The organism is Serratia sp. Z4 (assembly GCF_009900725.1).
Classification (GTDB): Bacteria; Pseudomonadota; Gammaproteobacteria; order Enterobacterales; family Enterobacteriaceae; genus Serratia; species Serratia nematodiphila.
In genome coordinates, this window is record NZ_JAAABD010000001.1 from 1 (window position 1) to 54,245 (window position 54,245).

The window sequence follows — 54,245 nt, forward strand, 5'->3', positions numbered from 1 at the left end:
CGGTGTGCGGCAAATCGCCGCATCACGGCACCATTCTGGCGGCGCGTGAAGCGGCGAATCGCTCGCAGATCGGTATCGATCAGCTGCGCTTTCGCAATCAGACCAACTCCCGACTGATCTTCAAGGGATAGCGTTGGTGCTGTCTTCACTGAGATCTGCCGGAACGGCCTTTTGAAAATTACGCCACGGTCTAACGCTTAAGGCAGCACCCTGACTTCGCCGTGCTGCAAGGTCAGTACTGCGATAGGGCTGCCGGAGAAGCACTCCTTAAAGAGCCAGCCGCTGGGCCGAAACGCCGCTGCGGGCAGCCCGGCCTGCCACTCCTCCCACTGCGGGGTCGGCTGATCCGACGGCAAAGAGAAAGAGACCAGCCAACCGGCTTCGCAGTGCGCCCTTTGGCCGGTTGGACGGGTGAAGGTATGCGCATCTGCCAGCTCCATCACCGGCGGTAAAACCTCAAAAGCGATGATCGGCACGCCGGCCACGCTTTGCGGCTGAGGGAAGCGCACGGCGGTTACACCGTCCATCGTGATGGGGCTGTCTTCGGTGCCGGGCTGGCGCGGCTCCTGCCGGTTTACCCAGCTTCCCTTTGGCAGGGTGATTTCGCCGAACGGCCTGGCCGCCTCGAGCGTCAGGTAGCTGCGCCGATTCCAGCGTTCTTCCGCCCGCTGGCTCTTGAGATCCTGGATGGCAATGTCGATCAGCATCAGCGCGAACGCTACCGGGTAGATCGCCAGCGCCGAGGCCAACAGATAGCCGCCCCAGGAAAGCGGCGGGCGCGGGCGGCCGCAGCGGGCGGCGGCATATCGCCAGCCCCACCAGGCGAGCAGGATGCCGGCGAGCAGCAGGGCCAATAACAGCGCCAGCAGGCCGGCGACGCCGGCGCCATAACCTAACAGCATGGCAAGTTCCTTATGTTCACGGCGTGGTGGAGCGATAGCGAATGAAGTAGGGCAGCGCCGGGGTCTCCCCGTCATCGCCATAGTGGCTTTCCGGTTCGATCACGGTTTGGCGTGCGTCGTCGCGCCCGTTGTAGCGGTACTCCAACGGCTGTCGGTAGCGCACTTCGGATGAGCGCAGATCGAAAATCAGCGAAAGACGGGCATCGCCGTTATCCGTTTGGGCGACCAGCTTATCGTTGCCCGCCCAGAGCTGATACAGCGATTTATCGCCGGTCTCCAGCAGCACCTTCAACTGCCCGTCGGATTGATAACGCAGAAGCTGATACACTCCTCTGTCCAGCGTTTGGGCGATCAGGTAGATGCCGCCATCCGGAGCCTGCGCGCTTTCCTCCACGCGCACCAGCAGCCAATGCAGTTCAATCACCTCGCCGGTTTTACCGTTAACGGCGATGTGTAACGCGCCGGATCCGAGCACCGGGTTCATCCAGAAATGCACGCGATCGCCATCAACGGCGGTGAAGATCTCGGGTACGGATTTGCGCTTACCGGAGGCGTAAGCCGTCGGTGAGTCCTCCTCGCCGCGCTCAAAGCCCAGCAGTTGCCGCGCGTCCAGCAGCGCCGACAGATCCAGCGTCTGCCGCCAATGGGCGCCGAAGTCCGGGCTGTAGAATACGCCTTCGGTGCTGATGAGATACAGCGCGCGTTTTCCCGGTTGCGCCACCAGTTTGCCGCCGACAAAGGAAGGCCGGTTGTCGTCGCCCTCCGGCCAGGGGATCAGCGCCCCGATGGTGCCCCGTTGCACATCAACCAGTCTGCGGCCCTTAGAGAGAAAAAGCACGCACTCCTGCTCGCCGCAAACCGCATCATGGATCAAGTCGTCGAGTTCCCCCAGCATCTGTAACCCTTTTGGGCCGGCAAACAGCACCTGGCTGAGGTAGTTGGCCGCCCAGCCGTAAAAGCTATTGTACGCGCGGTCTTCACTTCTTTTGCTGGTGAGCAGCAGGGCGCCGTCCTGCGCCGGGTAGCTGTGGATGAGATCGTAACGGGCTATCGTCGGCAACGCCTGGTCGCCCTGAGTCCATTGCCACTGCGCATAGCGTTGCTCAGGGGCGAGCAAATAGACGCCCAGCGCGCTGGCCAAAAACAGCGTCAGGATAATAAGGGGTCTTTTATAAAGCGCTAACGTCATCATTTCAGCTCCGTCACCTGAGCCTGCCGCCATAAACTGCGGCGCAGATTTCTCAGGTATTTAAACGTTTTAAACGTGCGGTGCTGGTCAAAAGAGTACAGGCGGCAGATCTGGGCGAACCCCTCGATCAACAGCGCCAGGCCGCTGACCATCAGCATCAGCAGCAGAATAATCGGCGGCAATTCGCTGCCGAGACGCTTCAGGGTCCAGGCATCCAGGTGAAAGCCGGCCGGGGTATCGGCGTTATCCACCACCATCATGCCGAGTACAAAACACGCCACGATTGCCCCAAAAATGAAGACAACGCGCGCGCACAGGTTAAGACCGGCTTCGGTGAAGTAGCGGCTGCCGCCGATGAGATAGGTTTGGCGATCGCGATGATTGATGATCCCACGCACTTTGGGCAACTCGGGAATGACGTCGTTCTCGCAATACAGCACCTGCAGCGGATCGCCTTTGGCGATGAAAAGCGGATGTTGCCGACGAAATACCGGATGCAGTTTGGTATTGGGGACATTGAGCGCGCGGGTCGTCAACGCGAAGTGCGTCTCCTTCTGACGCCACGCATACGTATCCAAATACTGCACCTGCCGCGGGATCTCATAGTGGCAGAGTTCGTAGTTCAGGGCGTTGACCGTCTCGATGCCGGAGGTCTCGACGCCGTCCGGGAGAGGGGGCGCGGTCTGCAGCGGTGCGGTTGCCGGCACAGCGTCTGCGCGGACGGCCCGGTATTTGATGCCGGGGATTTTCAGGCTGAGCGAGCCGGGCGGCGTGACGTCTTGCCCCAGCAGCACGCGATCCAGCGCCCGGAGCAGACGCCTGCGGCCGCGGTGCCCGATCAGCAGGAGCTCCGAACCGACGAACAGCACTATGCCGATGCCGATAAGGCCGGCGATGATGGCGATAAAGAACAGGACGATGGTCAGCCAGGAATCTTCCCCGTCCATGATGAAAAAGGCCGCCGGGAAACCGCCGGCCAGCACCGCGCCCAGCAGCAGCAGGGCGAAGTATTTCAGCTTGTATTTCAGCGTCCTGTCAGGCTCCAGCCGGCCTTTCGTGCCGTGCAGCAGCCAGTGCAGCCAGTAGCTGCCGTCTTGCAGGCGGTGGGCACCGATCTTCACCCGATCGCCGGCGGCGAGCCTGGCCAGCAGATTTTCGCTGTCGCTGAAGTCGTCGCGGTAAAAAAAGAACGTCTGGCCGGAGGCGATGATCCTCACCAGGTTGTCGGGCGCCGTCTGCTGGCAGGCGCATTGTTCGACGGTCACATTAAAAAATTGGGTTTGCATGTCATTCCCTGTCAGTGGGCGTGGCCCGAAAATTCATCCCTGGCGCCGGGTATTCAGCGTTTTTTCATCAGCGGCAGCATGCGCACCAGCGCATTGTCCTTGACGATATAGTGGTGGAACAGCGCGGCGGTGGCATGCAGGCCGATCAGCCAGTAGCCGAATGACGCCAGCGTTTTGTGCCAGCCGATAATCATTCGTGCCTGCGGCCGATCGGCCACGTCGGCGAACGGCATCGACAGGCCGAACAGATACCACTCCTTGCCGCCCAGATAGCGCGAGTACACCCCCAGCACCGGCAGCGTCAGCAGCAGCAGGTAAATCAGGACGTGCATCAGGTGCGCCAGGCCGGTTTGCCACTTCGGCGGTTTGGGCGCGATGGCGGGCGAGGGGTGGCGCCAGCGCAGGAGCAGACGGGCGATCATCAGCGCAAACACCGTTACGCCGCAGCTGAAGTGGGTGACAACCAGCGCGTACCAGGGGGCGCTGCCCGGTTCGGCATAGCCGCGCAGCTCGATGGTGACGCAGGTGATGACCAGCAGGATCGCCACCAGCCAGTGCAGGCGAATTTGCCACGGCATGTAGGTGTTCTGCACCGGGTTACCTTTTGATGTTAAAGGGTCTGTGTGCCGATGGTAACGAAATGTTACATCGGAGGAAAGCGCGTGCGCGCAATTTAGGCAAAACGCCAGGGGTTACGCCGCTTATTAAGCTATGAATTTAGTGGGTTAAGTGCCTGGCGACAGGGGAGGCAGTTAGCATCGTAAGTTGTGAAGTTAATGCGCGGTAGGTTCAGAGGCTGGCAGCTTATTAAGCGATGAAGCGGGTAGCGCCGCAGCCCTCGCTGCGGCGCCCGGGATCAGTTCAATTTGGCCTTGGCGAAGTCGCTGCCGTTCACGTCCACCACGTAGCCGCTCAGGTTGCTGCGGGTGGCGTAGAACACTTTGCCGGTGGCCAGCGGCAGCCACGGTGCCTGTTTGGCGAAGATCACCTGTGCCTGTTGATACAGCCTGGCGCGCGCCTGCGGCTGGTTCTCCTGGATCGCCTGCTGGATCAGTTTGTCGTAATCCTTATCGCACCAGCGCGCCACGTTGGCGCCGCTCTGCACGCCGGCGCAGCCGAGCAGGGTGGCGAAGTTGTCCGGATCGCCATTGTCGGACACCCAGCCGTACAGCGCGCTCTGTTGCTCACCTTTGCGCAGCCCGGCCAGATACTGGCCCCACTCCCAGGTGACGATCTTGGCCTTCACGCCCACCTTCGCCCAGTCGCTCTGAATCATCTCGGCGATGCGCTTCGAGTTCGGGTTGTAGGGGCGCTGTACCGGCATTGACCAGATGTCGGTCTCAAAGCCCTGCTCCAGCCCGGCTTGCTTCAGCAGTTCGCGCGCCTTCTGCGGATCGTAGGCGTACTCCGGCAGTTTATCGTTGTAGCCCAACATGCCCGGCGGCAGCAGCGAGTTGGCCGGGGTGCCGCTGTCTTTGAACACGGCGGCGACGATCGCTTTCTTGTCTACCGCGTAGCTCAGCGCCTGGCGCACCAGCAGGTTGTCGAACGGTTTTTTCTGGGTGTTGAACGCCAGATAGCCGACGTTCAGCCCGGTAATGTCGTGCAGTTGCAGGTTGTCGTCGGCCTTGATGGCGGCGAATTGCTCCGGCAGCGGTGCCGGGATGATCTGGCATTCGTTGGTTTTCAGCTTGGCCAACCGGGTTTGCGGATCCGGCGTAATCGAGAAGATCAGGTGCTTGCTGGCCACGTCGCCCTGCCAGTAGTGCGGGTTGGCGATGTAGCGGATCAGCGAATCCTGCTTGTACTGCTGCAGCGCGAACGGCCCGGTGCCGATCGGCCAGTTGTCGACGTATTCCGGCGTGCCCTTTTTCAGCATCGCGTCGGCGTACTCGGCGGACAGGATCGAGGCGAAATCCATCGCCCAGTCGGCGACGAAGGCGGCGTTGGGCTGGCTCAGCGTGAAGCGCACGTGGTGTTCGTCCACCGCTTCCACCTTGGTGATCAGCTTATCCAGACCCATGTCGGTGAAGTATTCATAGTTGCCGCCGGAGACCTTGTGATACGGGTTGGCGGGATCCTTCTGCCGCATCACGGTGAACACCACGTCTTCGGCGTTGAAGTCGCGCGTTGGGGTGAAGTATTTGTTGCTGTTGAATTTCACGCCCTGGCGCAGGGTGAAGGTGTAGGTCTTGCCGTCCGGGCTGACGCTCCACTCGGTGGCCAGCGAAGGGGCGGGCGTTTTATCGCTTTCGCGCAGCGTCACCAGGCGGTTGTACAGCACCTGCGAGGTGGCGATAAAGGTCGGCCCGGAGCTGGAGAGCTGCGGGTTGAACGATTCCGGCGAGGCGACGGTGCAGTACACCAGTGCATCGGAAGCGGCCAGCGCGCCGCCCGCCGACAACAGGCCGCAGCCGGCCAGCGCCAATCCGGCGATAGGGTGTTTTAAAAACGTCAAGGCAAGATCCTCAGGTGGAATGAGCCGTTACCGGCGAATTGATTTAACTATAGATAACGGATGGCGAGATGGGGAACAAGCGCCTCATCGGTGCATTCTGTGCGCCCCGCGTTGCCTGCCATTGCGGCGCAGATCTACACTGCTGGGCAAACAGTCACTCGCAAGGATTTCCCGATGAGCCACTTTCGTCCTGTCGCCCTCGAACACGCCAGCCGCCTGCTGAATCACGGTCCGACGGTATTGATCACCAGCCGCAGCCATGACGGCGCCAAACGCAACGTGATGGCCGCCGCCTGGTCGATGCCGGTGGAGTTCAGCCCGCCGCGCATCGCCATCGTGGTGGACAAAGGGGCGCATAGCCGGCAAATGATCGAGGAGAGCGGCGCATTCGGCATTTGCGTGCCGGCGGCGATGTTCATCGACGCCACCTACGCGGTGGGCAGCGTGTCCGGGCTGGATGAAGACAAATTTTCCCGTTTCCATATCGCAGCGATGCCGAGTGCAGCGCTGCAGGTACCGCTGATCGAACAGGGCTGCGTGGCGTGGCTGGAGTGTCGCTTGCTGCCGGAAAGCGGCGCGCAGGAAAAATACGACACCTGTTTCGGCGAGGTGCTGAGCGCGGCGGCAGACGAGCGGGTGTTCCAACAGGGGCGCTGGCACTTCACCGCCGCCAATGCGGATCTGCACACCATTCATCATCTGGGGGCGGGCAACTTCGTGCGCAGCGGCGAGACGCTGCGGGCCAAACCGCTTTAATCGGCCTTGCGTTTGCGGTCTGCATCATAGCGTTCGCGGGCGGCGTCCAGCTCGGGGAAGTGGTATTCCGCCCACTTATCCAGCGCCGTCAGCGTCTCGACCAGCGAGCAGGCGACGGCGCTGAGGCGGTATTCCACATGGGCCTGATTCTTTTCACTTAAATCCAGCCGCTCGAGCAGCCCGTTGCGTTCCAGCTGGCGCAGCGTTTGCGTCAGCACCTTCTGCGAAATGCCGTCGATGCGGCGCAGCAGCTCGCCGTTGCGCATCGGCCGCTGCGCCAGCGCGGGCAGGATCAACATTACCCACTTGCCGGAAATCAGCGCCAGCGCATCGCGCGCGGAGCACTTGCTCGAATAGACGTCGCCGGGATAAGCCATTGGGGGTTACCTTCAGGTGCGTAATTGCCAAGAGGGCGATAAAGCCACAGCATAACAGCACCACCTTACAACGGGAGAAACAGGATGAACGTGCTGATTGTGCTGGCTCACCCCGAGCCGCATTCTTTCAATGCCCATTTGGCCGAACAGGCGCGGCAGGCCTGGCTGGCGCAGGGGCATCAGGTGAAAACGGTCGATCTGTATCAGGAGGGGTTTGATCCGCGCGAGGGCGCCGGCCACTACCCCAGCAGAAAGCAGGCGGACCGGTTCGATGCGATGCAGGAGCAGCGCCATCACTGGACGATCCAGGCGCTGCCGGCGGAGATCCGGCGGCATATCGAGCTGCTGAGCTGGGCGGATACGCTGGTGCTGCAGTTCCCTTTCTGGTGGTTCGGCGCGCCGGCCATCATCAAGGGCTGGATGGATCGGGTGTTCGTTTACGGCGGGATCTACGACAGCCGCCACCGCCATGAGAACGGCGTGATGCGCGGCAAGCGGGCGCTGCTGACCGTCACCGCCGGCGCTTCCGCACAGGCCTGCGCGCCGGACGGGCGCGACGGCGACATGCGGCTGATGCTGTGGCCGATCATGCATGCGCTGCACTATATCGGCTTTAGCGTGCTGGAGCCGTTCCTGGTCTATGGCGTGCGCGGCGGGCTGGCGGGCGAGGAGCGGCAGGCGCAAAACGCCGCGTTGGCGCAGGTGACGCAGGCGTATCGGGCTGGCTTAAGCGACCTTGCCGCCTGGCCGGCGGTGCCGTTCAACCGTAATGAAGATTTTGACGCCGATCTGGCGCTGAAGCCCGGCGCGCCGGTCTACAGTCCGTTCGTGCGGCACCGAGATCCGGCTTAGAACCCGGCCTTCAGCAGTTCCTCGCGCAAATCGTCGATAATCGCCGGTTCGATGTCGGGGAACTGCTGCTGAATATCGGCGATGGCTTCGGCCACGCTCGGGCCGGCGAAGGTGCCGGAGAAGGGCAGCAGCGGCAGATTCGCGTCGCTGTCCGGCAGTTCACCGCGGATGGTGCCGGTGATCATGCCCGCTTTTTTTTCCGCCGTGAGGTCGTACTCCCCCACGCTTTTGTCGATCGGTTTCATTGGCCGCCTCGCTGTCGGTGAGTGTTTACCCTGTTCTGTTAAAGCATAGTGTTTCAGGCAATGAATACCAATCAATGTATATAATATTAATATAAAACAAAGTGATGCGTATTTTTGTCGTTTGACGTTCACCGGGGGCTGGCGCTATGCTCTTGGCGCTAAAGGAACCTTCCTCACTGACAGGGACAGACGACATGAAAAGACTGAAAAGCGCGGCGCTGCTGTTGCCGCTGTTGGCGCTCAGCGCCTGCACTCACTCCCTCAGCAGCGCAGAGCAGCATGCCAAACACTACGTTTATCAAACCCGCGACGACTTCGATCCGCAATTCCGCACCGATGTGAACGGCAGCATTAAAAACGCCGTGCCGATGTTCGAACAGTTCTATCAGCAGGGGAAAAAGGATCGCGCGGCGGGCGTGGCGCGCAGCGAAGCGCAGAAAAAGGCCGACTACCTGGCCAGCGCGGAATTCCAGCAGAACATGCAACACAAAACCATTTTCATCAATCGCGCCTACAGCAGCACCGACAATCCTAAACGCCGCCAGGTGCTGTCGCAGGAAGCGGTAGGCGCCTATTGGGACGGCTACGAAGGGCGCTGACTTAATCCCTCACAAATAGAAGGTAATAAAAACTGGTCTTCTGGCGGTTATTTGATTATAAAAACCGCCGCTAAGGACGATGTTCATAGATGAAACCAGGAGTGTTTATGTTGGCAAAAGTTAAGCGTTCGTTCGCCGCCGCCGTCGTATTGATGTTGGCGCTGCCCGCAGTGCAGGCCGCGGATTACCGTGCGGGCGAGCAATATACCCGGCTGGATAAGCCGGTGGCCGCCGCGCCGGCGGTGGTGGAATTTTTCTCCTTCTACTGCGGCCCTTGCTATCAGTTCGCCGAAACCTACCGCGTAGGCAGCACCGTCGCGCAGGCGCTGCCCGCCGGCGAGAAAGTCACCAAATATCACGTCAGCCTGATGGGCAAGCTGGGCAATGAGCTGACCGAGGCCTGGGCGGTGGCGACGGTGCTGGGCGTGGAAGACAAGATTGAAGGGGCGATGTTTGACGCGGTGCAGAAACAGCGCGCCGTCAACGGCGCCGACGATATTCAGCGGGTGTTCACGGCGGCCGGCATCGATGCCGCCACCTATGAAAACGCGCGCCACAGCCTGCTGGTCAAAGGGTTGATCGCCAAGCAGAATGAAGCGGTGAAAGCGTTCGAGGTGCGCGGCACCCCGTCGTTCTACGTGGCAGGTAAATACAAGATAGATAATGCCGGCATGGCCAGCACCAGCGTCGAAGGTTACGCCAAAGAGTACGCGGCGGTGGTGCGCCATCTGTTGGACACGCAGCCTTAAGGCGATGCTTCCCCGGCGCCCGGTGATCTGTGATCGCGGCGCCAAATCCCCCGTTCGCCATTGATTGTGTGTTAACGGATTGTTATGGTGTTTTTCTGTTCAACGGCGCAGCACCGCTGTTGTTTGAAGGGAGAGATCATGACGGCATTGGCAACGCTCCGGGACGTCGGCTTCGAAGAGTGGCTGGGGAAAATCAACACCGCCTGCGGCCGATTCTGCGCGAAAACGTTGGGGCCCGGCTTTCGCGGGGCGATGCAGGAGTTTCGCGCCCATGCCCTGCGCCTGAGCGTGGTCGACGTGTCTCAGGCCCGGTTGTACCGCACGCCGCGTGAGATCGCCCGCAGCGACGGCGCGCACTTTTTCACCGTCATCCAGTTGCGCGGCAGTGCGTTGATGGAGCAGGGCGATCGCCAAACGCTGCTCTCCCCCGGCGACATGACGCTGATCGATGCCTCACGGCCCAGCAGCTTCACCTTCCAGCGCGATTCGCGCCAAATCTCTTTGCTACTGCCGCGCGGCTGCCTGCCGCCGCCTGGTGCGCAGCGTCTCGGGGCCGAGCTCAGCGCGGTGCGCCTCAGCCGCCAGCTGGTGCTGAGCAGCATGCAGGATCCTCAGCTCGCCGCGGCGGAAAGCGAGGCGGTGCTGAATGCGCTGGCGGCGCTGCTGCGCCCGGCGTTGGCGCTCGAACAGGCGCGTCCGGAGGGGCAGCAACCGGTCTTCGACAAGGCGCTGGCGTTGATCGACAGGCATATTCAGTCGGCGCAGCTGCGCCCTGAGTGGGTGGCGGCCGAGTTGGGGGTGTCGCTGCGCAGTCTGTATCGGCTGTTCGCCCGCCAGGGGCTGGTGGTGGCCCAGTACATCAGGAACCGCAGGCTGGATCTGTGCGCGCAGGCGCTGCGCAGCGCCGCCGGGCAAGAAAAGCTGGCCGGAGTCGGCCTCGACTGGGGTTTTGCCGATCACAGCCATTTCTCGACCGCTTTCAAGCAGCGTTTCGGCATGTCGCCGAGCGAGTACCGTCGGCAGTATCAGTAAGTCAGGGCGCGGGCCAGGCCCGCGCCGCTTCACTCAATAGCGGATGCAGACCGATTTGGTTTCGGTGTAGGCATCCAGCCAATCCGGGCCGAAATCACGGCCGCTGCCCGACTGTTTGAACCCGCCGAACGGCATGTTCGGGTCGATCAGCGTATGGGTGTTGACCCACACGGTGCCGGCCTGAATGCGCGGCGTCAGCGCCATCGCCTGCTGCAGGCTGGTGGTCCACAGGCTGGCGGTCAGCCCGAAGTCGGTGTCGTTGGCCTTGCTCAGCGCTTCTTCGGCGCTCGCCACCCGGATCAGGTTGACCACCGGGCCGAACACTTCTTCGCGCGTCAGGTTCAGCCGATCGTCCGGGTTGATCACCAGGGTCGGCGGAATGTAGAAGCCGTTGGCGTCCGGCCCGGCCGCGCCGCCGATAAGCTCGGCGTTTTTCGCCCGGGCGTCGTCCAGGTAGGCCGCCACCTTGTTGCGGTGCGCGAGCGATACCAACGGGTTGATTTGCGCGCCGGTATCCATCCCCGGCCCGACCGACAGCGATTTCACCGCCTGTTCGAATCCGGCCACCAACCGATCATAAATCGGCGCTTCGATATAGATTCGCGAGCTGGCGGCACACACCTGCCCCTGGTTGAGGAAGCTGCCGAGCATCAGGCCTTCGATCACCTGCTGCGGATCGGCATCTTTCAGCACGATGGCCGGGTTTTTGCCGCCCAGCTCCAGCGTCACGCGGGTCAGGCGATCCGCCGCCGCGCGCGCGATGCTTTTGCCCACCGGCGTGGAGCCGGTAAAGCTGACTTTGGCGATCAGCGGATGTTCGGTCAGCGCCTTGCCGCACACGGTGCCGCGGCCGGTGACCACGTTGAATGCGCCCGGCGGTACGCCGGCTTCGCTCGCCAGTTCGGCGATGCGCAGCAGGGTGAGCGGGGTGGTTTCCGACGGCTTGATGACGATGGAGCAACCCGCGGCCAGCGCTGGCATCACTTTCCACATGCCGATCATCAGCGGGAAGTTCCAGGGCACGATGCCGGCGACCACGCCGATCGGCTCTTTGCGGGTATAAACCTGATATTTGGCGCCCGGTGGCATCGGAATGGAGACATCCAGCGTCTGGCCGGTGATTTTGGTCGCCAGCCCGGCGGTGTAGCGCATCCAGTTCAGGGTGCTGCCGACTTCGAAGGCGCGGGCGATGTTGATGGATTTGCCCTGCTCAAGGGTTTCGAGCTGCGCCAACTCTTCGGCGTGCTGCTCCACCAGATCGGCGAAGCGCAGCAGGATGCGTTCACGCTCTACCGGCAGACGCTGCGCCCAGACGCCTTCGCTGAAGGCTTTGTGGGCGGACTGCACCGCCAGCGCGACGTCGTGTTCATTGGCGTCGGCGGTGGTGGCGATCTGCTGCCCATTGGCGGGGTTGTACACCGCCAGGCGGCCTTCCGCGGCGGACGCGCGCCACTGGCCGTCGATATACAGCCCATGCTGACGATCGAGAAAACGCGACACGCTATCCAGCACGGCTACGGTATTGTCAGACATACATCCTCCGATCAGGCTCATCAGGTTATCGTTAACCCTGCAAGTCTAGATCAGTGGGAAAGCGGCGGCTTTGGTCTGCCTGACATTCGGTTTGTCCTGCGTGTCATTTTGCCGTGACGGGAGAGTAAACCGCGGCCGGCGGGCGCCGGCCGGGAGGGATCACGAGCTCAGGGTCGCCAGACGGGTGGCGAAACCGAGGAACAGCAGGCCGATCAGGCCGTTGCCGAGCTTCGCCAGGCCTTTCTTGTGGTTGAAGAAATGCGCCAGCATCGCGCCGGAGAAGATCAGCGTGCTCATGTAGATAAAGCTGACGGCTTCGAGGATCAGCGCCAGAATGGTGAACGACAGCCCGGTGTGCGCGTAGTTGAAGTCGATGAACTGCACGAAGAACGACACGTAAAACAGAATGGCTTTCGGGTTGGTCAGGCTCAGCGTCAGCGACTTGCGCAGAATGCTGTGGCCGCCTTCAATTTGCTGCTGTTGCGCCTGTGCCTTCTGCACGAAGGTGGCGTAGAGGATTTTTGCGCCGAGGAACAGCAGGTAAATCGCGCCGAGAAAACGCACCAGGGTAAACAGGAACGGCGTGGTGCGGATCAGCGACGCCACGCCGATATAGGCGCAGAAGATCAGGATCGCATCGCCGATAAACACGCCCAGCGCCGCGGTGTAGCCGGCGCGCACGCCGCGCGATATGCCGGTTTTCAGCACGTACAGCGTATTCGGCCCCGGCAGAATGATGATGAAGACCACCCCGGCCAAATAGGTCCATAAATTCAGGACGCCAAAACTCTCTAACACAATAACCTCTCCATGCGCGCAACTAACAGGCAAAAACACTGGCCACGCCCGTGGCCGGCCGCGATCCTAACGCCGTGCAAGCGGGTTGGCAACGTAATAAACTTCATGTTGTTGGTTAAAAATTGTCGAAACATTGTTGAAAACGTCGGCGTCGAATTAAAAAGCAAGAGTCGGCGTGTTTCGCCAACGGCCCGTCACTATGCTGGTTAACATCGAAACCGCAGTGAGGAACGGATGATGAAAAACGTAATCGACAGCGCCGATCCGCGCTGGCTGGCGATCGTCAGCCGCGACAAGCACGCCGACGGCCGCTTTATCTACGCGGTGAAAACCACCGGCGTGTATTGCTCGCCTTCCTGCCCGTCACGCCAGCCGAATCGGCAAAACGTGGAGCTGTTCGACGATGCGGAACAGGCGGAGGCGGCGGGTTATCGGCCCTGCAAACGCTGCCGCCAGGGGCTGACGCCGTTGACAGAGCAGCATGCGCGGCAGATAGCCGAGGCCTGCCGCTATATCGAACGGGCGGAGAAAGCGCCGTCGCTGCAGATGCTGGCGCGCCACGTCGGGTTGAGCCAATACCATTTCCACCGGCTGTTCAAAGCGATCACCGGCCTGACGCCGAAAGGCTACGCCGACGCGCAGCGTAGCCAGCGCTTGCGCACCGGTCTTTCGCAGCAGGAGACGGTGACCGACGCGATCTTCGACGCCGGCTATGGCGCCAACGGCCGCTTCTACCAGCAAGCCAACGCCGCGCTGGGCATGACGCCGAAGGCCTACCGGGCGGGTGGCAAAGGCATGCGCATCCATTTCGCCGTCGGGCGCTGTTCGCTGGGCGATATCCTGGCGGCGCAGAGCGAGGTGGGCATTTGCGCCATTCTGCTGGGGGACGATGCGCAGCAGCTGGTGCAGGATCTGCAGGATAAATTCCCCAACGCCGAGCTGATCGGCGGTGACGCGCAGTATGAAGCGCTGATGGCGCAGGTGGTGGGCCTGATCGAAGCGCCGGAGAGCGGGCTGGCGCTGCCGCTGGATATTCGCGGCACTGCGTTTCAACAGCGGGTCTGGCGGGCGCTGCAGGCGATACCGGTCGGCGAAACCGTCAGCTATGCCGATATCGCCCGGCGCATCGGCGCGCCGAAAGCGGTGCGCGCGGTGGCCGGCGCCTGCGCCGCCAACGTGCTGGCGGTGGCAATCCCCTGTCACCGGGTGGTGCGCAACGACGGCGCCTTGTCCGGTTATCGCTGGGGCGTCGAGCGCAAGAAAGCCTTGCTGGAAAAGGAGGCGCAGCGATGAGCGGCGCGCTGGCGGCGCGGTTGGCCGAATTGGACTGGGCGGCGATCGAACGCGAACTTGATGCGCAGGGGGGCGCGCGCCTGCCGGGCGTGCTCAGCGTCGAGCTGTGCCGGCAATTGGCGGCGCTTTATCCGCATGGCGAGCACTTCCGCAGCCGCATTGTCATGGCGCGGCACGGTTTTGGTCGCGGCGAGTACCAGTATTTTGCGTATCCGTTACCGCCCCCGGTGGCCGAAGTGCGCGGCCTGCTGTACGCGCGGTTGGCGCCGTTGGCCAATCGCTGGAACGCCATGCTGGGTCTGGCGGCGCGTTATCCCGCCGAACACGAGGCCTACCTGACTGAATGCCATCAGGCCGGCCAGCGGCGGCCAACGCCGCTGCTGTTGCGTTACACGGAGGGGGATTACAACTGCCTGCATCAGGATCTGTACGGCGAACGGGTGTTTCCGCTGCAGGTAGCGTTTTTGCTCTCCGCCCCTGAACGGGATTTCACCGGCGGCGAGTTTGTGCTGACCGAGCAGCGGCCGCGGATGCAGAGCCGGCCGGAGGTGGTGCCCTTGCAGCAGGGCGACGCGGTGGTGTTCGCGGTGCATCATCGGCCGGTGGCGGGGGCGAGAGGCTACTATCGGGTCAATCTGCGCCACGGCGTCAGCCGGATACGCACCGGCCAACGCCACACGCTAGGGGTGATCTTTCACGACGCGTTATAGCTTGCGCGCCAGCAGGGTGGCGAAGCGCAGCGAGATGCGGTTGCCGGCGGCGTCGGTCTTGTGCAGTTGGCCGACGTCCTCGTTGTATTTGAGGATCTGCCAGTCGCGGTAATAGTGCTTCAGCTCGCCCGGCTTGAAGGTGAACGGGAACGGCAGCGGGCAGGGATAATCTTCGGTATCCATCGCCGCCACGATCAGATTATGGCCGCCGGGCACGGTGCTGTCCTGCATGTTTTGCACGATATGCGGGATCTGCTGGCGCTCGAGGAACATCAACACCACGGTGGACAGGATGAAGTCGTACTCGCCGCTGAAGCGGTGAGTATTGAGATCCTGCACCCCGGCGCTCAGGCGGGTCAGCTGCTCGGCGTCGATGATCTGATTGAGGCGAGCTATCGACGGCGCGTGCTTGTCCCAGGCGGTGACGTCGAAACCTTTCAGATTGAGATAGAGCGAATTGCGGCCGCCGCCGCAGCCCAGATCCAGCGCCTTGCCCGGTGCGATGCGCGCCGCCGCCTCGATCACTTCGGAGTGGGTGCGCGTCAGTTCGTATTTCTTGTGGTAGTAATCTTCCGGCGTGCAGTAGAACGCCAGCCGGCAGGTCATGTCGTCCGAGAAGGAAACGATGCGATGCCACTGCTGCGGTTCGATAAACGGCGGCTGGCTTTCGGGGCTAAACTGCCAGGTCTCGGTGGTAGCGCCGTCTTCGGTCATCATGGCGAACGTCAGGTTGCCGCTCAGCACGGTGAGCTTCGCCCAGGTGCCGCTCTGGGTGTTGTGGCGCTGGCGAAAGGCTTCCGGCAGTGTGTCACTGTTCCATTCCGGCAGGGTTTTATAACAAAGCAGCTGCTGCTCCATAGGGGGCTCCTCTGGCTGGGCAAACAAAGTGATTTATATGATGTATATAAAATACATCTTTATCGATCGTTTGAACATAGCGGCCTGACGGAAAGGCGCGGCGATATCTTTATACTGGATTGTGCGCGGCGGCTGGGCTAATTTCAGTGCTGTTCATGTCATCACGTTCAGGGAAAAGATGCCGATATCTCGTTTATTCCACCCGATGCCCTTCCGTTGGCTGAGCCTGGCCGCGCTGCTGGCGCTGGCGGGCTGTACCAGCAAAACCACCACCACGGTGCCGGCGGCGCGCCCCGCCGACGTCAAAGCCCGACTGATGACGCTGATCCCGGCCAACGCCGGCGATCGTCAGGGCTGGGCCACCGATATTACCGCCGCCTTCGCCGCGCAGGGCATTGAACCGAGCGATGAGAACCTGTGTTCGGTGCTGGCGGTGACCGAACAAGAGTCGACGTTCCAGGCTAACCCGCAGGTGCCGGGGCTGCCGAAGATCGCCTGGAAAGAGATCGACCGCCGTGCCGATCAGATGCACATCCCGAACTTTTTGGTGCATACCGCGTTGAAGATCTCGTCGTCGAACGGCCAGAGCTACAGCGAGCGTCTGGATAAGGTGCGCACGGAGAAGGATCTGAGCGATATCTTCGATGACATGATCGACCGCGTGCCGATGGGACAGAAGCTGTTCGGCCATTTGAACCCGGTACATACCGGCGGCCCGATGCAGGTGAGCATCGCCTTCGCCGAGGCGCACGCCAAAGGGTATCTTTATCCGGTCGACGGCTCGATTCGCCGCGAAGTTTTCAGCCGGCGCGGCGGCATGTACTTCGGCATTATGCATTTGCTGGGGTACCCGGCCGATTACAGCCGGCCGATTTACCGCTTTGCCGACTTCAACGCCGGCTGGTACGCCAGCCGCAACGCGGCGTTCCAAAACGCGGTCAGCCGGGCGAGCGCCATTCCGCTGGCGCTGGACGGCGATCTGATCGATTTCAGCAGCGACAAGCCCGGCTCGACCGAGCTGGCGGTGCGTACGCTCGGCAAGCGCCTGAACATGAGCGACAGCGCCATTCGCCGGGCGCTTGAGAAAGGCGATACGGCTGACTTTGCCGATACCGATCTGTATAAGAAGGTCTTTGCGTTGGCGGGCGGCAAGCTGCCGCGTGAGATGCTGCCAGGTATTCAGCTGGAAAGCCCGAAAATCACCCGCAAGCTGACCACCGCCTGGTTCGCCAAGCGGGTGGATGAACGCCGCCAGCGCTGCATGGCGCGCGCCGGCGGGTAACGGCATGAAAAACGCCGCCGGTGGCCTGAACCACCGGCGGCGCGATGATCGCGCCTCAGGCGCTGCGGCGCGGGTTGGTCAGGCCGAAGTTAAAGCTGTTGCAGCGGTTACAGAACTCTTTCATCACCGGCGGCGTGTCCATCATCGGCACTTTCACCTCGATAAACGCCAGCCGATCCTGCCGCGAGGCATGTTCCAGGGCCATTTCCAGCTGTTGTGTGGTTTCCACCGCCACGCTGAACGGCTGCGCCTGGGTATTCAATACCGCCGGCAGTTTGGCGTAGTCCCACGGGCTGATGTCGTTGTAGGACGAGTTTTCGCCGAGGATATAGCGTTCGATAGTGTAACCGTCGTTGTTGATCAGGAAGATGATCGGCTTTTGTTCGCAGCGCAGCAGGGTGGACACTTCCTGCGCGGTAAGCTGGAAGGAGCCGTCGCCGATGAACAGCAGGTGACGGCGCTCAGGGGCCGCCATCAGGGTGCCGAGCAGCGCCGGCAGGGTATAACCGATCGAGCCCCAAATCGGTTGGTTGACCACCTTGACGCCGTCCGGCATGCGCATGCCGCCGATGGCCGCGCCCGAGGTGCCGTTTTCCACCACCACCACGTCATCCGCCCGGATGAAGCGTTGGATGCGCCGCCACAGATAGGCCTGGTCGATAGGCGCGTCGCTCGGCGTCGCCAGCTTGTCACGCGGATCGGCCAGCGGTGATAAAAGCTGCGCCGGCGCGTCTTCGCTCAGATCCAGCAGCGCCTGCAGCAGATCCGCCGTCGCTACCGCCGGGTAGGAGGTGTTGTCCAACGTCATCGAGAACGGCTGAATATCCACCTGAGCGGCGGCGGGAATTTGCTGCGAGAAATAGCCGGTGGTGGAGTCCACCAGACGCACGCCGAAACTCAGCACGCAGTCTGAGTGGGCCATGCGTTCATACAATTCGGGGCGCGACAGGTTGCCGCTGTAGCCGCCCATCCAGCCGGCAGTGTTTTCCGGGATAATGCATTTGGCGGTTGGCATATTGGTCAGCGGTATGGCGAAGCGGTGAGCGACATCGATAACCAACTGCTGCAACTGGTAGCGATCCACCATTTGGTCGACCAATATGATCGGGCGCTGCGCGCGCTTTATTTTGGTTAACAGCGCCATTGCCGCCAATTGCACATTGTATTTATCGCTCGCCGGCAATTGCGGCGCTGCTGCGGCTGCGGTGATTTCAATTTCGACGTCGCAAATATCAGACGGCAGCTGTAAATACACCGGTTTCTTCTCTATCCAGGCGCGAGAAATAACGCGTGGAATTTCCTGCGCGGCATTTTCCGGCGTGATAAGAGCCTGAGCGACGGTGAATTGTTTAAAGCAGTTCATGACGTTGTCGAAATTGCCGTCGCCCAGGGTATGGTGCAATAGCTGATGATTCTTCATCGCGTGCAGCGGCGGCGTGCCGGCGATGCAGACCACCGGCGAAGATTCGGCATAGGCACCGGCGATGCCGGACAGCGCGGCCAGATCGCCGACGCCGTAGGTGACGATCAGCGCGCCGGCGCCTTTCATCCGTGCGTAACCGTCGGCGGCGTAGGAGGCGTTCAATTCATTGCAGTTGCCGACAAACGCCAGCCGCTCGTCGTTTTCCAGCAGCTCCAGCAGGCTGAGGTTATAGTCGCCGGGCACGCCATAAATACGATCGACGTTCAGGGCGTGAAGCTGTTGCAGAATGAATGACCCGATAGTTATTTTCATTGATTGCTCCGGATTATTTATCTTTATTTTGTCAGGCGAAAATCAGCAAAAATAAATTGCTGGCGATGTTGTGTCGTTAGCATTAACAGTTATTTAAAGTGTCGGCTTGTTCAAGATAGGAGGAGCGGCCGAGGAAGAGGCGGTTTGTATTCGGCGCTTTACGCGATTGAATAATGTATAAATAGTGTGGTTATTATGCAGGAGGACGGTGCGGTATTTTTCGTTGACGGCATATCAGCAGAAAAACGGCGGCGGATTGGTATTTATCATGATGCAGGGTGAATCATCCGGTACTTTTGAAGCCGTGTTAAATCCCATTAAGCGGTGCAACGCTTTTTGCCTGAGAAAGAAGAGCACAACTTCATGTAAAGGTGCATTTTGGTGATCCGCCGCACGCTTATTTCAAGAAACTATCATGCAACCAATTAAAAACAAAAAATTAACAATGAGGTTTTTTTATTCGGTCATGGTTGTCAGTTTTGCTTTACAGATGCCGCAATGCGCGCCACGTCGGGCCGGCGTTAAAATACGCCGTCACGGGCGCTAATATAACGTGGCGGTCGTCACATTCTGTGGGAAGTGATACGTAAACTTTTCTCTACGTGCGCACGGATGGCGTATACCTACCAGAGGGGCTCATGTCCCAGCGGTGCTGGCCTGAGAGGGGGGCGTGTGATGAAAGGCTATCGACACATTCTGGTACTGATTCACGATGAGCGCGATGGGCTGCCGTTGCTGCGTAAAACGGTGGCGATGGTGGGTGGGCTGCCGATCGCCATCACCGTCGGCCACCTTAACGCCGACTATGCGGAGCTGGAGTACGGCAGCGATGCGCTGGTCAAAGATCGCCAGGCGCAGGAGGTGATCGCCGCCAAGGCGATGCTGAGCCGGCTGGTGAGCGCCGTCGAGGCGCCGGTTGCGGTCAAGGAAATCGTCACTATCCGGCGCTTTAAGGACGTCAGCGATTTCATTCATCAGGCCGGTATCGATCTGGTGGTGGTCGGGCACCAAAATCGCCTGTTCGGTCTCTATTCCTCTTATTCCCTGGAGTTTGTGAATCGTCTCGATGTCGATGTGTTGGTCAAGCACCTTGCCCGCGAGTCGTGTGCGACAAAGCGGACTTTTCCCACGGCTTTGCCGCCCGAAAGGCGATAGCATACGCAGGCCGGTGCAGCCTGTTAAAAGTTATCGGGAATTTTCCGGTGCTAAACTTAACCAAAGCACAACGGGCGTTGGATAAATTAGATACAGCTTGATCTTGCCTGGGCTATCGGTAAAAATCTGCGGCCGTATTTTTACAGGAGCTTTACGATGTTTCTCAAACGGACTCTTTTGGCATGTTCTCTGGCGTTGATATTTCCTGCACTGCCTTCTTACGCTGAGGTTGGTACAGAAAGTGGCAATACCGCGCAGGCTGAAAAACCGGGTCTATGGCAGCGTTTTACCCATAACGTGGCGGAGACCTGGAACAACTCGCCTAACCACGATCTCTATATCCCGGCCATCACCTGGCACAATCGTTGGACTTATGATGATGAGCATATCGATAAGTACAACGAACGCCCGTGGGGCGCCGGTTACGGCATCTCCCGCTACGACAGCGACGGTGACTGGCACGGCATCTACATCATGGCGTTCAAGGATTCCTTCAACAAATGGGAGCCGATCGGCGGCTACGCCTACGAGAAGATCTGGCGCCCGCTGGATGACAAGGATTTCCGCCTGGGGCTGGGCTTCACCGCCAGCGTCACCGCGCGCGACAACTGGAATTACATCCCTATCCCGGCGCCGCTGCCGCTGGCCTCTATCGGCTATCAGCGGCTGACGTTCCAGGCGACCTACATTCCCGGCACCTATAACAACGGCAACGTGTTCTTCGCCTGGCTGCGCTGGCAGTTCTAAACTTCCTGAATTCCGAAAAACGGCGCGGTGGCGAGATAAAAGGAACTTGTCGCCGCAGGCGGCGTCGGAGAGGTATCCCGGCGCGCTGCGCCGATTGCATGCCGTTATGACAGGAGTTTCACCACTATGATCACCAAACATCGTTTATTGCTGGCTTTGGCGCTGTCCGCGACCCTGGCCAGCGGCGCCACCCAGGCCGCCGGGCTGATGGATTCCCTCAGCAGCGCGGCGGGCGAACTGAGCAAGTCGGGCGGCGACAGCAGCGGCGGCATGTCGCTCTCCTCGTTGACCGGCCTGCTGAACGGCGGCGACAAGGCGTTGAGCTCCAGCAGCATGACCAATGCCGCCGGTATCCTGCAGTACTGCGTGAAAAACAACGTGCTGTCGGCTAACGGCGCCGAAGGGGTGAAAGATCAGCTGCTCAGCAAGCTGGGCATCACCAGCACCGAAAACGCCAAGAGCCAGGATTATCAGCAGGGCCTGGGCGGCTTGCTGCAGACCGGCGAAGGCAAGAGCCTGGATCTGAACAGCCTGGGCACCTCGCAGATCACCGAGAAGGTGAAACAGAAAGCCTGCGATCTGGTGCTGAAACAGGGCAAATCCTTTATTTCATGATCAACCCACGGCGGAGCGTTCCGCCGTGGGTATTTTGCATAAGCTGGAAAAATGAAAAAAACGTTGATGCTTTCCCTGTTGGCAGGGATGACGATGTTGCAGGGGTGTTCCGTGAAATCCAACGATGCGCCGCCACCGCCGCAGGTGAAACCGATCGGCATGGCGAACCCGGCCGACGTGTACTGCACCCAAATCGGCGGCAAGCTGAACGCCAAAGAGAATGCTGCAGGCCAGTATTCTACCTGTACCTTGCCGAGTGGGCAGGAAATTGAAAGCTGGGAACTGTTCCGCCGCGATCATCCGGTGAAAAAGTAACCCTATGCGGCGCCGGCTCTGCTGCCCGGCGCCCGCTCAGAATTGGCGATCGCCTATCGGCTGCAGCTGCAGGCTGCCGTCCTTCTGCAGCGTCAGCGGCATGCGCCAATCACGCTGTTTATCCAGGTTGAACGGCCGGGAGCGGAACATGCAGCCGGTCTTGATATTCTTGATTTTCATCACGTGTTCCGCGTTCGCATTGATTTTCACCTCGAAGCTGCCGGCGGGCGGAATAAAGACTTCCGCCAGCTGTTGCGGCGCCGCTGGCGTTTCCAGCTTGACCAGCACCGCGAAATCGTTGCCCTGATTATCCAACGTCAGCCGATGCAGGCCGGATGCGGGCAGCCGCGTTGGCTGATGCAGATAACCCGCTGAAGCGGGCCACGGCTGCCCGGCATTGTCATGCAGCGGCCCGCCGCACTGTTCGCGCGCCTCCCGCAGCGGCATTTCGCGCTTGATGGCGCGATTGTAATCGGCGGGGGCGGCGAGACTGAACTCGTCGTCATATTGGTGGGCGCGCAGATAGCGCTTGGCGCCGAGCACCCCAACGGCGACCAGCATGAAGAACAAAAATATCCTCAGGCGATTTTTGAAAATCAGCCCGAACAGCTTCCCGGGGAGTTGAAACAGCCACCTTGCGATCGTCAATAACATCGTTTCCCTTAGCGTCCAAGCCGTTACGTCTGCGGTAACTTCGCTTGCCTCAGTATAGCCAACATCCCGCAGGCGAAAATCCTGCCCGGCGATTTTTCTTCCGCTCTGCATTGTACGTTTGTGTTTGTTTGTGTACATTTGTGATCACTTTAGCGTCACCGGATTGAAATGATGTCCAAACTGTTACCGAATGAGCGTCACCAGGCCATTCTTGACACGCTCCGCCAACAGGGGCGGGTGCTGGCCCTGGAGATGGCGCAGCGGCTGAACACCACCGAAGCGACCATTCGCCGCGATCTGCGCCAGCTGGCGGCGCAGAACCTGTGTAAACGCATCTATGGCGGCGCGTTAGCGCCGACGCCGGCCGAGGGGCCCGTTGCGGCGCGCATTGCGCTCAGCGGTGACGAGAAGCTGACGCTGGCGCAGACCGCGCTGGGGGTGATCGGTGAAGAACAGCTGATCTTCCTCGACGCCGGCAGCACCCACCTGTATCTGGCGGATCTGTTGCCGCGCGACCGGCGTTTGACGGTGGTGACCAATGCATTGAGCATCGCCGGCAAAATGCTGGAGCGGCCGGGGATCCGCACCATCCTGATCGGCGGCGAGTTGGATGCGCAGGTCGGCGGCTGCGTGGACGCCAAGGCCGCGGAAGAGATCGACGGTTTCCATTTCGATTTGGTGTTTACCGGCATCTGCGCCTACGACCCGGCCGGCGGCTTCTCCGCGCTGAGCTACCAGGACGCCACCTTCAAAAAGCGGCTGTTGACGCGCGCCGGCAGCGTGGCGGTGCTGTGCACCCGCGACAAGCTCAATACCTACGCCCCTTACCCCTTCCTGCCCGCCGGGCGGGTGGATCATCTGGTGACGGCGCGCGGCGCGCACCCGCAGCTTGAGCTGCAGGTGGCGCAGGGCGGCGGCCAGGTTTGGCACAGCGATTTACCGACCGGAGAATGATGATGAAAATAGCCCATGTTGCTCTGTGGACCCGTGACATCGACGCGCAGCTGGCATTTTGGCAGCGTTATTTCAATGGTGCCGCGGGGGAGGAGTATGTCAGCCGCAACCGGCCGGGGTTCGTTTCCCGCTTCGTCAGCCTGGCGGCCGGGCCGTCGCTGGAGATCATGCGCGTGCCGACGTTGCTGCCGGCGCAGGAGCAGGAGGAGCGGGTCGGTTGGGCGCACATCGCACTGTCGCTCGGGGATGAGCGGCAGGTCGATCGGTTGGCGCAGCGCGCGCAGCAGGAGGGCATTTTGCTGTCCGCGCCGCGCTGGACCGGCGACGGCTTCTACGAGGCCGTCATTCGCGATCCAGACGGCAACGCGATCGAAATCACCGCCTGATCACTCTTCTTCAATGCTGGCGAACTGCTCGCCCAGATAGTCGAGCAGCAGCCGCACCGCCGGCAGCAGGCCGCGGCGCGACGGGTAAACCGCATGCACCACGCCGCCCTGCGGCTGCCAGCCCGGCAACAGTTGCACCAGCTCGCCGCGCAGCATGTCGTCGCGCATCATCATCGCCGGCAGTTGTACGATGCCGGCGCCGGCGATGGCGGCGGTGCGCAGCATCAGCATGTCGTCGGTGACCAGCCGCGGCGTGTGCTCCCACTCCACCCGTTCACCCTGCGGGCCGCTCAGCCGCCATTGGTGCTGACCGCGCGCCGGGCCGAGATCGAGCGTCGGGTATTTACGCAGGTCTTCCGGCGTGTGCGCCGGCCCGAGGGTGCGCACCAGCGCCGGGCTGGCGGCGACGCACCAGGTGCGCTGCGCCAGGATCTTCAGCACCAGATCGCTGTCCTCCAGCGGCGGCGGCCGCACCCGGATCGCCAGATCCAAGCCTTCCCCCACCACGTCCACCCGGCGATTGGTGGCCTCCAGATGCACCGTCACCTTGGGATAATCGGCCATAAAGGCCGCCACCATGCTGCCGACGCGGGTGTGCAGGATCGCCACCGGGCAGGACATGCGCACCGTGCCGCAGGGCTCGGCGCGCGTCTGCTCGATCGCCTGCTGCGCCGCTTCCGCTTCCACCAGCATCGCCTTGCAGTGCGCGTAATAGGTTTGGCCGACCTCGGTCACCGAGAAGCGCCGCGTCGAGCGCTGGATCAGGCGCACGCCCAACCGCTCCTCCAGCAGCGCCACGCGGCGGCTGAGCTTGGATTTGGGAATGCCCAGCGCCCGGCCGGCGGGGGCGAATCCCTGGTGATCGACCACGCTGGCGAAGAAAAACAGATCGTTCAGATCGGTCAGCATCGTATCCCTTATCGTTCTATCAGTAGAACGCTGAGTGTACATCTTGCCTACTACTGCAGCAAACCCCGGCGGATTAAACTTCTGACATCAACTTAAGGCCGTGAGGTCTGAAACGGGAGTTCAAGATGAAAAAAATCCTCGGTATTCACAACAGCCCGGAAGCACACTGGGTCGGTAACGGTTTCCTGGTGAATTCGCTGTTCTCTTATAACGATTTGGGGGCGGAAATGAGCCCGTTCCTGCTGCTGGATCACGCGGCGCCGACCAAATTCCGTTCCGCCTCCGGCACCCGTGGCGTGGGTCAGCACCCGCATCGCGGGTTTGAAACGGTGACCATCGTCTATCAGGGCGAAGTGGAACACCGTGACTCGACCGGCAGCGGTGGGGTGATTGGCCCCGGCGACGTCCAGTGGATGACCGCCGCCTCCGGCATCCTGCACGAAGAGTTCCATTCGCGGGACTTCTCGCGCAACGGCGGCACCATGGAAATGGTGCAGCTGTGGGTCAACCTGCCGGCCAAGGACAAAATGGCCGAGCCGGGTTACCAGACGCTGCTGAACGCCGATATTCCGGTGGTTCCGCTGGCGGACGGCGCAGGGCAGGTGCGGGTGATCGCCGGTGACTTCGGCGGCCATGCCGGCCCGGCGCGCACTTTCAGCCCGCTCAACGTGTGGGATATGAAGCTGAATGCCGGCCATACCACCACGCTGACGGTGAAAGAAGGCCATACGCTGGCGCTGGTGATGCTGCACGGCGCGATCCTGGTTAATGGCGAAGATGTGGTGCGTGAAACCCAGATGGTGCGTTTCGACCGGGCGGGGGACTCGATCACTATCGAAGCCAACAACGACGTCGCGCTGTTGGTGCTGAGCGGCGAACCGATCGATGAGCCTATCGTCGGCTACGGCCCGTTCGTCATGAACAGCGAAGCGGAAATCCAGCAGGCGTTCCGCGATTTCAACAGCGGCAAGTTCGGCAGCATGAACGCCGAAGCGAGCGCCGGTTGAACCTTGGCATCTGGGGTGGGAAGTGTTCTCGGTTCCAGATGCCACACTTAAACCTCAACGCCCCGCCACACCGGCGGGGCATTTCATCCGCAACATCAAACCCCACAGGAGTAAAACCATGACTGCAAATTACAAACGCCTCGACAAAGATCAGGCCGCCGTATTGCTGGTGGATCATCAGGCAGGGCTGCTTTCGCTGGTGCGTGACATCGATCCCGATCGGTTTAAAAACAACGTGCTGGCGCTGGGTGATTTAGCGAAGTACTTCAACCTGCCGACCATTCTCACCACCAGTTTCGAAAACGGCCCCAACGGCCCGCTGGTGCCCGAACTGAAAGCCCAATTCCCCGATGCTCCCTTTATTCCGCGCCCTGGCCAGATCAACGCCTGGGACAACGACGACTTCGTCAAAGCGGTAAAAGCCACCGGCCGCAAGCAGCTGATCATTGCCGGCGTGGTGACCGAAGTGTGCGTGGCATTCCCGGCGCTGTCTGCGCTCAATGAAGGGTTCGAAGTGTTTGTGGTGACCGACGCCTCCGGCACCTTCAATGAACTGACCCGTCAGTCGGCCTGGAGCCGCATGGAAGCCGCCGGCGCGCAGTTGATGACCTGGTTCGGCGTCGCCTGCGAGCTGCACCGCGACTGGCGCAACGATATCGAAGGCCTGGGCACGCTGTTCTCCAACCATATCCCGGACTACCGCAATCTGATGACCAGCTACAACACGCTGACCAACGGTAAGTAACGCGACGGCCCTTTACTCAACCTTTCGCCTTTCATCACGTTAGACGCGGGATGTAAGCAAAGCGCAGCGGGGCGAAAAGGTAGCGAAAAGCGGCTTTCTCATTGGCCGGGGGCGGGGTAGCGTAATCCCGAACCCGGCAAATGAGGCTAATTCAATGAAACAAGCAATCAAGATCCTGGCGCTGCCCTGCATGGGCATGGCGCTATTGTTCAGCGCGAGCGCGATGTCGGCGCCTGAGAGGCCTGCGGCCAACGCGTTGCCGCCTTTGATGGATGCGCCGATGCGCATGCCGCCTTTCCCGGGCGGGCACCCGCCCAAGCCGGGGTTCTGCCACGGCGGCGAGCTGTTCTGCGCCACCTCGGCCAGCGACAATCCGGTGGAAACCATCAACAAACTGACGGCGGTGATCCCGGCCGGCACCGCCAAACACTATGAAGTGCGCATCGCGGTGGTGGCCGTGCCTGACGCACCGCCGGCACCTTAACGGGCCCTGTCATCCCGCTCTGGCCTGGGCGCGCCAGGCGCGTTAGGCTAAGGAGAGCGTTTTTCGGGAGGCGGGATGACCCCTTTATCACAGCTGCCTTATCTCCAGCCCGGCGATCGCGTGCTGTTGTTCGACGGCGAATGCAATCTGTGTCATGGGCTGGTGAGATATTTGATTCGGGCCGATCGGCAACGGCGCATTCTGTTGGCGACGGTGCAATCCGTCGAAGGACAGGCGATCCTGCTGGCGTTGGGGTTGCCGACCGATCGTTTCGATTCCGTGGTCTATGTTGAGCAGGGGCGTTATTGGCTGCGTTCGGCGGCGTTGTTTCAGGCGCTGCGCCAATTGGCTTGGCCATACCGCGCGCTGGCGCTGGGGCGTTATCTGCCGTCGAAGCTGGCGGACAAGGTGTACGACGCGGTCGCCGGCAATCGCTACCGGCTGTTTGGCCGCAACGACGGCGCCGGTCTGCCGGGTGCCGATCAGCCCGGGCGCTATCTGCCGCGGCGACGGGAACCGCCGGCCTGAGCTTTACGCTTCTTTACCATCCAACCGCTTGAAATATCAGCACTCCAGCTCCATATAATGGAACATTCAACCAACAAGGAGCGCGTATGGGAATCAGTGAAGAAGAGCGCATTCGCCGTTTGACCCAGGAGAAAAACGACATGGGCAATACGGCGAAATGGGTGGCGATCGTTTCCGCCGTGTACTTTGCCTTGATGGTGTTTTACGGCCACCCGACCGGCGTGTTGGCGATGTCGGGCGCGGTGTTCATCGTGTCGACCACCACCTGGCTGAAAAAGCGTAAGAAGGTCAAATCTTATCGCATGGCATTGGCCAGAATCAGCGACGATCAGCCCTGATAGTCGCCGCGCTTTAGTGTATACACCAGGCTCGGCGCCGCGCCGGGCACGTCATCCAGCGTATCCACCCGCCGCATGCCGATCTTTTCCAGCACTCGCCACGACGCCTGATTCTCCGCGCGCACAATGGCGGAAATTTCCTCCATCGCCAATCCGACAAAACCATATTGCAGCGAAGCCCGCGCCATCTCGGTGGCCAACCCCATGCCCCAGACGCGAGTATCGAATCGATAGCCGAGGTTCACGGTGCGCTGCGCGCCGAGCGGTTTCCAGGACAATCCGCCAAAGCCGATGATCCAATCCGGCCGTTCGCGCAGGGCGATCGCCCAGGAACCGTAACCGTGTTGTTGCCACCCGGAAATTCTCTCTTGCAGCGCCGAGATAGCCTGCGCTTCGCTGGTGAGCGGGCCGGCGGGATTGAAACGCTGGGTTTGCGGATCGCCGAAGATGGCGTAGAAGCGTTCGAGATCCGCCATCACCGGCGGGCGCATCTGCAGGCGTTCGCTGAAAAAAGGGTCTGAAGGAGTAAGGCTCATCATCGTTTCTCCCGGCTGGATAAATGAACAGTGTTCACTGTAGACCAGATTGGTGAAACGGGAAATCCCCCTCTGCGGGTGAGAGGGGGCGAAGTGAATTACAGGAAGGAGTCGTCGTCGTCGCTGTAATCGTCGTCGGCGTAATCCGTGTCGTCCTGATAGCTGGCGTTCTGGAAGCCGTTGTCCTGGTTCAGGAAGCTGCCACCATCGCCGTTGTTGAAGGTATCAAGGTTGTTGGAGGCGTCGAAATTGCGCATTGCGCTGTCGTCCAGCGGCGCCGGGGTTTCCTCGATAATATTTACGATTTCCTGTGGTTGCGAATGGCGGAACATGCCGGTCAGCATGTCGGCCAACACCACGCCGCCGGCGACGCCCGCCGCCGTTTGCAAGGCGCCTCCCAGGAAGCCGCCGGCGCGTGAGGGCGCCGCCTGCTGCGGTTGGGCATAGGCAGGCTGCTGCTGCGCGTAGCCCCCCTGCTGCGCGTTGTTCCAGGCCGCCGTATTTTGCTGCTGCGCCTGATACTGTTCACGCGGGCTTGGCGTGCGGCTGCCGCCGCCGAACAGACCGGCCAGGAAGCCGCCGCTGCTCTGCTGGCCGTTGGCGGTTTGCTGCAGCTGCGCCACCTGGGCCTCCAGCTCTTTGACCCGCTGATCCATCTGCTTGAGCGCCGCTTCCTGAATGATCATCGCCTGCGCCATGTAATAAGGGGCGGAAGGCTGCTCGCGAATATGCTGGTTGATTTGCTGCTCTGCCTGGAGATCCCGTGGGCCCGTCTTGGTCTCGGCTTCTTTCAGGCGGCCAAACAGACCATCGATAAGGCGTTGTTCTTCGGATTGCATAGGAGTACCTCAGGAGATAAATAACGGTGCTGGATGATCATTATCATCGATATTAATCACCCTAGCGCGTTTACATGAACCAATAAATAAATGGCGGGTAAACTTGCCTATGAATTTGTTACCAATTGCGGCAGCGGGATCAGCATCACCAGCTTCAGACCGGCGTGCTCTGCCGGGTGGAAGGTCAGTTGGCGATAGCGCAGTGTGCCTAGCTGAGGATGCTCGAACGCGCGTTCGCCGCCTTCGCGCGCCATGACGTCATGTTGCTTCCACCAGTGATTAAAGTCTGCGCTGTTGTGCGTCATGTTGCGCACGAAGGCGCGCATCTCTTCGGTATTTTGATGATGGCTGGTCTCGGCGCGAAACTCGGCCACCACGCGGCGAGCGCGTTCCTCCCAATCGCTGACCAGCGTTTTCGCTAATGGGTGGAAGAACATGAAGTGCAGCAGGTTGGGGCTGTTGGCCACATCCAGCCAGCCGCTGAACAGCGCCGCCGCCTGCGGGTTCCAGGCGACGACGTTCCAGGTCACGTCCAGCAGGTAGCAGGGCACCGTCATCTGGTGCACGCTTTGCAGCACCGCGTCGTTGGCGGTTTCGCGGTGTGTTTCCTGCTCGGGGTCGGCGATGCGCGCCAGGGTAAACAGGTAATGGCGTTCGGCCGGGCCGAGCCGCAGCGCCTTGGCGATGCGTGCCAGCGTATAGGGGGAAATGGATACCTCGCGGCCCTGTTCGATCCAGGTATACCAGGTGGCGCTGATGCCGCTGATTTGCGCCAGCTCTTCGCGCCGCAGGCCGCTGGTGCGACGGCGCGAGGAGCTGGGCAGGCCGAGCATTTCCGGCGTGATGCGTTCGCGGTGCGCCCGCAGGAACGCGCCGAGGGCCTTTGGCCCGGATAAGGCTTCTGATGACATAGCGTGGTACCTATTTATACCAGGATAACTGCTCATATTGTACCCGTATAGTAGCCTGATTATAGTAGCCGAAAGCCTTCAGGCACAGGCGCAAGCCGGATAATAACGGGAGCAAACATGAGCATCAGCAACAGCCATAAAAACGCGGTAGACCGGCAGTTCGGCGAGCAGGCCAACGCCTACTTAACCAGCGCGGTACACGCGCAGGGCAAGGATTTGCAACGCCTTGCACAGTTACTGGAACCGCACGCCGGCGCGCGCCTGCTCGATCTGGGCTGCGGCGCCGGGCATGCCAGCTTCACGGCGGCTGCCAGGGTAGCGCAGGTGGTGGCCTACGATCTGTCGGCGCAAATGTTGGCGGTGGTGAAGCAGGCGGCGGCGGAAAAAGGCCTGAATAACATTCAGCAGCAGCAGGGCGTGGCGGAGTCTTTACCGTTTGAAGACGCCAGCTTCGATCTGGTCATCAGCCGCTATTCGGCGCACCACTGGCACGACGTCGGCCAGGCGCTGCGCGAGGTCAGGCGGGTACTTAAACCGGGCGGCAGCGCGATCTTTATGGACGTGGTCTCGCCGGGGCATCCGCTGCTGGATATCTACCTGCAAACCGTGGAAGTGCTGCGCGACACCTCGCACGTGCGCAACTATGCGCCGGGCGAGTGGCTGACGTTACTGACCGAGGCCGGGCTGATGGTACGCGAAGTGACGGCGGATCGATTGATGCTGGAGTTCGGCAGTTGGGTGGCGCGTATGCGCACGCCGGCGCATTTCGTCACCGCGATCCGCGCGCTGCAGCAAAGCGTGTCGGAAGAGGTGGCGGCGCATTTCGCCATTCAGCCGGACGGCTCCTTTACCAGCGATATCATGATGTTTGAAGTGACGAAGGGCTGAAAGCAACGGGGCAGCCGATGAAGGCTGCCCCGTGAAACGCAATCGACTGCGATACGCTTATTTTTTGTCTTCCAGCAGGCAGCGGTAGATCAGGCCGCCGATAATGCCGCCGACCAGTGGCACCAGCCAGAAGACCCACAGCTGCTGCAGCGCCCAGGTGCCCTGGAAGATCGCTACGCCGGTGCTGCGCGCCGGGTTGACGGAGGTGTTGGTCACCGGGATGCTGATCAGGTGGATCAGCGTCAGCGTCAGGCCGATCGCCAGCGGGGCAAAGCCTGCCGGCGCGCGCTTGTCGGTCACGCCGTGAATAACGATCAGGAAGAAGGCGGTCAGTACCAGCTCAATCACGATCGCGGCTTGCAGAGAATAACCGCCCGGTGAGTGTTCGCCGTAACCGTTGGAGGCGAAGCCGCCTGCGGTGGCGTCGAAACCGGCTTTGCCGCTGGCGATCAAATACAGCACCGCCGCTGCGGCGATGCCGCCGATGACCTGAGCGATAACGTAAGGAATAACGTCTTTCGCCGCGAAACGGCCGCCGGCGAATAAGCCGACGGTGACGGCCGGGTTAAAATGCCCGCCGGAAATATGGCCGACGGCATAGGCCATCGTCACCACGGTCAGACCGAAAGCGAGCGCGACGCCGAGGAAACCAATACCCAGCTGTGGGAATGCCGCTGCCAATACTGCGCTACCACAACCACCAAACACCAACCAAAATGTGCCAAAAAATTCAGCAAAAAGTCGCTTTGACATAGATTCCATCCTGCGGAATAGACTAACGGGCGTTAGCACTAAAAACTATAGAACAGCTTTTTGAGTTCATGCAGATATTCTATAGAATTTTCTTAATGCACCTTGAATAACGGCGGTATTAAATCCCCGGTATTTTATTTTGTCTATGAGAAAAACACCGTTTTTCCACGTGCCGACGCGCGTTTGCCGATTTTTTTATCTTTGCTATAAGAATTTACCCTAAGCAAAATGGCGGGCTATTTTCGGGTGGTTTTTTCCAGCGGTTTTATCCATTCAATACGCTCAGGTTAATTGCTAATTTCTATTTGCCAGCCAACCTTATTGCTTGTTTTACATTTGACGAAGCGCCTGTTGTCATCTAAGTGTCATGCTAAATTAATATCTTCTTCTGCCTGATAACGCTTCATTCAACCTCGGGTAAAAAACATGAGAATAAAATCGCTCTCCCTGCTGTTGGCTTCGCTGTTTCCGGTATTCACCTACGCTGCAGATATTGAGGTGGCGCGTTATGTGGTCGGCTTCCCCGGCGGGGAACGCGTCGCCTATCAGGGGGCGTTTGCCAGGCATTTCCCGCAGGGGTTGCCGGTGGGGATCGGCTCAGGGCTGTCGTTCAATCGCAAGCAGGGCGACGATCTGGTGCTGACGACGCTGACCGATCGCGGCCCGAATGCTGATGCCCCTGCGGTGGGCAAGCAAGAAGCCAAGATTTTCGCCAATCCGCAATTCACGCCTCTGTTGATGGACATTCGTATCGGCGGCGGCAAGGCCGTGGCCGAGAATGCGCGGCCCTTGCATGACGAAAAAGGGCCGATTAGCGGGCTGCCGCTGCCGAGCGAGCTGATTGGTTCCACGAACGAAGTGGCGTTGAACGACGCGCTGCAACCGCTGTCCGGCGATCGCCGTGGGTTGGATACCGAAGGTATCATCGGTGACGGCAACGGCGGCTATTGGCTGTGTGACGAGTATGGCCCGTTTCTGATCCATGTCGACGACAAAGGCAAAATTCTCGCCAAATATGGCCCAACGCCGCAGGCCGGCGAGCAGGCGGTGGCGAGCGGTTTGCCGAACATCCTGAAGTGGCGCCAGCCTAACCGCGGTTTTGAGGGGCTGACCCGGATGCCGGATGGACGCATTCTGGCGGCGGTGCAGAGCACGCTGGATGTTGATGGTAAAAGCAAAAACAAGGCGCAGTTTACCCGGCTGGTGAGCTTCGATCCGCGCAGTGGCAAAACTGCGATGTATGGCTATCCCATCGATATCGACCGCTATAAAAAAGCCAAAGACGCCAAGATTGGCGATATCGTGGCGTTGGACAACCAGCGCATCCTGTTGATTGAACAGGGAACCGATAAAGATAAGACGATGATCAACAAGATCTATCTGGTGGATCTCGCGCAGGCCAGCGATCTGAGTACGTTTGACGGCCAGGGTAAAGCGCTGGAGTTCGACGATGCGCAAGAGCTGGCTAAACGCGGCGTGAAGCTGGCGCAGAAACGGGAAGTGGCGGATCTGCGCCAGTTGGGCTGGCGCCAGGAGAAAGCGGAAGGGTTGGCGCTGATCGACGATCGCACGCTGGCGGTGATCAATGACAACGATTTCGGCTTGCAGGCGAAGCTGGTGGATGCGTCGCCAAAGAGCAAAAAAATCGGTGACTACCAGCTGGAGAAAGGAGGGCGGTTGAGCCTCGACGGCGACAAGACCGATGCCCGTATCGAATTGCGCCCTCTGGAGCAGCCGGAGTCGCTGAGTGAGCTCTGGGTGCTCACCTTGCCGCAACCCTTGAAGTGATCGAGAAGGGGCGACAGCGCCCCCGTCAGACCGTTGAAAAAGGAGGAAAAAACGTGGTTTTTCCTCCTTTGTGGCCATCAGCCGAAAATCAATAAATTGATTTTCCTTGTTTTTTTATCCGCTGCTCTCTGCAAACCCGGCAATGGCATGAGGTTTGTCATCAATCTCACAGCGGGGGCGGTGACGCCCCCGTTTGCTTCAGGTCTCCGCGTGCCGCTGCGGCGCTCTGCCGCGCGAGATGCTCTCCCACACCGCCACCACCACCATGATCAGCGTCGTCAGGCCATTGACCATCAGCAGATCGGTTAAATAGGCGGCGGGGGCCAATACCGCCAGCGCCAGCAGCCCAACCAGGTGCGACAGCGGGAAACGGCGATACACCAACCGTTTATACAGCGCGTTGGCGAACAGGTAAATCGCCGGGCCGAGCAGCAGCACCGCCGCCGTGGCGTGTTGGATGCGGCCGTCAGGATGGGCGATCACCAGTTCGTTGGCCACGGCGCAGACGATGATGGCTCCCACCAGCGCGACGTGCACGTAGTGGAAATAAGCGCCCAGCTGGCCGGGGTTTTCCGCCTGGCTGATGGCGTGGCTGCCGGCTTTGCTGCTGGTGTCGAAGTAAACCCACCACATCGCCAGGCTGCCGAGAAAGGCCACCAGCGAAGCGATGAGCACCGGCAGGCTCCAGCTTTCCATTTCGCTCAGGGTGGCGCCGGTGATCAGAATGGTTTCCCCCAGCGCCACGATCACGAACAGCTGGCAGCGCTCCGCCAGATGGTGGCCTTCGATGGTCCATTCGCTGCTGCTGTCCGAGCGCCCCAGCACCGGCAGGCGAAAACCGAACATCGGCGAGACGTATTCGCACAAGACGGCGATCGCCCACAGCGCCAGGCGAGTATGGCCTTCCGCCAGCCCGCCGGCGATCCAGAAGACGGCGGAGATGCACAGCCAGCCGAGGATGCGGCGAAAGTTTTGTTTCAACGGGTGGCCAGGCGCCAGCAGGCGCAATACCGTGGCGGAGCGGCCGACCTGAATAGCGACATAAAACAGCGCGAAGATCAGGCCGCGCTCGCCAAACGCCTGCGGCAGCGCGGCGGCGGCGAACAGCCCCAGCAGCATGATCGAGAACAGCAGCAGGCGGATCTGGCGGGTATCCGGATTGAACCAGTTGGTGACCCAGGCGGTGTATTGCCAGGCCAGCCAGACGGCAAACCACAGCAGCAGGGTTTCCAGCGCGCCGGTCAGCGTCAGGTGATGCAACAGATAGTGGGAAAGTTGGGTCACGGCGAAAACGTAGATCAGATCGAACAGCAGCTCGGAAAATGAGACCGACGCGCCCTGACCGTCACGCACGCGCAGCAGGTTTTGCGACATAAGCGTTCTTCCTTAAAAGGGTAAGCCACAAAATCAGCGTAGCTCAGCGCGCTCCGGCGGGTAAAAAATCTTAAATAGACGCGGCGCGCATGCTTTATCTCGCACCGTCTTTAATTGTTCATCAAATAGGGGTAAGGTGAGGTCTATAAAGTCATTCCCGCCTGAAAATACACACCCGCTCTTACTTCCTCCTTATTCTCCTCACAATGATTGATGTTCTTTACGTTGCATGACGTCCGTTTTCATTGGCTAGCGGATAATTAACATCACTGACCACGAGCTAATAAACAAGAACACCTGGAGTCAATCATGAAACTCATCCCAAGCATCGCAGCCGTATTGATCGCCGCCGCTTCTTTCTCCACTTTCGCCGCGCCGCTGTCGTCGGTGAAACAGGTCAACAGCGAGCAGGCCGCCAATCTGCAAAGCATCGGCGTCGTGTCGGTTTCCGGCATTAGCGGCTCACCGCATGATGCCATCACCGCCCTTAAAGAAAAAGCCGCGGCGGACGGCGCCAGCCATTATCGCATTATCGGTCTGGACACCCCCGGGGATTCCAGCAACTGGCGCGGCAATGCGGAAATTTATCGCTAAGCATTGGTTTTTTTACGCTCTGGCCGCGGCAACGCGGCCAATAAAATAAACGGTCGCAATAATTATCTGAATAGTCGGTGTATAAACGATTTATTCTCAGGTCATTATTACGGCCGTTTTTCTTTGCGTGCCGTTGATGAGGTTGCATTTTATTACAACTGTGTCTGCCGCTTTCGGAATCATGTTAATGATTACTTAAGAAATTCGGCTCACATTGAGGGCTTAACCCAAGGAGGCCTCAATGTTAAATGCGACCCGGCTGCAACTGATGAATCACTTCGCTTACCTGCAGCAATTTATGGCTTCACCGCGCACCGTCGGTACGCTGGCGCCTTCTTCCCCGTGGCTGTGTCAGGCGATGCTGAATCAGGTTGAATGGACCCGGGCGCTGTCGATCGCGGAACTGGGCGCGGCCGACGGGGTGTTGACCAAACGTATTCTGGGGCGGATGCGCGCCGATGCGGCGCTGGAGGCCTTCGAGATCCAACCCCATTTCGTGCATCGGCTGCGCGGGATAGACGATCGGCGGCTGCAGGTGATGGGCCACTCTGCGACCCGGATGGCCACGGATTACGACGTGGTGTTTTCCTGCCTGCCGCTGCTGTCGATCCCGGTCAGGATCAGCGTGCGCATTCTTCAGCAGGCCCGGCAGCGGCTGCTGGCGCGCAACGGCACGCTGGTGCTGTTCCAATACAGCCACCTGTCGGAAAAATTGCTGTCGCGCTATTTTCACTGGAAGCGCCTGCGGGTGGTGCGCAACTTCCCGCCGGCGCTGGTGTATGTCTGTACGCCGCGTTAGCTACAGTTTTTTCTCCATCACCACCACCTCTTCGTCATGCTGCCGCCGGCGCTCCAGAGGTTGCCAACCCCAGCCGGCGTACAGCGCTTCCGACTTGTCGGTAATGAGATGCAGAACCGAGTGATGGCGTTGCCGCGCCGCCTCGACGATCGCCATCTCCAGACGGTGGGCGATGCCCTTGCGGCGGTGATCGGGATGCACGAAGACGCCGGCCAGCCACGGAGTGAGATCCTGGCGCTGGTGATCGTCGCTGGGCCACAGGCTGGCCATGCCGACCGGACGATCGCCGTCGATCATCATCAGCGTCAGGTGATCGTCGCTTGGCCGGCTGCATTGGGCGAAACGCAGCTGGGTGCGCGCCAGCGAACCGCCGCGCTGTGAACCCCATTGGCCGAAAGCCCAGGCGGCGCACACATCGGCAAACTGCGGGCACTCCGACAGCGGAATGATGCGTTGAGTCATGGAGGTCTCCCGGTTTTTTTGCTGTTTCCCCCTCCTATTTAACCGATTTTTCCGCCATTTTTTAACTTTTTAAAGCCGCTATTTTAGCGGTTTCACGGTGTTTCACCGCATGCCCGGCGCCGTTTCCCGGATTTCTTTTGGCAATTGCGGCGTGGGATTGCAAGTGCTAATGAGAGTGATTATCATGCGCACACTATTTCCCCCGTTTCGGCTCAATCATGCGCAATTCCCTCATTTTACTGCTGCTTTCCCTGTGGTTCGGCATGTTCTCCGCCCAGGCGAAGACGGTAACCGACATCACCGGCCGCCAGGTCGCGGTGCCGGACAACCCGCAGCGCATCGTGGTGGGGGAGAGCCGCATGCTGTATACGCTGGCGCTGCTGGAGCCGGGCAACCCGGCGCAGCGCATCGTCGGCTGGCCGGCGGATCTGGCGCGCTTTGATGCGCAAAGCTGGCAGCTGTATACGCAGAAGTTTCCACAGATAGCCCAGATCCCCGTCATCAGCGGCAATAACTTTCGCCAGGTCAACATCGAAAGCCTGCTGCAGCTGAAGCCGGATCTGGTGATCCTGGCGCGCTACGCGCGTGAAGGCGGCGACAACGATTTGCTGGTTTCCGCACTGAGCAAGGCCGGCGTGGCGGTGATCTACGTCGATCTGCGCATCGATCTGCTGAACAACACCGTGTCGAGCGTGCGGCTGCTGGGCGAAGTGCTTAATCGCCAGCAACGCGCCGAGCAGTTCATCGCGTTTTATCAGCAGCATATGACGGTGATCCGGCAACGGCTGGCGGGCTATCAGGGGCCGAAGCCCAAGGTGATGCTGCACCTGCATCTGGGGCGGCGCGACACCTGTTGCACCACCGCCGCGCACGGCAACCTCGGCGATTTGCTGACCTTCGCCGGCGGCGACAACATCGCCAACGCCAGCGTCAAAGGGGTGTATGGCGAGCTGAACCCGGAAACCATTCTGAGCGCCAATCCCGACGTGTACCTCGCCACCGGCATGGCTGGGCCGCAGGGCAAACGGCTGTCCGATCTGCGTCTCGGGCCGCAGGGCAGCCCACAGGAGGCCGCCGACAGCTTCCGCCAACTGATCGCCAAACAGCCGATGCTGGCCAGCCTGCAGGCGGTGAAAAACCACCGCGCCTGGAGCGTCTGGCACAACTTTTACCTCAGCCCGTACCATGTCGTGTTGGTCGAGATGTTCGCCAAAGCGTTTTACCCGGATCTGTTCGCCGACATCAACCCGCAGCAGACCTTCCAACAGCTGTATCAGCAGTTTTTGCCGTTACCTTTTTCAGGGACCTATTGGAGTCAGTTAGATAATGAATAACAACAAGCGCGGCTGGTGGTGCGCATTGCCTTTGGCAGCCTGCGCGACATCGCCGGCGTGGGCGGCGGAAAAAGCCGCGCCGCAGGAAGAGAGCCTGGTGGTGGTCGGCCGCAAAGACGCCGACGGCGTGCAGAGCTATCAGCCGTTGACCAGCGTTACCGGCACCCGCAGCGAAACCAACCTGCTGAACGTGCCGCAGGCGATCGACGTGGTGCCGCAACAGGTGATTACCGATCAGGCGGTCAGCAGCCTGGACGAAGCGCTGTACAACGTCAGCGGCATAACCCAGGCCAACACGCTGGGGGGCACCCAGGACGCGGTAATGAAACGCGGCTTCGGCGACAACCGCGACGGCTCCATTCTGCGCGACGGCGTGCGCTCGGTGCAGGCGCGCAACTTTACGCCGACCACCGAGCGGGTGGAGGTGCTCAAGGGGCCGGCCTCGATGCTGTACGGCATGGGCGAGCCGGGCGGGATGATCAACATGATCACCAAAAAACCCCAGCTGCAGCAGCATACCCACGTGGAAGGCTGGGGCAGCAGTTTCAACGGCGGCGGTGGCCAGCTCGACGTTACCGGGCCGCTCGGCACGTCGGGGTTTGCCTATCGGATGATCGTCGATCACGATGAAACCGATTACTGGCGCAACTTTGGCCGCAATCGCCAGACGGTGATCGCGCCCTCGCTGATGTGGTACGGCGAGAACACCACCGTGCGGTTGGCCTATGAACATATGGAATATCTGGTGCCGTTCGATCGCGGCACCATTATCGATTCGCGCACCGGCAAACCGGTGAATACGCCGCGCGATCGCCGTTTCGACGAGGCTTATAACGCCACCCGCGGCGATCAGGACAGCGTCACTCTGCAGATCGATCAAACGCTCAATGAGCGCTGGAAAAGCTCGCTGACCTACGCCTACAGCCGCAACAGCTACAGCGACAACCAGGCGCGCGCCACGGCGCTGGACCCGGAGAGCGGCGCATTGAGCCGCCAGGCCGACTCGACCGCCCATGCCGTCAGCCACGCCAACGCGGTGCAGCTGACGTTCAATGGTGATGTGGACTGGGGCAGCATCAACCACCAGATGCTGTTCGGCTTTGATTTTGAAGATAACCGTACCTACCGCGGCGACATGATCCGCGGTAAAAAGAACAGCGATTTCAATATTTATCATCCGGTATACGGCCTGATGCCGCCGTCGACGGCGGTCAGCGCCAAAGACAGCGACCAGCGGGAAAATCTCACCAGCTACGGCTGGTTTATGCAGGATTCCATCCAGCTAACCGATAAATGGCTGGTGATGGGCGGGCTGCGCTACGACGCTTTCGACGTCTATGCCGGCAAGGGGCGGCCGTTCCAGACCAATACCGACAGCTCGGACGGCAAGCTGGTGCCGCGCGCCGGGGTGGTCTACAAGCTGACGCCTTACATGTCGCTGTACAGCAGCTATACCGAGTCGTTCAAGCCGAACTCTTCCATCGCCACCCAGATTGATTCGCTGCCGCCGGAGCAGGGCAAGTCGTGGGAAGTCGGCGGCAAGCTGGCGCTGCCGAACGGTGTTACCGGCACGTTGGCGCTGTTCGACATCACCAAGCGCAACGTGATGGTCAGTGAGCTGGTGGAGGGCGAAACCGTGACGCGCACCGCCGGGCGCGTGCGTTCGCAGGGCGTGGAGCTGGACGTGGCCGGTAATCTCACCGACTCGCTGAGCCTGATCGGTTCCTATGCGTATACCGACGCACGGGTGGTGGACGATCCGGACAACAAGGGCAAAGAGATGACCAACGTGGCGCGCCACACCGCCTCGCTGTTCCTGACCCAAAACCTGGGCAGCCCGGGTCTCTACAGCGGCGATGAGGTGCGCATTGGCGCCGGCGCGCGCTACGTAGGGCGCCGCCCGGGTGATGCCGCCAACAGTTTCTACCTGGATAACTACACCGTTGCCGATGCGTTCGCCGCTTACACCATGCCGATCAACGGCTATCGGGTGAAATGGCAACTGAACGTGAAGAACCTGTTCGATAAAACCTACTACCCGTCCAGCGGCGGCAATTTGCGCGTGGCGGTGGGGGAACCGCGTGAGGTGGTGCTGCGCGGCAGTGTCGATTTCTAAGCCACGGGCGGTGAAATTTGCTTAAATAACCGCCCCAACGTTAAGGAGAACCCATGAGCCTGCAGATTCGTTTGGCGCAGCAGCGGGATATCGCGCATCTGATGGCGGTTGAACGCTCGGCGGCGCAGTTGTTTCGCCAACAGCCGGAATGGCGCTTTATTGCCGAAGGCGAGGTGATGGCCCCGCAGCAGCATGCCGCGTTTATCGCCGAGCGCCGTGAATGGCTGGCGGAAAGCGACAACGGCGAGTGCGCCGGTTTCATCGCCGTGCTGGCTCAGGGGGAAGACTGGCACATCGCCGAATTGTCGGTCGCCGGCACCTGGCAGCGGCAGGGCGTCGGCCGCCGCCTGATCGGCGCGGTGGCGGAAGAAGCCAAACGGCAGGGGGCCGGCCGCCTGACGCTCACCACCTTCATTGAGGTGCCGTGGAATGCGCCTTACTACCGGCGGCTGGGATTCCGGCCGCTTGAGGGCGCGCAGCTCACGGCCGCCTTGCGGCGGCATCTGGATGAGGATCTGGCGCACGGCTTTGCCGTCGGCAGTCGCTGTGCCATGGAATTTACACTATCGTAAATATTGAAATACAGAGCGGGCAGGGTATGATGCTGCCACCACGCCATCGCACCCGCTCGGCATTTTGGTATGCAATGCACTCAAGTCACCGCATAAGGGACAACCCGTAATGACACAACCCCTGTTCATGATAGGCGCTCGCGGAGCCGGCAAGACCACTGTAGGCCGCGCATTGGCGCTGGCGTTGGGCTATCAATTCGTCGATACCGATCTGTTTATGCAGCAGGCGGCGCAGATGAGCGTGGCGGAAATGGTCGAGCGCGAGGGTTGGCTGGGGTTCCGCCGCCGTGAGACCGTCGCGTTGCAAACCGTGACTAAGCCGTCAACTATAGTTGCCACCGGCGGCGGCGCGATCCTGGCGGAAGAGAATCGTCAGTTTATGCGCCAGCATGGCACCGTTATCTACCTGCGCGCGCCGGCCAGCGTGTTGGCGCAGCGGTTGGAAGAGTACCCGGAAGATGCGCAGCGCCCGACGCTCACCGGCAGGCCGATCGCCGAAGAGATGCGCGAGGTGCTGGCCGCGCGGGAAGCGCTGTATCAGGATGCCGCACATTACGTGATGGACGGCGCCGCCGATCCGCAGCGGGTGGTGGAACAAATCCTCGCTGTGCTGCCGCGTGAGGCGGTGAAATAACCTTTTCTTCTCTTCGGGCGCTGTGCGCCCGTTTTTCTATTCCGTTTGCCGAGCGGCCGCAAAGTAGGCCCCGGGCGTGACGCCGAAGCGGCGGCGAAAGGCGGCGATGTAGGCGCTGACGTTATCATAGCCGCAGGCGTCGGCCACCTCGCCAACCGCTTCGCCGCGTGATAACCCCTCCAGTGAACGCAATACCCGCGCCTGCTGGCGCCACAGCGCGAAGCTGATGCCGGTTTCCTGCAGAAAACGGCGGCTCAGGGTGCGCGGGCTGAGCCCGGCCCAGATGGCCCAGTCGCGCTGGCTGCGCGGGCTGGCGGGATCGTTCAGCAGCGCTCGGGCGATGTTCAGCAACCGGGCGTCCTGCGGCAGCGGCAATTGCAACGGCGCGCGGCTTGCCGCGTGCATTTCGTCCAGCAGCACCTGCAGCAGCCGCCGTTGCGGCGCACTCAGCGGGCCGGCGGGGAACTGCGCGATGCGCTCCACCAGGGCCTGCAACAACGCAGAGGCCGTGAACAGTTGCGGCAGCGGCGGCATCTCCGGCACGCTTTCCATCGGCAGATACAGGCTCCAGCCCGCCACGTCGCCACAGGCCAGCGCCTGATGGGCGCATCCCGGCGGCAGCCAGCCCAGCGTGCCGCCGGTGATCGCCCATTGCCGGCCAGGGAGTTCCATTGCCAGCATGCCGCGCGTCAAGAGATAGATCTGGCCGCCTTCGTGCCGGTGCCAGGGCGTCAGGTGCTTTTTTTCATGCTGAAGGCGTTGGCTGCGGATCTGCGTCATGTTGGCCGTTTAACGTTATTGAAAGTCTTGATGTGGTTATTATGCCATCGCCTGGCCGGGATAGGATCGCCGTTCACCCTATTTCGGAGAAATGTGATGACTCAACTTACCCCGCTGAATCTGGTGCTCGATACGCTGCAGCAGATCGTCGCCAGCCCGGAGCATCGGCCGGCCCAGCTCGCCGCCCGCTTCAGCGCAGGCTACCGCCAGCAGGTGGATGGCAAGGTGCTGCACTTCGAGCAGTTTGAGCAGCATATGGCGCTGCTGAAGCGGCAAACCCGCCGCATGACGCTGAGCGTGATCGCGGCGGCGGAGCAGGGCGAGGCGGTGCTGACCCACCATCTGGTCGAGGTGGAAAAGCGTGACGGTTCCCGCTGCCGCGTGCGGGTGTTGGCGCACTTCACCGTGCGTGAAGGGCGTATTTGCGCCTGCGACGAATTGACCGAGCTGTTGACGGGGGCTCCCGGCGATCGCGATCTTGGCTCGCGCGTGTCGGAATGAGGGCGGCTGCTATACTTGCTACTGTGTGAAACACACTGGAGAACGGCATGCGCGAAAATGATCAACCTGCTTATCCACGGAGTGCCCGCGTCGTAGAGGTGTTTCGGGGGGACCCGAACCTGCATCTGCGCCGTTTTGAAGTGCGCACCGACGACATTGAGCCGAATACGCTGCTCAGTGAACATGAAACCGAGCAGGAAGCGCTCGACGCCAAGCATCGCTATGAAGACGAGGCGTTAGAGCTCTGACCTGCAGCCCAGCGGAAACCGGCGTCAGGCCGGTTTCCTGTTTATCCCCCCGCGTTAGCACATATTTCCCAGAACAATATTGATAATGATAATCATTTATGTGATTTTTATCGCCCCTATTGGGTGTTTCACTTCTGGGAAAAGAGATGTCCAATTCCGAGTTGCAGGCGCTGTTTCTGCGCCATATGCGGCCGCTGCAAGCCTATTTGAACGCCAAACTGCGCGACCCACAGCTGGCCGCGGATTTGGCGCAGGAAAGTTTTACCCGCCTTACCGAGCAATATCCGCAGGGTAACATTCTCGATATCGAAGCCTACCTGTATAAAACCGCCAAAAACCTGATGCTCGACCATCTGCGCCAGCAGCAGCGGCGGCAGACCGAAGCGGTCGAAGACGACATTCTGGCGCAGTATCCCTCCGGTGAACCGGCGCTTGAACAACTGGCGATCGATAGCCAATTGCTGCAGCTGTTGCAGCAGGCGCTGGCGGACATGCCGCCGCGCACGCAGCAGATTTTCCGGCTCAACCGGCTCGATGGCCTGACCCAGGCGCAGGTGGCGGCGCAGCTGGGCGTGTCGCTCAGCACGGTAGAAAAACACCTGGCCAGCGCGCTCGAGCGGCTGATGGCGCGGATGGAAGAACAATAATGGCAATTTTTTTACGGGTTTATCCGCGCTCAGACGTCTTAACCTATAACCAGAAAAAACAGAGGTCTATGCCATTATGAAACCGCTAACCGCACAGGCGCGACAGCAGGCGGCCGCCTGGGCCGTGAGCCTGGCCGAAGGGGCGCTGCCGGCCGATCGGCGGCGAGCGTTGGACGCCTGGCTGGCCGCCGATCCGCAGCATCCGGCGGCGCTGCGTCAGGCTCGCCTGCTGTGGACGACGCTGGGACAGCTGCCGCCTGAGCAGCGGCAGGCGTTACAACCGCAGGTGGCGACGCTGAAAACGTCATCCCATCGCAGGTGGCCCCGCTGGGCGGTGGCGGCGGCGGTGGCGATCGCCGTTTCCTTCGGCGTTTATCGCGGGCCGGATCTATGGATTGGCATGCAGGCGGATTATCAAACCGTTCGCGGCGAGGTGCGCGAAGTTGCGTTGCCGGACGGCAGCCGGGTGGCGCTGGACAGCGGCAGCGCGATCGCACTGGCGTATTCCGCAGGCGAACGCAAGGTGCGGCTGCTTAGCGGCGCCGCCTATTTTGTCGTCGCGCCGTTGGGCGGGCCGGAAAGTCGCCCGTTCAGGGTGGAGGCGGAAAACGGCGTCACCCAGGCACTGGGCACCGAGTTCAGCGTGGCGCGCACCGAGCAGGGCGTCGACGTCAGCGTGCATCAGCACAGCGTGCGGGTAACGCTTGAGCGCGGTGAGCGTTCGCTGGTGGTCGCGCAACGCCAGGCGGCGCATTACCGCAACGGGCAGCTGCAGCTGACGCGGCAAACGGCCGGTGATGACGCCTGGCGGCGCGGCTGGCTGGTGATCGACCGCCAACCGCTGACGCAGGCGCTCGCGCAGCTCAACCGCTATCGCGAGACCCGCATCGTAGCGATCAATCCCGAACTCAGATCGCGTACGGTCAGCGGCGTGTTCGCGCTCAATAAACTCGACGACGGCGTCGGCGCCATTCGTCAGGAACTCTCCGCCCGCCAGCTGAATCTCCCCGGCATCACGCTGCTTTACTGAGCGGTGCAGGCGGGCCGGGATGCCCGTTTCGCCGCTATTTTCACTTTCTGTAAAAAATCTTTACGGGTTTTTGCCTCCCGGAACGTCCTTATGTTTAAACGAGATTGATTTCCATTATCACTTGGTTTGACATTCTTTCGGGTGGAACACACACGCATGCTTATTCACAAGGGAACCACGCCGGCCGGCCGCTTGGCCACGGCGGTACGCGCCGCGCTGGCGGCGATGATGTTGATTCAGCCGGCTGTGGCGCTCGCCGTCCAGGCTGAGGCGAACGGTGCGCAGGCCGCACAGCAAAAGCATTTCAACATTGCGGCGCAGCCGCTGCAGAGCGCCATGTTGCGCTTCGCCGAGCAGGCCGGCATGCAGGTGTTTTTCGACGAGGTGAAACTCGACGGCATGCAGGCGGCGGCGCTGAACGGTAGCATGAGCGTTGAACAGGGCCTGAGGCGCTTGATCGGCGGCAATCCGGTGGCTTTCCGCCTGCAGCCGCAGGGGCAGATCGTATTGAGCCGGCTGCCGACGGCGAACGGAGAGGGCGGCGCGCTGGCGCTGGACAGCCTGACGGTGCTGGGCGCCGGCGGCATCAACGCCAACGATTGGGTTTACGACGAACCGCGCTCGGTCAGCGTCATTAGCCGCGAACAGATGGACAACCGCCCGGCGCGGCACGCGGCCGATATTCTGGAACAGACCACGGGGGCCTATTCCAGCGTCAGTCAGCAAGATCCGGCGCTGTCGGTCAACATCCGCGGCATACAAGACTATGGCCGGGTGAACATGAACATCGACGGCATGCGGCAGAATTTTCAAAAGAGCGGCCATGGCCAGCGTAACGGCACCATGTACATCGATTCTGAACTGCTGTCCGGCGTGACCATCGACAAGGGCACCAGCGGCGGTATGGGCAGCGCCGGCACGCTCGGCGGCATCGCCACCTTCAATACCGTCAGCGCGAGCGATTTCCTGGCGCCGGGCAAAGAGCTGGGCGGCAAGCTGCACGCCAGCACCGGCGATAACGGCACCCACTTCATCGGCAGCGGCATACTGGCATTGGGCAACGAAACCGGCGATATCCTGCTGGCCGCCAGCGAACGCCACCTCGGCGACTATTGGCCCGGCAATAAGGGCGACATCGGCAACATTCGCATCAATAACGACACCGGCAATTACGATCGCTACGCCGAGAGCATCAAGAACAACAAAATCCCCGACACCCATTACCGCATGCACTCGCGGCTGGCCAAGGTGGGCTGGAATCTGCCCGCCAACCAGCGCCTGCAGCTGAGTTATCTGCAGACCCAGACCGCATCGCCGATCGCCGGCACCTTGACTAACCTGGGCACTCGCCCGCCCTACGAACTGGGCTGGAAGCGCACCGGCTACACCGACGTGATGGCGCGCAACGCGGCGTTCGACTACAGCCTGGCGCCGGAAGACGTCGACTGGCTAGATTTTCAGGCCAAGCTGTATTACGTCGATACTCAGGATGACAGCGACACCTACAGCACCAGTTCGCTGCTGGACAACGGCTACGCGACGCGCACCCGGCTGCGTACCTATGGCGCACAGGCGCAAAACACCTCGCGCTTCAGCCTGGCGCCGGGGCATGACTTCCGCGCCAATTACGGGCTGGAGTTCTATTACGACAAAGCCACCAGCGACTCTTCCCGCCAAGGCATGGATGGGGTGACGCCGGCCGGCAACCGTTCGGTAGCCAGCCTGTTCGCCAATCTGACCTATGACTACGACGGCTGGCTGACGTTGGAAGGCGGGCTGCGTTACGACCGCTATCGCCTGCGCGGCCAGACCGGTCTGAGCTACGCCGACTTCCCGTATACGGCGGAGAATCCCTGCAAACAGCTGCGGCTGCGCAACTGCCTGGCGACGACCACGCAGCAGGAGTGGAACGTCGATCGCGATCAGGGCAAGCTGTCGCCGACGCTGGCGCTGGCGGTGCGCCCCGGCGTGGAGTGGCTGGAGCTGTATACCACCTACGGCAAATCCTGGCGGCCGCCGGCGATCACTGAAACGCTGACCAACGGCAGCGCGCACAGCACCTCTACGCAATATCCCAACCCGTTCCTGCAGGCCGAGCGCTCGCGCGCCTGGGAAGTGGGGTTCAACGTACAGCAGCCTGACCTGTGGTTTGAGGGCGATCGGTTGGTGGCCAAGGTGGCCTATTTCGACACCAAAGTGGATAACTACATCAACCTGGCGATTAACCGGGACAAGCCGGGGCTGGTGCAGCCGAGCATCGGCAACGCCGCCTACGTCAACAATCTGTCGAAAACCCGTTTCCGCGGGCTGGAGTACCAGCTCAACTATGACGCCGGGGTGTTCTACGCCGACCTGACCTACACCCACATGATCGGTAAAAACGAGTTTTGCTCCAGGAACGCCTGGCTGGGCAATCGCCTGCGTTACGGCGCCAACTCCCGGCCGGGCAATTTCTACGCGGAGCAGGATCCGACGGCGAATGACGCCGTGTCCTGCGACGGCGGCTCGCAGTTCGGCACCGCCGCTTACCTGCCGGGCGATCGCGGTTCGGTGACGCTGGGCGGCCGCGCTTTCGATCGCAAGCTGGACGCCGGGGTGACCGTGCGCTTCGCGCCGGGCTATCAGGACAGCTCGGTGCCGTCCAACTACCCGTATCTGGCCGACTGGCCGAAATACACCCTGTTCGATCTGTACGCCAGCTACAAACTGACCGACAGCCTGACGCTGCGCGGCTCGGTGGAGAACCTGACCAACCGCGCCTACGTCGTCAGCTACGGCGAGACGCTGGCCAATACCCTGGGGCGCGGCCGCAGCGTGCAGGGCGGGGTGGAGTACCGTTTTTAAGCAGTAAAAGGGCGTTGCTCATCGTTGAGCACAGAGGTCGCCTCGCAAGGGGCGCCGTTCATCAATGGAGATAGAGAAATGGCATTTTCAGTCAATTATGACAGCAGTTTCGGCAGCTACAGCATCCATAACTATCTGAACGAGTGGGCGTCGTCGTTTGGCGATATCAACCACACCAACGGTAATGTCACCGACTCCAACAGCGGCGGTTTCTACGGCGGCAGCCTGTCCGGCAGCCAATATGCCGTGACCAGCACCGCCAACAACATCACCTCGTTCGTGGCGGGCGGCAACCTGACCTACACCCTGTTCAACGCACCGGCGCACACCCTGTACGGTCAACTGGACTCCCTGTCGTTCGGCGACGGCCTGAACGGCGGCGGCTCTACACCGTACAACATCCAGGTGCCTGACGTCAGCTTCGGCGGCCTGAATCTCAGCAGCCTGCAGGCGCAGGGCCACGATGGCGTGGTACACCAGGTGGTGTACGGCCTGATGTCCGGCGATACCGGCGCGCTGGAAACCGCGCTGAACGGCATCCTCGACGACTACGGTCTGAGCGTCAACTCCACCTTCGATCAGGTGGCGGCGGCGACGGCGGTGGGCGTGCAGCACGCCGACAGCCCGGAATTGCTGGCGGCCTGATCGCGGCCGTTTGCCCGCCGGCGCCGCGTGCCCCGGCGGGCGTTTTCTCGTTTTTAGCCGATGGAAAACGCCATGAAAAACGCCGTCAGGCGCGGAGAAGTGATGAGCGTGCTGGCCGCATACCGGCGCGGATTTTGGGGCATTGCGCTGTTTACCGCAGTGATCAACCTGCTGATGCTGGCCCCGGCGCTGTATATGCTGCAGGTCTACGATCGCGTGTTGCCGTCGGGCAACCGCATGACGCTGGCGATGCTGACCCTGATGGTGGTCGGCCTTTACCTGTTTATGGGCCTGCTGGAGTGGGTGCGCAGCCAGGTGGTGATCCGCCTTGGCGCCCAGATGGATATGCGCCTCAATCAGCGAGTCTATGACGCCGCCTTCGAAACCAATTTGAAAACCGGCAACCCGCTGGCGGGGCAGGCATTGAACGATCTGACCAACCTGCGCCAGTTCGCCACCGGCAATGCGCTGTTCGCCTTTTTCGATGCCCCCTGGTTCCCGGTTTATCTGCTGGTGGTTTTTCTGCTCCACCCCTGGCTTGGCGCGTTGGCCAGCGCCGGGGTGATCCTGCTGGTGCTGCTGGCCTGGCTCAACCAGCGGGTGTCGCAGGCGCCGCTGGCGGAGGCCGGCCGCGTCGCGCTGAGCGCCACGCAGCAGGCCAACGGCAACCTGCGCAATGCCGAAGCCATCGCCGCCATGGGCATGTTGACCGACTTGCGCCTGCGCTGGCTGCGGCAGCATCAGCAGTTCCTGCTGCTGCAGAACCGCGCCAGCGAGAAAATCGCCGCGGTCACCGCCTGGTCGAAAACCGTGCGGCTGGCGCTGCAGTCGCTGATGTTGGGCTGCGGCGCGCTGCTGGCGGTCAACGGCGACATTACGCCGGGCATGATGATCGCCGGATCGATCCTGATCGGCAGGGTGCTGGGGCCGATCGATCAGCTGATCGGCGCCTGGAAGCAGTGGTCATCTGCGCGCCAGTCCTTGCAGCGGCTGGAGGTGATGCTGGCCGCTAACCCGCCACGAATACCGAGTCTGCCGCTGCCGGCACCCGGCGGTACATTGGTCGTGAATCAGTTGACCGCTAGTGCGCCAGGCGGCACGGCACCGGTGTTGCACGGCGTCAGTTTTCGCCTGGAGGCCGGCGAGGTGCTGGGCGTGATTGGCGCGTCCGGCTCCGGCAAAACCCTGCTGATGCGCCAACTGGTTGGCGCGCTGACGCCGCTCAGCGGCGACGTGCGGCTGGACGGTGCAGACATTCAGCAGTGGGACAAGCAACAACTCGGGCCGCATATCGGCTACTTGCCGCAGGATATCCAGCTGTTCGCCGGTACCCTGACGGATAACATCGCCCGCTTTGGGCAGGTCGACGCCGAGAAGGTGGTGGCGGCGGCGGCGCTGGCCGGCGTGCATCAGCTGATCCTGCATTTACCGAAAGGCTATGAGACCGAGCTGGGTGAAGGCGGCAGCGGCCTGTCCGGCGGCCAACGTCAGCGGGTGGCGCTGGCGCGCGCGCTGTATGGATCTCCGGCGCTGGTGGTGCTGGACGAACCGAACGCCAACCTCGATCGCGAAGGGGAAGGGGCGCTGCAGCGGGCGATCGAAGCGCTGAAGGCGCGCGGCACCACCATCGTGTTGGTGACCCACAAACCGGCGATCCTGGCGACCACCGACAAATTGCTGGTGCTGAGCGCCGGCCAGATACAGCACTTCGGCCCCAGCGACGCCATCCTGAAAAAACTGCCTGGTTTTGCGCCCGCCGCTGCCGCCGCACCGGCCAATGCCGGGCGCAGCAACGGCGGCTTCAACGTCAATTACGCCAACTTCGCCAAAACGGCCAGCGGTGAACGAAAAGTATGAGCAATCAGAGTGTGATCCCCGGCGATATCGACGCCCTTTCCCGGCAGTTCGACGAAGGCCGTTATCTGCGGCTGGGAGGCTGGCTGGTGCTGTTGGGGTTTGGCGGTTTCCTGCTGTGGGGGCTGTTGGCGCCGCTGGACAAAGGCGTGCCGGTTTCCGGCAGCGTGGTGGTGGCCGGCAACCGCAAGGCGGTGCAGCACCCGAGCGGCGGGGTGGTGTCGCAGATTCAGGTGCATGAGGGCGACCGGGTCCGCGCCGGGCAGGTGCTGTTGTTGATGGATACCGTCGACAGCCGCACCCAGCGCGATGCGCTGCGCAGCCAGCAGTTGAGCAACGCCGCGCAGCAGGCGCGGCTGCAAGCCGAGCGCGACGGTCTGCAAGCGATCGCTTTCCCGCCATCGTTGCAAACGCGGCGAGAAGAGCCGGAGGTGATGTCGCTGATGCTGCTGCAGCAACAGCTGTTCACCAGCCGCCGTGCGGCGCTGCAGAGCGAGCTGGCGGCGATCGCGGAAAGCATCGCCGGATCGCAGGCGATGTTGGAAGGGGTTCGGCAGTCTTACGCCAGCAAGCAACGGCAAAAGGCCATGCTGCAGGAGCAACTGGGCGGCATGCGCAAGCTGGCGGCGCAAGGGTATGTGGCGCGCAATCGGCTGCTGGATCTGGAGGGGCAGCATGCGCAGATCGACGGCCAGGCATCCGAGGACAGCGGCAATATCGGCCGTCTGGGGCGCCAGATCCTGGAGCTGAAACTGCGGGCGATCCAGCGGCGGGAGGAGTATCAAAAAGAGGTCAGCAGCCAATTGGCCGAGGTACGGATGAAGCTGGACGAGCTGGATAACCGCCTGGCCAAGGCGGAGGCCGATCTGGGGCATACGCAGGTGAAAGCGCCGGTGGCGGGCACCGTGGTGGGGTTGAGCGTGTTCACCGAAGGCGGCGTGATTGGCGCCGGTCAGCAACTGATGGAGATCGTGCCCAGCGATCGCGGGCTGCAGGTAGAAGCGCGCATCCCGGTCGAGTTGATCGATAAAGTGCAGGTGGGGTTGCCGGTCGAATTGTTGTTCTCGGCGTTCAACCAAAGCACCACGCCGCGCGTCGAGGGCGAAGTGACGCTGGTCGGGGCCGATCGCCTGACCGACGAGAAAAGCGGCGCGCCTTATTACAGCGTGCGCGCCAAGGTCAGCGAAGAAGGATTGCAACGCTTGAGCGGGTTGGAGATCCGCCCAGGGATGCCGGTCGAAGGCTTCATCCGCACCGGTGAGCGTTCGATGATGAACTATCTGTTCAAACCGCTGACCGATCGCCTCCATTTGGCGCTGACGGAAGAGTGAGCATGTCGGTTTCGCCGCTGCCTTTCGCCGCACCCGGCACCGCCATGCCCTGGTGCCGTTGTCTGGTGTTGGTGCTGGCGCTGCATCTGCTGGTTGCCGCGCTGCTTTGGCCTTGGCGAGACAAGGCCGAGCCGCCGTGGGTGCCGCCGCCGGCGGTGATGGTGCTGATGGCCGCCGCGCCGCAGGCCCCGGCCGAGGCGAAACAACCGCCGGGACAAAGGACGCCGCCGCCTCAGGTTGAACCGCCGGCGCCACTGGAGCCGTTGCCGCTAGTGAAAGCGCCTGACGCCGCGCAGCCGAACATCGCCGTGCCGCCGAAACAGAAAAAACCGCCTAAGCCGATGAAGAAAAACAACCTGCCCCGCACGCCGCCGCACGAGAGAATCATCGCGCCGCCGAAGGTTCAGGAACAAAGCGCCGGCGCGCCGCCGCCGGGCCGCGCGGATAAAACGGCCGCGCCGCAAACTCGCCTGACGCCCTATGCTCAGGCGGGGGAGGACAACTGGCGCAGCCGCATCAGCGGCCGCCTGAATCGCTTTAAGCGTTACCCCAAAGACGCACTGCGGCTGAAGCGCCAGGGCGTCGGGCAGGTGCGTTTCACGTTGGACAGACAGGGCCACGTGCTGGCGGTGACGCTGGTCAGCAGCGCCGGGCTGCCGTCGCTGGATCGTGAAATCCAGGCGCTGGTCAAACGCGCTTCGCCGCTGCCCACGCCGCCGTCGGACGCCTACGTCAACGGCACGGTGGAATTGACGCTGCCGATCGATTTCAGTTTGCGCGGCGCGGGTTTTTGAGTCGCGACGAGATATCCCCCGAACAAAACCATTTTTCAGCAGCTTGTCCTGCTATTTATTATTTTCAAAGCGTATCGTTATTTTAATCAACGTGACGAAGTTGGCGTTCTGCGCGATATTTTAATTTAAAAAGCACGAATGCCTTTTATTTTTCTGCTGATAAAAAATAAACAGCTTGACGCTGTGGAGTTCGGGTTTTAGTTTTTAATTATAAAACAGGAACTGAGTTCCATATAGTGGAACAAGGTGGATCATGACAACGCTGGAAAATGCCGCTGCGGTATTAAAACTCTTTACTCAACAACGCGTGATGCATGGTCAGCCGGGTATAGCATTCAGCGACGTGGTGGATCAATTGGCGCTGCCAAAAAGCACGGTGTCGCGCCTGCTGCAGACCATGGAAAATCAGGGCATGCTGGAGCGCGATCCCGATAGCCGGCGTTACCGCATCGGTGCGCTGTTGCTGGCGGTATCCAGCCACTATCTGTCGATGCCGCTGGTGGACAGCCTGGCGACCAGTATGGCGCAGCTGTGTCGCCAGACGGCGTGTACCGGCTACCTTTCGGTATTGGAGGGGCAGGAGATCATGGTGATGCGCATGTTTCCCGGCCGCCACTTTTTGCAGGTGGTCACTCCGGCGGGTTACCGTTCACCGGCGGCGGAAACCTCGGTCGGCCGGGCGATACTGGCGCGTGAAAGCGACGAGCAGGTTCGAGCGCGTTATGCCGGCGGTTACCGGGCGGCTTCGCCCAATGCGCCGCAAACGCTGGATGCGCTGTTGCAGAAGTTGCAGCAGGTGAGGCACCAGGGATGGTCGTTGGCACGCAATGAAACCCTGAACAGCATCAGTTCGCTGGCGACCGCGCTGGTGAACAAGCACGGCAGCGAGACGGTGGGGCTGTGTCTGTCCTTCCCTTCGCAGGGTGAGGAACAGCCGTTCGTACCGGAAGTTCTGGCCGAATTAACCGCAGTCACCTGCCAACTGGCGGAAAAATATGGCGATGATTATTGGCAGCAGATCAAATAACGCGTCAGAGCTGTAGCATTCCATCATAATTAACGAGTGCCGACACCAGGGAACTCATTAGTTATATTCCACCGTATTTTATTGGTGGGAGTAGATAGGCTGAGTAAGAGAATAATAATGTTATGACGCCAGCAGTTCCAAATAATGGAACTGCTGCGGCGAGCTATCGCCTGGCGTTATTTCCGTCATGCGGCAGGGAATATTCAGGGAAACCAAGCATGAAATCAAATAATCCGCTAAAAGCGGCCGGCACGCTGTTGGTCATGGCGCTACTTTCGGTGATGGGGGCGATCATCGGCGTTCAACTGATCACCACGCTGGGCGTGACGCCCAACACTTCGATCATCGGCGCGCTGATCGCCATGCTGTTGGCGCGCATCCCGCTACAGATGTTCCAACGCTATCGTTCGGTGCATACCCAGAACCTGGCGCAAACGGTGATCTCCTCCGCCACTTTCGGTGCAGCCAACTGTCTGCTGATGCCGATTGCGGTGCCTTACGTGATGGGGCAACCGCAGCTTATTTTACCGATGTTCTGCGGCGTGGCGGCGGCGATGCTGCTCGACGCCTATCTGCTTTATCGTCTGTTCGATACCAAAGTGTTCCCCGCCGCCAATGCCTGGCCGCCGGGCGTCGCCGCCGCAGAGGCGATTAAAGCCGGCGATCGCGGCGGCAAGCAGGCCTGGCTCCTGGTGGTGGGCGTAGTGGTGGGCATCGCTGGATCAATGCTCAAGATCCCCATGGCGGCTTTCGGCACCGCCTTTATCGGCAATATCTGGGCGCTGAGCATGTTCGGCGTCGGGCTATTGCTGCGGGCCTACGCCGAGCCGGTGGCCGGATTCGATATTAACGCCCATTTTATTCCGCACGGCGTGATGGTTGGCGCTGGCCTGGTGGCGCTGATCCAGGTCGCGCAGGTGATCCGCAGCCGCCGCGCTGATAGCGCCGGTTATACCCAACCCGACAGCGCCGTAAGCAAAGCGCTCGGTCTGGGCGCGGTCGGCTATATCGTCATCGCCGCTTTTTTGGCCCTGATCGGCGGGCTGTTTAGCGAGATGTCGCTGCCGATGTTGGCGCTGTTCGTGATTTACGCGGCGTTTGCCGCTTTCGTTCATGAGTTGATCGTCGGTATCGCTGCCATGCACTCCGGCTGGTTTCCCGCGTTCGCGGTGGCGTTGATCACCCTGATAGTCGGTATCCTGATCGGTTTCCCACCGCTGGCGCTATGCATCCTGACCGGTTTTACCGCCGCCACCGGGCCGGCCTTCGCCGACATGGGCTTCGATTTGAAAGCCGGCTTCATCCTGCGCGGCTACGGTGAGGATCTGCAGCAAGAGCTGCTGGGGCGTCGCATTCAGCTGTTTGCGGCGTTGATCGCTTTCATCATCGCCATTCCGGTGGTTTACCTCTCTTACCACAGCTATTTCCTGCAGGATCTGATCCCGCCGGTCGC

General features: G+C 61.2%; 58 protein-coding genes and 1 pseudogene (1 of these 59 running past the window's edge). 39 read left to right on the forward strand and 20 right to left on the reverse strand.

The features are described 5' to 3' along the window. Positions 1–131: pseudogene (locus GT753_RS00005) on the forward strand (pyrroloquinoline quinone biosynthesis protein PqqE); the annotation flags it as partial. A 66-nt stretch (positions 132–197) separates the two neighbouring features. Here the strand turns inward: GT753_RS00005 and GT753_RS00010 are convergent. The 5 genes from GT753_RS00010 to GT753_RS00030 all read right to left on the reverse strand — a co-directional run bounded on the left by GT753_RS00010 (position 198) and on the right by GT753_RS00030 (position 5,835). Then, positions 198–902: a hypothetical protein gene (locus tag GT753_RS00010; RefSeq protein ID WP_004940661.1), complete on the reverse strand. Its 705-nt coding sequence runs from the start codon at positions 900–902 to the stop codon at positions 198–200. Between the two features lie 16 nt (positions 903–918). After that, a complete protein-coding gene (locus GT753_RS00015; protein ID WP_076740530.1) occupies positions 919–2,094 on the reverse strand; it encodes a hypothetical protein in 1,176 nt (391 codons plus the stop codon). Beyond that, positions 2,091–3,377, reverse strand: a complete 1,287-nt coding sequence (locus GT753_RS00020) for a hypothetical protein (RefSeq protein WP_160125130.1) — start codon at positions 3,375–3,377, stop codon at positions 2,091–2,093. Before GT753_RS00020 ends, GT753_RS00015 begins: the two co-directional genes overlap by 4 nt. 53 nt (positions 3,378–3,430) lie before the next feature. Further along, positions 3,431–3,955 carry a cytochrome b561 gene (gene cybB / locus GT753_RS00025; RefSeq protein ID WP_160125460.1) on the reverse strand — a complete coding sequence of 175 codons (525 nt, stop codon included), beginning with the start codon at positions 3,953–3,955 and terminating at the stop codon, positions 3,431–3,433. A gap of 278 nt (positions 3,956–4,233) precedes the next feature. Next, positions 4,234–5,835: an ABC transporter substrate-binding protein gene (locus tag GT753_RS00030; RefSeq protein WP_103085974.1), complete on the reverse strand. Its 1,602-nt coding sequence runs from the start codon at positions 5,833–5,835 to the stop codon at positions 4,234–4,236. A 174-nt stretch (positions 5,836–6,009) separates the two neighbouring features. Here GT753_RS00030 and GT753_RS00035 point away from each other — a divergent pair, with 174 nt between their 5' ends. Then, positions 6,010–6,591 carry a flavin reductase family protein gene (locus GT753_RS00035; protein WP_085336582.1) on the forward strand — a complete coding sequence of 194 codons (582 nt, stop codon included), beginning with the start codon at positions 6,010–6,012 and terminating at the stop codon, positions 6,589–6,591. Here the strand turns inward: GT753_RS00035 and GT753_RS00040 are convergent. After that, positions 6,588–6,968, reverse strand: a complete 381-nt coding sequence (locus GT753_RS00040; protein ID WP_033634059.1) for a helix-turn-helix domain-containing protein — start codon at positions 6,966–6,968, stop codon at positions 6,588–6,590. The two genes, GT753_RS00035 and GT753_RS00040, sit on opposite strands and share 4 nt — an antisense overlap. An 84-nt stretch (positions 6,969–7,052) precedes the next feature. Between GT753_RS00040 and GT753_RS00045 the strand changes: the two genes are divergently transcribed. Further along, entirely contained in the window at positions 7,053–7,820 is a 768-nt protein-coding gene (locus GT753_RS00045; RefSeq protein ID WP_085336581.1) for an NAD(P)H-dependent oxidoreductase, read from the forward strand. On the opposite strand, the gene GT753_RS00050 is transcribed toward GT753_RS00045, so the two are convergent. Further along, on the reverse strand, positions 7,817–8,065 hold the full coding sequence (locus GT753_RS00050; protein WP_004940639.1) for a hypothetical protein: 249 nt from the start codon (positions 8,063–8,065) through the stop codon (positions 7,817–7,819). The genes GT753_RS00045 and GT753_RS00050 overlap by 4 nt on opposite strands. Positions 8,066–8,259: 194 nt before the next feature. Between GT753_RS00050 and GT753_RS00055 the strand changes: the two genes are divergently transcribed. The 3 genes from GT753_RS00055 (at position 8,260) to feaR (ending at position 10,445) form a co-directional block, all read left to right on the forward strand. Next, complete coding sequence (locus tag GT753_RS00055) at positions 8,260–8,664, forward strand: Exc2 family lipoprotein (RefSeq protein WP_033634055.1); 405 nt, start codon at positions 8,260–8,262, stop codon at positions 8,662–8,664. 107 nt (positions 8,665–8,771) lie between these two features. Then, a complete protein-coding gene (locus GT753_RS00060) occupies positions 8,772–9,413 on the forward strand; it encodes a protein disulfide oxidoreductase DsbA (protein WP_015376779.1) in 642 nt (213 codons plus the stop codon). Positions 9,414–9,551: 138 nt separating this feature from the next. Further along, entirely contained in the window at positions 9,552–10,445 is an 894-nt protein-coding gene (gene feaR / locus GT753_RS00065) for a transcriptional regulator FeaR (RefSeq protein WP_160125131.1), read from the forward strand. Positions 10,446–10,478: 33 nt separating this feature from the next. On the opposite strand, the gene GT753_RS00070 is transcribed toward feaR, so the two are convergent. Further along, entirely contained in the window at positions 10,479–11,978 is a 1,500-nt protein-coding gene (locus GT753_RS00070; RefSeq protein WP_015376781.1) for an aldehyde dehydrogenase family protein, read from the reverse strand. A 159-nt stretch (positions 11,979–12,137) separates the two neighbouring features. Next, complete coding sequence (gene leuE, locus GT753_RS00075) at positions 12,138–12,776, reverse strand: leucine efflux protein LeuE (RefSeq protein ID WP_004940625.1); 639 nt, start codon at positions 12,774–12,776, stop codon at positions 12,138–12,140. Positions 12,777–13,013: 237 nt separating this feature from the next. Between leuE and ada the strand changes: the two genes are divergently transcribed. Continuing rightward, positions 13,014–14,069 carry a bifunctional DNA-binding transcriptional regulator/O6-methylguanine-DNA methyltransferase Ada gene (gene ada / locus GT753_RS00080; RefSeq protein WP_160125132.1) on the forward strand — a complete coding sequence of 352 codons (1,056 nt, stop codon included), beginning with the start codon at positions 13,014–13,016 and terminating at the stop codon, positions 14,067–14,069. After that, complete coding sequence (locus GT753_RS00085) at positions 14,066–14,779, forward strand: 2OG-Fe(II) oxygenase (protein ID WP_160125133.1); 714 nt, start codon at positions 14,066–14,068, stop codon at positions 14,777–14,779. The genes ada and GT753_RS00085 overlap by 4 nt, the downstream gene beginning before the upstream one ends. Here the strand turns inward: GT753_RS00085 and tehB are convergent. Beyond that, positions 14,774–15,637 (reverse strand): SAM-dependent methyltransferase TehB, encoded by an 864-nt coding sequence (gene tehB / locus GT753_RS00090; protein WP_004940615.1) that lies wholly within the window; start codon positions 15,635–15,637, stop codon positions 14,774–14,776. The genes GT753_RS00085 and tehB overlap by 6 nt on opposite strands. 178 nt (positions 15,638–15,815) lie before the next feature. Between tehB and GT753_RS00095 the strand changes: the two genes are divergently transcribed. Continuing rightward, complete coding sequence (locus tag GT753_RS00095) at positions 15,816–16,919, forward strand: DUF1615 domain-containing protein (protein WP_160125134.1); 1,104 nt, start codon at positions 15,816–15,818, stop codon at positions 16,917–16,919. Between the two features lie 55 nt (positions 16,920–16,974). Here the strand turns inward: GT753_RS00095 and GT753_RS00100 are convergent, their stop codons facing one another. Continuing rightward, positions 16,975–18,654, reverse strand: coding sequence for an alpha-keto acid decarboxylase family protein (locus tag GT753_RS00100; RefSeq protein WP_160125135.1), 1,680 nt, complete (start codon positions 18,652–18,654; stop codon positions 16,975–16,977). A gap of 675 nt (positions 18,655–19,329) precedes the next feature. Here GT753_RS00100 and GT753_RS00105 point away from each other — a divergent pair. From GT753_RS00105 to GT753_RS00120, 4 genes are all read left to right on the forward strand, one after another. Continuing rightward, positions 19,330–19,809 (forward strand): universal stress protein A, encoded by a 480-nt coding sequence (locus tag GT753_RS00105; protein WP_015376787.1) that lies wholly within the window; start codon positions 19,330–19,332, stop codon positions 19,807–19,809. A 156-nt stretch (positions 19,810–19,965) separates the two neighbouring features. Then, a complete protein-coding gene (gene pagP, locus GT753_RS00110; protein ID WP_015376788.1) occupies positions 19,966–20,556 on the forward strand; it encodes a lipid IV(A) palmitoyltransferase PagP in 591 nt (196 codons plus the stop codon). 126 nt (positions 20,557–20,682) lie between these two features. Then, positions 20,683–21,171: a DUF2501 domain-containing protein gene (locus tag GT753_RS00115; RefSeq protein WP_015376789.1), complete on the forward strand. Its 489-nt coding sequence runs from the start codon at positions 20,683–20,685 to the stop codon at positions 21,169–21,171. A gap of 51 nt (positions 21,172–21,222) precedes the next feature. Beyond that, positions 21,223–21,486 (forward strand): DUF333 domain-containing protein, encoded by a 264-nt coding sequence (locus GT753_RS00120; RefSeq protein ID WP_004940597.1) that lies wholly within the window; start codon positions 21,223–21,225, stop codon positions 21,484–21,486. Positions 21,487–21,522: 36 nt separating this feature from the next. Here GT753_RS00120 and GT753_RS00125 read toward each other — a convergent pair whose 3' ends face one another. Continuing rightward, the gene (locus tag GT753_RS00125) at positions 21,523–22,140 is read right to left on the reverse strand and encodes a hypothetical protein (protein ID WP_015376791.1); all 618 of its coding nucleotides are present in this window, start codon (positions 22,138–22,140) and stop codon (positions 21,523–21,525) included. 171 nt (positions 22,141–22,311) lie between these two features. Here GT753_RS00125 and GT753_RS00130 point away from each other — a divergent pair, with 171 nt between their 5' ends. Together GT753_RS00130 and GT753_RS00135 are read left to right on the forward strand one after the other, a co-directional pair. Further along, positions 22,312–23,094 carry a DeoR/GlpR family DNA-binding transcription regulator gene (locus tag GT753_RS00130; protein WP_041922312.1) on the forward strand — a complete coding sequence of 261 codons (783 nt, stop codon included), beginning with the start codon at positions 22,312–22,314 and terminating at the stop codon, positions 23,092–23,094. A 2-nt stretch (positions 23,095–23,096) separates the two neighbouring features. Next, positions 23,097–23,480, forward strand: coding sequence for a VOC family protein (locus tag GT753_RS00135; protein ID WP_015376793.1), 384 nt, complete (start codon positions 23,097–23,099; stop codon positions 23,478–23,480). On the opposite strand, the gene GT753_RS00140 is transcribed toward GT753_RS00135, so the two are convergent. After that, the gene (locus GT753_RS00140) at positions 23,481–24,389 is read right to left on the reverse strand and encodes a LysR family transcriptional regulator (RefSeq protein WP_015376794.1); all 909 of its coding nucleotides are present in this window, start codon (positions 24,387–24,389) and stop codon (positions 23,481–23,483) included. Between the two features lie 125 nt (positions 24,390–24,514). On the opposite strand from GT753_RS00140, the gene GT753_RS00145 reads away from it, so the two are divergent. The 5 genes from GT753_RS00145 to GT753_RS00165 all read left to right on the forward strand — a co-directional run bounded on the left by GT753_RS00145 (position 24,515) and on the right by GT753_RS00165 (position 27,491). Then, the gene (locus GT753_RS00145; RefSeq protein ID WP_015376795.1) at positions 24,515–25,396 is read left to right on the forward strand and encodes a pirin family protein; all 882 of its coding nucleotides are present in this window, start codon (positions 24,515–24,517) and stop codon (positions 25,394–25,396) included. A 118-nt stretch (positions 25,397–25,514) separates the two neighbouring features. Further along, positions 25,515–26,141 (forward strand): isochorismate family cysteine hydrolase YcaC, encoded by a 627-nt coding sequence (gene ycaC / locus GT753_RS00150; protein ID WP_004928476.1) that lies wholly within the window; start codon positions 25,515–25,517, stop codon positions 26,139–26,141. Between the two features lie 154 nt (positions 26,142–26,295). Continuing rightward, on the forward strand, positions 26,296–26,625 hold the full coding sequence (locus tag GT753_RS00155) for a hypothetical protein (RefSeq protein ID WP_021504714.1): 330 nt from the start codon (positions 26,296–26,298) through the stop codon (positions 26,623–26,625). Positions 26,626–26,700: 75 nt separating this feature from the next. Continuing rightward, positions 26,701–27,153, forward strand: coding sequence for a thiol-disulfide oxidoreductase DCC family protein (locus GT753_RS00160; protein WP_160125136.1), 453 nt, complete (start codon positions 26,701–26,703; stop codon positions 27,151–27,153). Positions 27,154–27,239: 86 nt separating this feature from the next. Continuing rightward, complete coding sequence (locus tag GT753_RS00165) at positions 27,240–27,491, forward strand: hypothetical protein (RefSeq protein WP_004928468.1); 252 nt, start codon at positions 27,240–27,242, stop codon at positions 27,489–27,491. Here GT753_RS00165 and GT753_RS00170 read toward each other — a convergent pair. The 3 genes from GT753_RS00170 to GT753_RS00180 form a co-directional block, all read right to left on the reverse strand. Then, positions 27,482–28,030 carry a GNAT family N-acetyltransferase gene (locus tag GT753_RS00170; RefSeq protein WP_015376798.1) on the reverse strand — a complete coding sequence of 183 codons (549 nt, stop codon included), beginning with the start codon at positions 28,028–28,030 and terminating at the stop codon, positions 27,482–27,484. The genes GT753_RS00165 and GT753_RS00170 overlap by 10 nt on opposite strands. Positions 28,031–28,125: 95 nt before the next feature. Continuing rightward, on the reverse strand, positions 28,126–28,866 hold the full coding sequence (locus GT753_RS00175) for a DUF2076 domain-containing protein (RefSeq protein ID WP_004928461.1): 741 nt from the start codon (positions 28,864–28,866) through the stop codon (positions 28,126–28,128). Positions 28,867–28,973: 107 nt separating this feature from the next. Then, positions 28,974–29,777 carry a helix-turn-helix transcriptional regulator gene (locus tag GT753_RS00180; RefSeq protein ID WP_075684456.1) on the reverse strand — a complete coding sequence of 268 codons (804 nt, stop codon included), beginning with the start codon at positions 29,775–29,777 and terminating at the stop codon, positions 28,974–28,976. Positions 29,778–29,894: 117 nt separating this feature from the next. Here GT753_RS00180 and GT753_RS00185 point away from each other — a divergent pair, with 117 nt between their 5' ends. Further along, the gene (locus tag GT753_RS00185; RefSeq protein WP_015376801.1) at positions 29,895–30,665 is read left to right on the forward strand and encodes a class I SAM-dependent methyltransferase; all 771 of its coding nucleotides are present in this window, start codon (positions 29,895–29,897) and stop codon (positions 30,663–30,665) included. 57 nt (positions 30,666–30,722) lie between these two features. On the opposite strand, the gene aqpZ is transcribed toward GT753_RS00185, so the two are convergent. Then, the gene (gene aqpZ, locus GT753_RS00190) at positions 30,723–31,418 is read right to left on the reverse strand and encodes an aquaporin Z (RefSeq protein WP_004940529.1); all 696 of its coding nucleotides are present in this window, start codon (positions 31,416–31,418) and stop codon (positions 30,723–30,725) included. Positions 31,419–31,844: 426 nt separating this feature from the next. Here aqpZ and GT753_RS00195 point away from each other — a divergent pair, with 426 nt between their 5' ends. Then, positions 31,845–33,206 (forward strand): esterase-like activity of phytase family protein, encoded by a 1,362-nt coding sequence (locus GT753_RS00195; RefSeq protein WP_031300030.1) that lies wholly within the window; start codon positions 31,845–31,847, stop codon positions 33,204–33,206. A gap of 198 nt (positions 33,207–33,404) precedes the next feature. On the opposite strand, the gene GT753_RS00200 is transcribed toward GT753_RS00195, so the two are convergent. After that, a complete protein-coding gene (locus GT753_RS00200) occupies positions 33,405–34,580 on the reverse strand; it encodes a low temperature requirement protein A (protein WP_160125137.1) in 1,176 nt (391 codons plus the stop codon). A gap of 309 nt (positions 34,581–34,889) precedes the next feature. On the opposite strand from GT753_RS00200, the gene GT753_RS00205 reads away from it, so the two are divergent. Both GT753_RS00205 and GT753_RS00210 read left to right on the forward strand, forming a co-directional pair. Further along, positions 34,890–35,174, forward strand: coding sequence for a YdgH/BhsA/McbA-like domain containing protein (locus GT753_RS00205; RefSeq protein WP_004940519.1), 285 nt, complete (start codon positions 34,890–34,892; stop codon positions 35,172–35,174). Positions 35,175–35,415: 241 nt separating this feature from the next. Continuing rightward, positions 35,416–35,973: a class I SAM-dependent methyltransferase gene (locus GT753_RS00210; protein WP_033642027.1), complete on the forward strand. Its 558-nt coding sequence runs from the start codon at positions 35,416–35,418 to the stop codon at positions 35,971–35,973. On the opposite strand, the gene GT753_RS00215 is transcribed toward GT753_RS00210, so the two are convergent. After that, positions 35,974–36,435: a GNAT family N-acetyltransferase gene (locus GT753_RS00215; protein ID WP_021504707.1), complete on the reverse strand. Its 462-nt coding sequence runs from the start codon at positions 36,433–36,435 to the stop codon at positions 35,974–35,976. A 218-nt stretch (positions 36,436–36,653) separates the two neighbouring features. Between GT753_RS00215 and GT753_RS00220 the strand changes: the two genes are divergently transcribed. The 4 genes from GT753_RS00220 (at position 36,654) to aroL (ending at position 41,091) form a co-directional block, all read left to right on the forward strand. Next, positions 36,654–37,769 carry an ABC transporter substrate-binding protein gene (locus GT753_RS00220; protein WP_160125138.1) on the forward strand — a complete coding sequence of 372 codons (1,116 nt, stop codon included), beginning with the start codon at positions 36,654–36,656 and terminating at the stop codon, positions 37,767–37,769. Then, on the forward strand, positions 37,762–39,885 hold the full coding sequence (locus tag GT753_RS00225; RefSeq protein ID WP_160125139.1) for a TonB-dependent siderophore receptor: 2,124 nt from the start codon (positions 37,762–37,764) through the stop codon (positions 39,883–39,885). The genes GT753_RS00220 and GT753_RS00225 overlap by 8 nt, the downstream gene beginning before the upstream one ends. Before the next feature lie 53 nt (positions 39,886–39,938). Then, positions 39,939–40,457, forward strand: a complete 519-nt coding sequence (locus tag GT753_RS00230) for a GNAT family N-acetyltransferase (protein ID WP_004940503.1) — start codon at positions 39,939–39,941, stop codon at positions 40,455–40,457. 109 nt (positions 40,458–40,566) lie between these two features. Next, on the forward strand, positions 40,567–41,091 hold the full coding sequence (gene aroL / locus GT753_RS00235; protein ID WP_160125140.1) for a shikimate kinase AroL: 525 nt from the start codon (positions 40,567–40,569) through the stop codon (positions 41,089–41,091). 36 nt (positions 41,092–41,127) lie between these two features. Here the strand turns inward: aroL and GT753_RS00240 are convergent, their stop codons facing one another. Continuing rightward, a complete protein-coding gene (locus GT753_RS00240; protein WP_021504702.1) occupies positions 41,128–41,871 on the reverse strand; it encodes an AraC family transcriptional regulator in 744 nt (247 codons plus the stop codon). A 96-nt stretch (positions 41,872–41,967) separates the two neighbouring features. On the opposite strand from GT753_RS00240, the gene GT753_RS00245 reads away from it, so the two are divergent. The 11 genes from GT753_RS00245 to GT753_RS00295 all read left to right on the forward strand — a co-directional run. Next, positions 41,968–42,372, forward strand: coding sequence for a nuclear transport factor 2 family protein (locus tag GT753_RS00245; protein WP_015376809.1), 405 nt, complete (start codon positions 41,968–41,970; stop codon positions 42,370–42,372). A gap of 47 nt (positions 42,373–42,419) precedes the next feature. Beyond that, a complete protein-coding gene (locus tag GT753_RS00250; protein WP_004940491.1) occupies positions 42,420–42,620 on the forward strand; it encodes a YaiA family protein in 201 nt (66 codons plus the stop codon). A gap of 146 nt (positions 42,621–42,766) precedes the next feature. Further along, on the forward strand, positions 42,767–43,267 hold the full coding sequence (locus GT753_RS00255; protein ID WP_021504701.1) for an RNA polymerase sigma factor: 501 nt from the start codon (positions 42,767–42,769) through the stop codon (positions 43,265–43,267). A 76-nt stretch (positions 43,268–43,343) separates the two neighbouring features. Then, positions 43,344–44,297 (forward strand): FecR domain-containing protein, encoded by a 954-nt coding sequence (locus tag GT753_RS00260; protein ID WP_021504700.1) that lies wholly within the window; start codon positions 43,344–43,346, stop codon positions 44,295–44,297. Between the two features lie 156 nt (positions 44,298–44,453). Further along, entirely contained in the window at positions 44,454–47,141 is a 2,688-nt protein-coding gene (locus GT753_RS00265) for a TonB-dependent receptor (protein ID WP_021504699.1), read from the forward strand. 78 nt (positions 47,142–47,219) lie between these two features. After that, a complete protein-coding gene (locus tag GT753_RS00270; RefSeq protein WP_004940479.1) occupies positions 47,220–47,786 on the forward strand; it encodes a heme acquisition protein HasA in 567 nt (188 codons plus the stop codon). Between the two features lie 72 nt (positions 47,787–47,858). After that, positions 47,859–49,643, forward strand: a complete 1,785-nt coding sequence (locus tag GT753_RS00275; RefSeq protein ID WP_160125141.1) for a type I secretion system permease/ATPase — start codon at positions 47,859–47,861, stop codon at positions 49,641–49,643. After that, on the forward strand, positions 49,640–50,971 hold the full coding sequence (locus GT753_RS00280) for an HlyD family type I secretion periplasmic adaptor subunit (protein WP_004940475.1): 1,332 nt from the start codon (positions 49,640–49,642) through the stop codon (positions 50,969–50,971). The genes GT753_RS00275 and GT753_RS00280 overlap by 4 nt, the downstream gene beginning before the upstream one ends. A 2-nt stretch (positions 50,972–50,973) precedes the next feature. Then, positions 50,974–51,765: an energy transducer TonB gene (locus GT753_RS00285; protein WP_021504696.1), complete on the forward strand. Its 792-nt coding sequence runs from the start codon at positions 50,974–50,976 to the stop codon at positions 51,763–51,765. A 253-nt stretch (positions 51,766–52,018) separates the two neighbouring features. Continuing rightward, positions 52,019–52,792, forward strand: coding sequence for an IclR family transcriptional regulator (locus GT753_RS00290; RefSeq protein WP_004940471.1), 774 nt, complete (start codon positions 52,019–52,021; stop codon positions 52,790–52,792). Positions 52,793–53,010: 218 nt separating this feature from the next. Beyond that, on the forward strand, positions 53,011–54,245 hold the 5' portion of the coding sequence (locus GT753_RS00295; protein ID WP_015376817.1) for an OPT/YSL family transporter. Its footprint extends 322 nt past the window's final position; the window shows 1,235 of its 1,557 coding nt (coding positions 1–1,235); the start codon lies at positions 53,011–53,013; the stop codon falls past the right edge of the window.

Excerpts from the sequence above, each read along its gene's own strand:
- GT753_RS00010 (WP_004940661.1), bottom strand. The coding sequence starts at position 902 with ATGCTGTTAGGTTATGGCGCCGGCGTCGCCGGCCTGCTGGCGCTGTTA.
- GT753_RS00015 (WP_076740530.1), bottom strand. The coding sequence starts at position 2,094 with ATGATGACGTTAGCGCTTTATAAAAGACCCCTTATTATCCTGACGCTG.
- GT753_RS00020 (WP_160125130.1), bottom strand. The coding sequence starts at position 3,377 with ATGCAAACCCAATTTTTTAATGTGACCGTCGAACAATGCGCCTGCCAG.
- cybB (WP_160125460.1), bottom strand. The coding sequence starts at position 3,955 with ATGCCGTGGCAAATTCGCCTGCACTGGCTGGTGGCGATCCTGCTGGTC.
- GT753_RS00035 (WP_085336582.1), top strand. The coding sequence starts at position 6,010 with ATGAGCCACTTTCGTCCTGTCGCCCTCGAACACGCCAGCCGCCTGCTG.
- GT753_RS00040 (WP_033634059.1), bottom strand. The coding sequence starts at position 6,968 with ATGGCTTATCCCGGCGACGTCTATTCGAGCAAGTGCTCCGCGCGCGAT.
- GT753_RS00045 (WP_085336581.1), top strand. The coding sequence starts at position 7,053 with ATGAACGTGCTGATTGTGCTGGCTCACCCCGAGCCGCATTCTTTCAAT.
- GT753_RS00050 (WP_004940639.1), bottom strand. The coding sequence starts at position 8,065 with ATGAAACCGATCGACAAAAGCGTGGGGGAGTACGACCTCACGGCGGAA.
- GT753_RS00055 (WP_033634055.1), top strand. The coding sequence starts at position 8,260 with ATGAAAAGACTGAAAAGCGCGGCGCTGCTGTTGCCGCTGTTGGCGCTC.
- GT753_RS00060 (WP_015376779.1), top strand. The coding sequence starts at position 8,772 with ATGTTGGCAAAAGTTAAGCGTTCGTTCGCCGCCGCCGTCGTATTGATG.
- feaR (WP_160125131.1), top strand. The coding sequence starts at position 9,552 with ATGACGGCATTGGCAACGCTCCGGGACGTCGGCTTCGAAGAGTGGCTG.
- GT753_RS00070 (WP_015376781.1), bottom strand. The coding sequence starts at position 11,978 with ATGTCTGACAATACCGTAGCCGTGCTGGATAGCGTGTCGCGTTTTCTC.
- ada (WP_160125132.1), top strand. The coding sequence starts at position 13,014 with ATGAAAAACGTAATCGACAGCGCCGATCCGCGCTGGCTGGCGATCGTC.
- GT753_RS00085 (WP_160125133.1), top strand. The coding sequence starts at position 14,066 with ATGAGCGGCGCGCTGGCGGCGCGGTTGGCCGAATTGGACTGGGCGGCG.
- tehB (WP_004940615.1), bottom strand. The coding sequence starts at position 15,637 with ATGGAGCAGCAGCTGCTTTGTTATAAAACCCTGCCGGAATGGAACAGT.
- GT753_RS00095 (WP_160125134.1), top strand. The coding sequence starts at position 15,816 with ATGCCGATATCTCGTTTATTCCACCCGATGCCCTTCCGTTGGCTGAGC.
- GT753_RS00100 (WP_160125135.1), bottom strand. The coding sequence starts at position 18,654 with ATGAAAATAACTATCGGGTCATTCATTCTGCAACAGCTTCACGCCCTG.
- GT753_RS00105 (WP_015376787.1), top strand. The coding sequence starts at position 19,330 with ATGAAAGGCTATCGACACATTCTGGTACTGATTCACGATGAGCGCGAT.
- pagP (WP_015376788.1), top strand. The coding sequence starts at position 19,966 with ATGTTTCTCAAACGGACTCTTTTGGCATGTTCTCTGGCGTTGATATTT.
- GT753_RS00115 (WP_015376789.1), top strand. The coding sequence starts at position 20,683 with ATGATCACCAAACATCGTTTATTGCTGGCTTTGGCGCTGTCCGCGACC.
- GT753_RS00120 (WP_004940597.1), top strand. The coding sequence starts at position 21,223 with ATGAAAAAAACGTTGATGCTTTCCCTGTTGGCAGGGATGACGATGTTG.
- GT753_RS00125 (WP_015376791.1), bottom strand. The coding sequence starts at position 22,140 with ATGTTATTGACGATCGCAAGGTGGCTGTTTCAACTCCCCGGGAAGCTG.
- GT753_RS00130 (WP_041922312.1), top strand. The coding sequence starts at position 22,312 with ATGTCCAAACTGTTACCGAATGAGCGTCACCAGGCCATTCTTGACACG.
- GT753_RS00135 (WP_015376793.1), top strand. The coding sequence starts at position 23,097 with ATGAAAATAGCCCATGTTGCTCTGTGGACCCGTGACATCGACGCGCAG.
- GT753_RS00140 (WP_015376794.1), bottom strand. The coding sequence starts at position 24,389 with ATGCTGACCGATCTGAACGATCTGTTTTTCTTCGCCAGCGTGGTCGAT.
- GT753_RS00145 (WP_015376795.1), top strand. The coding sequence starts at position 24,515 with ATGAAAAAAATCCTCGGTATTCACAACAGCCCGGAAGCACACTGGGTC.
- ycaC (WP_004928476.1), top strand. The coding sequence starts at position 25,515 with ATGACTGCAAATTACAAACGCCTCGACAAAGATCAGGCCGCCGTATTG.
- GT753_RS00155 (WP_021504714.1), top strand. The coding sequence starts at position 26,296 with ATGAAACAAGCAATCAAGATCCTGGCGCTGCCCTGCATGGGCATGGCG.
- GT753_RS00160 (WP_160125136.1), top strand. The coding sequence starts at position 26,701 with ATGACCCCTTTATCACAGCTGCCTTATCTCCAGCCCGGCGATCGCGTG.
- GT753_RS00165 (WP_004928468.1), top strand. The coding sequence starts at position 27,240 with ATGGGAATCAGTGAAGAAGAGCGCATTCGCCGTTTGACCCAGGAGAAA.
- GT753_RS00170 (WP_015376798.1), bottom strand. The coding sequence starts at position 28,030 with ATGATGAGCCTTACTCCTTCAGACCCTTTTTTCAGCGAACGCCTGCAG.
- GT753_RS00175 (WP_004928461.1), bottom strand. The coding sequence starts at position 28,866 with ATGCAATCCGAAGAACAACGCCTTATCGATGGTCTGTTTGGCCGCCTG.
- GT753_RS00180 (WP_075684456.1), bottom strand. The coding sequence starts at position 29,777 with ATGTCATCAGAAGCCTTATCCGGGCCAAAGGCCCTCGGCGCGTTCCTG.
- GT753_RS00185 (WP_015376801.1), top strand. The coding sequence starts at position 29,895 with ATGAGCATCAGCAACAGCCATAAAAACGCGGTAGACCGGCAGTTCGGC.
- aqpZ (WP_004940529.1), bottom strand. The coding sequence starts at position 31,418 with ATGTCAAAGCGACTTTTTGCTGAATTTTTTGGCACATTTTGGTTGGTG.
- GT753_RS00195 (WP_031300030.1), top strand. The coding sequence starts at position 31,845 with ATGAGAATAAAATCGCTCTCCCTGCTGTTGGCTTCGCTGTTTCCGGTA.
- GT753_RS00200 (WP_160125137.1), bottom strand. The coding sequence starts at position 34,580 with ATGTCGCAAAACCTGCTGCGCGTGCGTGACGGTCAGGGCGCGTCGGTC.
- GT753_RS00205 (WP_004940519.1), top strand. The coding sequence starts at position 34,890 with ATGAAACTCATCCCAAGCATCGCAGCCGTATTGATCGCCGCCGCTTCT.
- GT753_RS00210 (WP_033642027.1), top strand. The coding sequence starts at position 35,416 with ATGTTAAATGCGACCCGGCTGCAACTGATGAATCACTTCGCTTACCTG.
- GT753_RS00215 (WP_021504707.1), bottom strand. The coding sequence starts at position 36,435 with ATGACTCAACGCATCATTCCGCTGTCGGAGTGCCCGCAGTTTGCCGAT.
- GT753_RS00220 (WP_160125138.1), top strand. The coding sequence starts at position 36,654 with ATGCGCAATTCCCTCATTTTACTGCTGCTTTCCCTGTGGTTCGGCATG.
- GT753_RS00225 (WP_160125139.1), top strand. The coding sequence starts at position 37,762 with ATGAATAACAACAAGCGCGGCTGGTGGTGCGCATTGCCTTTGGCAGCC.
- GT753_RS00230 (WP_004940503.1), top strand. The coding sequence starts at position 39,939 with ATGAGCCTGCAGATTCGTTTGGCGCAGCAGCGGGATATCGCGCATCTG.
- aroL (WP_160125140.1), top strand. The coding sequence starts at position 40,567 with ATGACACAACCCCTGTTCATGATAGGCGCTCGCGGAGCCGGCAAGACC.
- GT753_RS00240 (WP_021504702.1), bottom strand. The coding sequence starts at position 41,871 with ATGACGCAGATCCGCAGCCAACGCCTTCAGCATGAAAAAAAGCACCTG.
- GT753_RS00245 (WP_015376809.1), top strand. The coding sequence starts at position 41,968 with ATGACTCAACTTACCCCGCTGAATCTGGTGCTCGATACGCTGCAGCAG.
- GT753_RS00250 (WP_004940491.1), top strand. The coding sequence starts at position 42,420 with ATGCGCGAAAATGATCAACCTGCTTATCCACGGAGTGCCCGCGTCGTA.
- GT753_RS00255 (WP_021504701.1), top strand. The coding sequence starts at position 42,767 with ATGTCCAATTCCGAGTTGCAGGCGCTGTTTCTGCGCCATATGCGGCCG.
- GT753_RS00260 (WP_021504700.1), top strand. The coding sequence starts at position 43,344 with ATGAAACCGCTAACCGCACAGGCGCGACAGCAGGCGGCCGCCTGGGCC.
- GT753_RS00265 (WP_021504699.1), top strand. The coding sequence starts at position 44,454 with ATGCTTATTCACAAGGGAACCACGCCGGCCGGCCGCTTGGCCACGGCG.
- GT753_RS00270 (WP_004940479.1), top strand. The coding sequence starts at position 47,220 with ATGGCATTTTCAGTCAATTATGACAGCAGTTTCGGCAGCTACAGCATC.
- GT753_RS00275 (WP_160125141.1), top strand. The coding sequence starts at position 47,859 with ATGAAAAACGCCGTCAGGCGCGGAGAAGTGATGAGCGTGCTGGCCGCA.
- GT753_RS00280 (WP_004940475.1), top strand. The coding sequence starts at position 49,640 with ATGAGCAATCAGAGTGTGATCCCCGGCGATATCGACGCCCTTTCCCGG.
- GT753_RS00285 (WP_021504696.1), top strand. The coding sequence starts at position 50,974 with ATGTCGGTTTCGCCGCTGCCTTTCGCCGCACCCGGCACCGCCATGCCC.
- GT753_RS00290 (WP_004940471.1), top strand. The coding sequence starts at position 52,019 with ATGACAACGCTGGAAAATGCCGCTGCGGTATTAAAACTCTTTACTCAA.